Source organism: Mesorhizobium sp. 01N446 (genome assembly GCF_056399285.1).
Window position 1 is genome coordinate 1 of record NZ_JBFTRA010000015.1, and the last position, 55039, is coordinate 55039.

The 55039-nt window shown below is 61.2% G+C and carries 55 protein-coding genes, 1 tRNA gene and 1 pseudogene (1 of these 57 cut by a window edge); 22 read left to right on the top strand and 35 right to left on the bottom strand.

Annotated elements, in window-relative coordinates; translation table 11 throughout:
* On the bottom strand, positions 1-402 hold a 402-nt coding region (locus AC1DPX_RS33010; RefSeq protein ID WP_477242063.1), incomplete at its 3' end, for an SOS response-associated peptidase.
* A gap of 357 nt (positions 403-759) precedes the next feature.
* Between AC1DPX_RS33010 and AC1DPX_RS33015 the strand changes: the two genes are divergently transcribed.
* Positions 760-1221, top strand: coding sequence for a hypothetical protein (locus AC1DPX_RS33015; protein WP_057144216.1), 462 nt, complete (start codon positions 760-762; stop codon positions 1219-1221).
* 17 nt (positions 1222-1238) lie between these two features.
* Here AC1DPX_RS33015 and AC1DPX_RS33020 read toward each other — a convergent pair whose 3' ends face one another.
* Both AC1DPX_RS33020 and AC1DPX_RS33025 read right to left on the bottom strand, forming a co-directional pair.
* Positions 1239-2087 (bottom strand): plasmid partitioning protein RepB C-terminal domain-containing protein, encoded by an 849-nt coding sequence (locus AC1DPX_RS33020; RefSeq protein WP_244497766.1) that lies wholly within the window; start codon positions 2085-2087, stop codon positions 1239-1241.
* The gene (locus AC1DPX_RS33025) at positions 2084-3643 is read right to left on the bottom strand and encodes a recombinase family protein (RefSeq protein ID WP_057144252.1); all 1560 of its coding nucleotides are present in this window, start codon (positions 3641-3643) and stop codon (positions 2084-2086) included. Before AC1DPX_RS33025 ends, AC1DPX_RS33020 begins: the two co-directional genes overlap by 4 nt.
* 304 nt (positions 3644-3947) lie before the next feature.
* On the opposite strand from AC1DPX_RS33025, the gene AC1DPX_RS33030 reads away from it, so the two are divergent.
* Positions 3948-4265, top strand: a complete 318-nt coding sequence (locus AC1DPX_RS33030) for a YMGG-like glycine zipper-containing protein (RefSeq protein WP_057144217.1) — start codon at positions 3948-3950, stop codon at positions 4263-4265.
* 663 nt (positions 4266-4928) lie between these two features.
* A complete protein-coding gene (locus AC1DPX_RS33035; protein ID WP_057144219.1) occupies positions 4929-5261 on the top strand; it encodes a hypothetical protein in 333 nt (110 codons plus the stop codon).
* Positions 5262-6550: 1289 nt separating this feature from the next.
* Here AC1DPX_RS33035 and AC1DPX_RS33040 read toward each other — a convergent pair.
* Positions 6551-10672, bottom strand: a complete 4122-nt coding sequence (locus AC1DPX_RS33040) for a GAF domain-containing protein (protein ID WP_477242065.1) — start codon at positions 10670-10672, stop codon at positions 6551-6553.
* A 96-nt stretch (positions 10673-10768) separates the two neighbouring features.
* Between AC1DPX_RS33040 and AC1DPX_RS33045 the strand changes: the two genes are divergently transcribed.
* On the top strand, positions 10769-11746 hold the full coding sequence (locus AC1DPX_RS33045; RefSeq protein WP_477242067.1) for an SDR family oxidoreductase: 978 nt from the start codon (positions 10769-10771) through the stop codon (positions 11744-11746).
* Positions 11747-13210: 1464 nt separating this feature from the next.
* On the opposite strand, the gene AC1DPX_RS33050 is transcribed toward AC1DPX_RS33045, so the two are convergent.
* Entirely contained in the window at positions 13211-13447 is a 237-nt protein-coding gene (locus tag AC1DPX_RS33050; RefSeq protein ID WP_057144222.1) for a hypothetical protein, read from the bottom strand.
* A 542-nt stretch (positions 13448-13989) separates the two neighbouring features.
* Between AC1DPX_RS33050 and AC1DPX_RS33055 the strand changes: the two genes are divergently transcribed.
* From AC1DPX_RS33055 to AC1DPX_RS33065, 3 genes and pseudogenes are all read left to right on the top strand, one after another.
* Entirely contained in the window at positions 13990-15519 is a 1530-nt protein-coding gene (locus AC1DPX_RS33055; RefSeq protein ID WP_477242069.1) for an ATPase domain-containing protein, read from the top strand.
* Positions 15516-16556, top strand: coding sequence for a sensor histidine kinase (locus AC1DPX_RS33060; protein ID WP_082583301.1), 1041 nt, complete (start codon positions 15516-15518; stop codon positions 16554-16556). The genes AC1DPX_RS33055 and AC1DPX_RS33060 overlap by 4 nt, the downstream gene beginning before the upstream one ends.
* 72 nt (positions 16557-16628) lie before the next feature.
* Positions 16629-17660 (top strand): annotated as a pseudogene (locus tag AC1DPX_RS33065) (histidine kinase dimerization/phosphoacceptor domain -containing protein).
* Between the two features lie 331 nt (positions 17661-17991).
* Here the strand turns inward: AC1DPX_RS33065 and AC1DPX_RS33070 are convergent.
* Positions 17992-18639 carry a CGNR zinc finger domain-containing protein gene (locus tag AC1DPX_RS33070; RefSeq protein WP_477242071.1) on the bottom strand — a complete coding sequence of 216 codons (648 nt, stop codon included), beginning with the start codon at positions 18637-18639 and terminating at the stop codon, positions 17992-17994.
* 53 nt (positions 18640-18692) lie between these two features.
* On the opposite strand from AC1DPX_RS33070, the gene AC1DPX_RS33075 reads away from it, so the two are divergent.
* Positions 18693-19496: a DUF2066 domain-containing protein gene (locus AC1DPX_RS33075; RefSeq protein ID WP_082583303.1), complete on the top strand. Its 804-nt coding sequence runs from the start codon at positions 18693-18695 to the stop codon at positions 19494-19496.
* A gap of 148 nt (positions 19497-19644) precedes the next feature.
* Here AC1DPX_RS33075 and AC1DPX_RS33080 read toward each other — a convergent pair whose 3' ends face one another.
* Complete coding sequence (locus AC1DPX_RS33080; RefSeq protein WP_477242073.1) at positions 19645-20706, bottom strand: site-specific integrase; 1062 nt, start codon at positions 20704-20706, stop codon at positions 19645-19647.
* A 114-nt stretch (positions 20707-20820) separates the two neighbouring features.
* Between AC1DPX_RS33080 and dusA the strand changes: the two genes are divergently transcribed.
* Positions 20821-21819 carry a tRNA dihydrouridine(20/20a) synthase DusA gene (gene dusA, locus AC1DPX_RS33085; RefSeq protein WP_477242075.1) on the top strand — a complete coding sequence of 333 codons (999 nt, stop codon included), beginning with the start codon at positions 20821-20823 and terminating at the stop codon, positions 21817-21819.
* Between the two features lie 2 nt (positions 21820-21821).
* Here dusA and AC1DPX_RS33090 read toward each other — a convergent pair whose 3' ends face one another.
* The gene (locus tag AC1DPX_RS33090; protein WP_477242077.1) at positions 21822-22529 is read right to left on the bottom strand and encodes a TIGR02281 family clan AA aspartic protease; all 708 of its coding nucleotides are present in this window, start codon (positions 22527-22529) and stop codon (positions 21822-21824) included.
* Positions 22530-22641: 112 nt separating this feature from the next.
* Positions 22642-22872, bottom strand: a complete 231-nt coding sequence (locus AC1DPX_RS33095) for a DUF1289 domain-containing protein (RefSeq protein ID WP_477242210.1) — start codon at positions 22870-22872, stop codon at positions 22642-22644.
* 197 nt (positions 22873-23069) lie between these two features.
* Here AC1DPX_RS33095 and AC1DPX_RS33100 point away from each other — a divergent pair, with 197 nt between their 5' ends.
* Positions 23070-24068: a nicotinate-nucleotide--dimethylbenzimidazole phosphoribosyltransferase gene (locus AC1DPX_RS33100; RefSeq protein ID WP_477242079.1), complete on the top strand. Its 999-nt coding sequence runs from the start codon at positions 23070-23072 to the stop codon at positions 24066-24068.
* Positions 24069-24088: 20 nt separating this feature from the next.
* Here AC1DPX_RS33100 and AC1DPX_RS33105 read toward each other — a convergent pair whose 3' ends face one another.
* Together AC1DPX_RS33105 and AC1DPX_RS33110 are read right to left on the bottom strand one after the other, a co-directional pair.
* Positions 24089-24616: a GNAT family N-acetyltransferase gene (locus AC1DPX_RS33105; protein ID WP_477242081.1), complete on the bottom strand. Its 528-nt coding sequence runs from the start codon at positions 24614-24616 to the stop codon at positions 24089-24091.
* A 49-nt stretch (positions 24617-24665) separates the two neighbouring features.
* A complete protein-coding gene (locus AC1DPX_RS33110) occupies positions 24666-26186 on the bottom strand; it encodes a sensor histidine kinase (protein WP_477242084.1) in 1521 nt (506 codons plus the stop codon).
* A gap of 76 nt (positions 26187-26262) precedes the next feature.
* On the opposite strand from AC1DPX_RS33110, the gene AC1DPX_RS33115 reads away from it, so the two are divergent.
* The 4 genes from AC1DPX_RS33115 to AC1DPX_RS33130 all read left to right on the top strand — a co-directional run bounded on the left by AC1DPX_RS33115 (position 26263) and on the right by AC1DPX_RS33130 (position 28744).
* Positions 26263-26883 (top strand): thermonuclease family protein, encoded by a 621-nt coding sequence (locus tag AC1DPX_RS33115; RefSeq protein ID WP_477242086.1) that lies wholly within the window; start codon positions 26263-26265, stop codon positions 26881-26883.
* A gap of 35 nt (positions 26884-26918) precedes the next feature.
* The gene (locus AC1DPX_RS33120; protein ID WP_477242088.1) at positions 26919-27530 is read left to right on the top strand and encodes a glutathione S-transferase; all 612 of its coding nucleotides are present in this window, start codon (positions 26919-26921) and stop codon (positions 27528-27530) included.
* Positions 27470-28144 carry a uracil-DNA glycosylase family protein gene (locus AC1DPX_RS33125; RefSeq protein WP_477242090.1) on the top strand — a complete coding sequence of 225 codons (675 nt, stop codon included), beginning with the start codon at positions 27470-27472 and terminating at the stop codon, positions 28142-28144. The genes AC1DPX_RS33120 and AC1DPX_RS33125 overlap by 61 nt, the downstream gene beginning before the upstream one ends.
* Positions 28145-28252: 108 nt before the next feature.
* Entirely contained in the window at positions 28253-28744 is a 492-nt protein-coding gene (locus AC1DPX_RS33130) for an Lrp/AsnC family transcriptional regulator (protein WP_006205209.1), read from the top strand.
* Positions 28745-28759: 15 nt separating this feature from the next.
* Here AC1DPX_RS33130 and AC1DPX_RS33135 read toward each other — a convergent pair whose 3' ends face one another.
* The 13 genes from AC1DPX_RS33135 to moaA form a co-directional block, all read right to left on the bottom strand.
* The gene (locus AC1DPX_RS33135) at positions 28760-29326 is read right to left on the bottom strand and encodes a DUF3299 domain-containing protein (RefSeq protein ID WP_477242092.1); all 567 of its coding nucleotides are present in this window, start codon (positions 29324-29326) and stop codon (positions 28760-28762) included.
* Positions 29327-29371: 45 nt separating this feature from the next.
* Positions 29372-29950 carry an N-acetyltransferase family protein gene (locus AC1DPX_RS33140; RefSeq protein WP_477242094.1) on the bottom strand — a complete coding sequence of 193 codons (579 nt, stop codon included), beginning with the start codon at positions 29948-29950 and terminating at the stop codon, positions 29372-29374.
* Positions 29910-30614, bottom strand: coding sequence for a DNA alkylation repair protein (locus AC1DPX_RS33145; RefSeq protein ID WP_477242096.1), 705 nt, complete (start codon positions 30612-30614; stop codon positions 29910-29912). The genes AC1DPX_RS33140 and AC1DPX_RS33145 overlap by 41 nt, the downstream gene beginning before the upstream one ends.
* A 6-nt stretch (positions 30615-30620) precedes the next feature.
* Positions 30621-31490, bottom strand: a complete 870-nt coding sequence (locus tag AC1DPX_RS33150; protein ID WP_477242098.1) for an NAD(P)-dependent oxidoreductase — start codon at positions 31488-31490, stop codon at positions 30621-30623.
* Positions 31491-31596: 106 nt separating this feature from the next.
* The gene (locus AC1DPX_RS33155) at positions 31597-32418 is read right to left on the bottom strand and encodes an ABC transporter permease (protein ID WP_202354402.1); all 822 of its coding nucleotides are present in this window, start codon (positions 32416-32418) and stop codon (positions 31597-31599) included.
* Entirely contained in the window at positions 32415-33134 is a 720-nt protein-coding gene (locus tag AC1DPX_RS33160; protein ID WP_202354403.1) for an ABC transporter permease, read from the bottom strand. Before AC1DPX_RS33160 ends, AC1DPX_RS33155 begins: the two co-directional genes overlap by 4 nt.
* A gap of 79 nt (positions 33135-33213) precedes the next feature.
* Positions 33214-33999: an ABC transporter substrate-binding protein gene (locus AC1DPX_RS33165; protein WP_202354404.1), complete on the bottom strand. Its 786-nt coding sequence runs from the start codon at positions 33997-33999 to the stop codon at positions 33214-33216.
* 159 nt (positions 34000-34158) lie between these two features.
* Complete coding sequence (gene mobB / locus AC1DPX_RS33170) at positions 34159-34662, bottom strand: molybdopterin-guanine dinucleotide biosynthesis protein B (protein ID WP_202354405.1); 504 nt, start codon at positions 34660-34662, stop codon at positions 34159-34161.
* Entirely contained in the window at positions 34659-35285 is a 627-nt protein-coding gene (gene mobA, locus AC1DPX_RS33175) for a molybdenum cofactor guanylyltransferase MobA (protein ID WP_477242100.1), read from the bottom strand. Before mobA ends, mobB begins: the two co-directional genes overlap by 4 nt.
* A gap of 43 nt (positions 35286-35328) precedes the next feature.
* Positions 35329-36249: a DMT family transporter gene (locus AC1DPX_RS33180; RefSeq protein ID WP_477242102.1), complete on the bottom strand. Its 921-nt coding sequence runs from the start codon at positions 36247-36249 to the stop codon at positions 35329-35331.
* 181 nt (positions 36250-36430) lie between these two features.
* The gene (locus tag AC1DPX_RS33185; RefSeq protein WP_096445990.1) at positions 36431-36790 is read right to left on the bottom strand and encodes a hypothetical protein; all 360 of its coding nucleotides are present in this window, start codon (positions 36788-36790) and stop codon (positions 36431-36433) included.
* Between the two features lie 119 nt (positions 36791-36909).
* Positions 36910-37404 carry a hypothetical protein gene (locus tag AC1DPX_RS33190; protein ID WP_202354408.1) on the bottom strand — a complete coding sequence of 165 codons (495 nt, stop codon included), beginning with the start codon at positions 37402-37404 and terminating at the stop codon, positions 36910-36912.
* Positions 37405-37460: 56 nt separating this feature from the next.
* Positions 37461-38456 carry a GTP 3',8-cyclase MoaA gene (gene moaA / locus AC1DPX_RS33195; protein ID WP_477242104.1) on the bottom strand — a complete coding sequence of 332 codons (996 nt, stop codon included), beginning with the start codon at positions 38454-38456 and terminating at the stop codon, positions 37461-37463.
* A 195-nt stretch (positions 38457-38651) separates the two neighbouring features.
* Between moaA and AC1DPX_RS33200 the strand changes: the two genes are divergently transcribed.
* Positions 38652-39005, top strand: a complete 354-nt coding sequence (locus tag AC1DPX_RS33200; protein WP_069093416.1) for a gamma-butyrobetaine hydroxylase family protein — start codon at positions 38652-38654, stop codon at positions 39003-39005.
* Between the two features lie 169 nt (positions 39006-39174).
* On the top strand, positions 39175-39786 hold the full coding sequence (locus AC1DPX_RS33205; RefSeq protein WP_202354410.1) for a pyridoxamine 5'-phosphate oxidase family protein: 612 nt from the start codon (positions 39175-39177) through the stop codon (positions 39784-39786).
* A gap of 33 nt (positions 39787-39819) precedes the next feature.
* Here AC1DPX_RS33205 and AC1DPX_RS33210 read toward each other — a convergent pair whose 3' ends face one another.
* Complete coding sequence (locus AC1DPX_RS33210; protein ID WP_477242106.1) at positions 39820-40986, bottom strand: TolB family protein; 1167 nt, start codon at positions 40984-40986, stop codon at positions 39820-39822.
* 90 nt (positions 40987-41076) lie between these two features.
* Positions 41077-41529 carry a MarR family winged helix-turn-helix transcriptional regulator gene (locus AC1DPX_RS33215; RefSeq protein ID WP_477242108.1) on the bottom strand — a complete coding sequence of 151 codons (453 nt, stop codon included), beginning with the start codon at positions 41527-41529 and terminating at the stop codon, positions 41077-41079.
* A 47-nt stretch (positions 41530-41576) separates the two neighbouring features.
* Between AC1DPX_RS33215 and AC1DPX_RS33220 the strand changes: the two genes are divergently transcribed.
* Positions 41577-42488: an alpha/beta hydrolase gene (locus tag AC1DPX_RS33220; RefSeq protein ID WP_477242110.1), complete on the top strand. Its 912-nt coding sequence runs from the start codon at positions 41577-41579 to the stop codon at positions 42486-42488.
* Between the two features lie 7 nt (positions 42489-42495).
* Here AC1DPX_RS33220 and AC1DPX_RS33225 read toward each other — a convergent pair whose 3' ends face one another.
* Positions 42496-42897 (bottom strand): rhodanese-like domain-containing protein, encoded by a 402-nt coding sequence (locus AC1DPX_RS33225; RefSeq protein WP_477242112.1) that lies wholly within the window; start codon positions 42895-42897, stop codon positions 42496-42498.
* Positions 42898-42956: 59 nt separating this feature from the next.
* Positions 42957-43571, bottom strand: a complete 615-nt coding sequence (locus tag AC1DPX_RS33230) for a TetR/AcrR family transcriptional regulator (protein WP_477242114.1) — start codon at positions 43569-43571, stop codon at positions 42957-42959.
* A 100-nt stretch (positions 43572-43671) separates the two neighbouring features.
* On the opposite strand from AC1DPX_RS33230, the gene AC1DPX_RS33235 reads away from it, so the two are divergent.
* Both AC1DPX_RS33235 and AC1DPX_RS33240 read left to right on the top strand, forming a co-directional pair.
* A complete protein-coding gene (locus AC1DPX_RS33235; protein ID WP_477242116.1) occupies positions 43672-44418 on the top strand; it encodes a 3-oxoacyl-ACP reductase family protein in 747 nt (248 codons plus the stop codon).
* A gap of 210 nt (positions 44419-44628) precedes the next feature.
* Entirely contained in the window at positions 44629-46509 is a 1881-nt protein-coding gene (locus tag AC1DPX_RS33240) for a L,D-transpeptidase family protein (RefSeq protein WP_477242118.1), read from the top strand.
* Between the two features lie 4 nt (positions 46510-46513).
* Here AC1DPX_RS33240 and AC1DPX_RS33245 read toward each other — a convergent pair whose 3' ends face one another.
* The 5 genes from AC1DPX_RS33245 to AC1DPX_RS33265 all read right to left on the bottom strand — a co-directional run bounded on the left by AC1DPX_RS33245 (position 46514) and on the right by AC1DPX_RS33265 (position 49309).
* Entirely contained in the window at positions 46514-46996 is a 483-nt protein-coding gene (locus AC1DPX_RS33245) for a hypothetical protein (protein WP_477242120.1), read from the bottom strand.
* A 114-nt stretch (positions 46997-47110) separates the two neighbouring features.
* The gene (locus tag AC1DPX_RS33250) at positions 47111-47845 is read right to left on the bottom strand and encodes a lysozyme inhibitor LprI family protein (RefSeq protein WP_477242122.1); all 735 of its coding nucleotides are present in this window, start codon (positions 47843-47845) and stop codon (positions 47111-47113) included.
* Between the two features lie 147 nt (positions 47846-47992).
* The gene (locus AC1DPX_RS33255) at positions 47993-48250 is read right to left on the bottom strand and encodes a PepSY domain-containing protein (RefSeq protein WP_477242124.1); all 258 of its coding nucleotides are present in this window, start codon (positions 48248-48250) and stop codon (positions 47993-47995) included.
* A 161-nt stretch (positions 48251-48411) separates the two neighbouring features.
* Positions 48412-48486: transfer RNA gene (locus tag AC1DPX_RS33260), tRNA-Val, on the bottom strand.
* 139 nt (positions 48487-48625) lie between these two features.
* On the bottom strand, positions 48626-49309 hold the full coding sequence (locus AC1DPX_RS33265) for a phosphoglycolate phosphatase (RefSeq protein ID WP_477242126.1): 684 nt from the start codon (positions 49307-49309) through the stop codon (positions 48626-48628).
* Positions 49310-49517: 208 nt separating this feature from the next.
* On the opposite strand from AC1DPX_RS33265, the gene rpiA reads away from it, so the two are divergent.
* The 3 genes from rpiA to gor all read left to right on the top strand — a co-directional run bounded on the left by rpiA (position 49518) and on the right by gor (position 52368).
* Entirely contained in the window at positions 49518-50249 is a 732-nt protein-coding gene (gene rpiA / locus AC1DPX_RS33270) for a ribose-5-phosphate isomerase RpiA (RefSeq protein ID WP_202354421.1), read from the top strand.
* Positions 50236-50856 carry a DUF2059 domain-containing protein gene (locus AC1DPX_RS33275; RefSeq protein ID WP_477242128.1) on the top strand — a complete coding sequence of 207 codons (621 nt, stop codon included), beginning with the start codon at positions 50236-50238 and terminating at the stop codon, positions 50854-50856. The genes rpiA and AC1DPX_RS33275 overlap by 14 nt, the downstream gene beginning before the upstream one ends.
* 120 nt (positions 50857-50976) lie before the next feature.
* Positions 50977-52368, top strand: a complete 1392-nt coding sequence (gor, locus tag AC1DPX_RS33280) for a glutathione-disulfide reductase (RefSeq protein ID WP_477242130.1) — start codon at positions 50977-50979, stop codon at positions 52366-52368.
* Positions 52369-52466: 98 nt separating this feature from the next.
* Here gor and mgtE read toward each other — a convergent pair whose 3' ends face one another.
* Entirely contained in the window at positions 52467-53831 is a 1365-nt protein-coding gene (mgtE, locus tag AC1DPX_RS33285) for a magnesium transporter (RefSeq protein ID WP_477242132.1), read from the bottom strand.
* A 272-nt stretch (positions 53832-54103) separates the two neighbouring features.
* Positions 54104-55039, bottom strand: partial view of an ABC transporter ATP-binding protein/permease gene (locus AC1DPX_RS33290; RefSeq protein WP_477242134.1) — the final stretch only. 957 nt of this gene lie beyond the right edge of the window; only the last 936 of its 1893 coding nucleotides appear in the window; its start codon lies off the right edge, out of view; the stop codon is at positions 54104-54106.

Below are 55039 nucleotides of genomic sequence, written 5' to 3' on the forward strand. Positions count from 1 at the left end.
CCCGGCGAACGAAAAAGGCGCGTGGCCGGGCAGATAGATGTGCCACGGATCCTTCTTGCCGTCGGCCGGCGAGATCGTCCACTCAAAGAAGCCGTCAGCCGGGATCAAGCATCGTTTCGACTTGAAGGCATCCCGGAAGGCCGGCGCGGCGTCGATGCCTTCAATCCTGGCGTTGAACATGGCCGCCTTGGGCATTTCCTTTGCCCAGAACGGAACGAGCCACCATCGCCCCTCCCGCAGGCGGTGGTTGCCGTTCTCGCCGGCGGTGACGAAAGGCACGTCTTGCGTCGGCGCGATGTTGTATCGCGGCTCGTCATTGCGGCCGATTTCCGCCGGCCCCGTGAGCCGGTAGAGTCGGTGGATTTCCGACCACGTCAGATATCGGGTGTAGCGGCCGCACATGACATTTCCTTGATCGACAGGCTTCCCGATCCTTTGGTGTGGTTATCCTGCCGACAGTGAACGAAATGAGAACAAAATAGTCAAACGCCTCTTGACCGGACAGGAATATGTTCCTTATTCCTGATCTATCTGAGCAGGAAAAGGGCCATGGGAAAGCGCCAAAATGCGCCGATAGGCGAAGCTATGTCCGAATTGGAGTTGGCGGCACAGCAGGCCCTCGCTGCAGCCAGTGGCGATGCTGTGGTCGCCTTGCTGACGGCTCTGGCCAGGAACGCCGAACTTGAGCGGGAACTCGCTTTGTCACGGGCTGCGGTTTCGAATGGCTTTTCTCGCGGCTGGCACAAGGCGCGCCCCTAAATGGTGGACACTGCCGAAGACAATTTCCGGATCGAGGTTTGGGATCGGGAGGAGAAGACGCATCTCGAAACCATCTGTCGATCGCCGGACGCGGTGGTGAGCCAAGCGGCCTGGCACGCCGCCATCCGGCGCCGGCCAGGCATGCTGCTGATCCACTACAACAGCCGCCACGTTATGGAGAAGATCATTACCCCCGGCGAGGTGAAGGTTCCGCCGCAGACGATCATCGACGGCAGTATTCACGCCGGACTAGACGTCGCGCTGGGCGACCTGCGCAGCTGGCACACGCTGCGAGCGTGGTGCACGACCTGCTCGCATCATGCGGAAGTGAAGCCGGCAAGCTTGATCAAGCGCTACGGCAAGGAAGCTCTGTTCAGCTCGGTGGAGCGCGCTCTTTTCTGCACGAGTTGCAAAAAGGGAGGACCGGTTCGGATGGAGATACACAGCATGCCGCGAAACTAAGGGTGATGACCGACCGCTCACGACCCGGCCTGCGGCGGGTGTTTCTTGTATCGAGCCTCGCGGAAGTCGAGCAAGTTCTGAAACACCTCCAGTTGCCTCGCGAAATTGCGCGCTAGATATCGAACCAGCTTGGGGTTGTTCAGCAGTCGGTCGAAATAGCTCGTAGCGGCGATCAGGTTTAGCATTTCTGAGCCGTGGGTGCTGGCAGCGCTCAGATAGTCATGGCTGACCTCGGCAATGTCGGCTTCCATGGCGGCCATTTGCGCCGGGGAAATACCCTCGTATCTTTTTCTGCGAGCCAAGGGATTGGTGAGTTGTGATCGTGGGGTGAGCTCGATCAAGAGCCTCGCTACTCGGAATTCCACGCGGTTCATCGCCAGCATCAGCCGGACAATTTCAACCTGCCGACCCGGCACGACCTCTCGTAACAAGCCGAAAATCTTCAAGGGGGCGCCGAAATCGTTCAGCATGTCGAGAGCTTCGAGGCAGATGCCTTCGACAAGCGGCTCGTCGACGCGCGGAAAGGAAATCTGCCGGTCTTCGCAGATACCTGCTTTCACCCCGGCCTCTGGCGAATTTTGCATCAAGATCGAAGGAGCCGTTGCGAAGCCATTCGATTGAAGCAACCCTTGAAATGCGGCGATGCGCAGGACATGACGAAAGGCATCGACGACGCTTTCCATCTGGTGTTTCACCGCGTCGGCTTCCCTGATGAATTCCTGCATATTGTCGACTTGGCGCCTGAAGGTCTTCAACAAACCGGAGACACGCAGCGGGTTCATCGGCGCCCGCGAATCTACCGTCAGCCGAATGGCATGCCGATTGTTTGTGACGAAGTCGCGATGCCCGGCTTTCGTAGTTCTCATATATTTGCCGGCATTGGTTCTCGTCTCGCCATCTCAACCACAGGATCAAGCGAAGCGAAGAGGAAGGCATCAAGGCGCACGCCATTGTCGGCCTTGAGCATGTGAAGGGCAGACTGCGCTTCATGAGCGGGTGCGATCAGGAAGTCACGAACGGTCTGATTATCGGACTCCATCCTGATCAAAATCGTTACCTCTGGCCCGATGAGACCCCGCTTCCAGAACGGCCAGCGTGGAAAACCGGCGACGTTCATCCGATATTGCGCAGTCCAAATCGCCACGGAGAATTCATCATTGACACGCATAATCTTTGTTTGGGGATCGTACAGCGCTGAGCCACCGACCCCGTCGATGTCCGACATCAAGTTTTCGATTGTTTGCTGCCGAATCTGAATGAGCCGCCTTCTGATGTCGAGTTTCCGATAGTTCGCCGACCCGTCGTATCCGATCAACTGGTAGGCGGCGTTCATGCTTCCAAAGCGATGCGCGTAAATGCTGGCTGAATGACAGCCTGGAGCGGCATCAATGATTGGGCTCGACAGCCTTCCCCGTTCTTTCAAAAGCTTGGTCAGATCGGCCAGCAACTCTTCATCGGGTCTGAGGTAAGTGCGTGCCCGCCTGATAGCTTGCGCACGATCGAACAGCGCCCGGGTTACGAGCGGTTCGATGACGTTGTCGGCGCGAACAAATGCGCTTGGCGGATTTCTCAGCCGGTTTTGCAGAAGCCTGTGGGATATTCGGTTCCATACAATGTTGCCGACATATTTCTCGCTGGCCAGTATCGTGCCTACGCACGCTCCGGTCCAAGGCCGGCCAAACTCGGTGACCAAGCCGCGCGCGTTTAGAGCTGACGCAATTTCGACTGCCGTTTTTCCTTTTTTCACGAACTGGTTGAATATCCATCGGACGGTTGACACCTCATTTTCAGGCCCGGGGACGAGAACGACGCGGTCGCTGGCCAGGCCTTTTCGCTCATTATGATGGAGGATTGCCTTGGGATTTCCAGAGCCGTCGACGAGAAGGCGCCTCAACCCATAGCCTGCAGGGCCGCCTCCGCTGAAACCCAGTTTGACTATTCGGCTTTGACCTGCAAAGACCCTATTCGACAGCATTCGGCTGTACTCCGCAGCCATGCTGCGCTTGATGGCCTTCAGAACATCGGACCCAATGCTCCCATCGTTGACGAATAGCTCAGCGCAGAATTCGATCCGCACTCCGGCTCTTTGGCATCGGTATTCATATGAGGCGCTTTCATCAGTATTCTGAAAGCGTCCCCATCGGCTGACGTCATAGACCACGACAGTTTCGAAATCGGCCCGCCGGCTTTCGATATCTTCGATCAGCCGCTTCAAGCCCGGGCGCCCCAAGATGCTGAGCCCGCTTCGGCCTGGATCTTCATACGTGGCAACGATGTCGTAACCCATGACCTCTGCATAGTTACGGATCGCGTCCCTTTGATTGTCGATGGAGTAGATCTGCCTCTCCGTCGACATGCGCAGGTATTGAGCAGCGCGAGCCCTTCGCCTTTCAAACTCGGGGGGTGTGGTTGCTTTGTCCATCGCGCGGGCCATGGTACTCAGACCTGATAATAGGGGCCTGTACCGCCTGCTATTTGGTTAGGAAAACATGTCGAGTTTGCTTCGAATGCGAGCCGTCGGCCGCATCCAGATATATATACCCGTGCGCAACTATATCGGCCGGTGAGATCAGCGGGTATGCCCGTTTCCTTTGCGCTTTGGAAACCATGGCTTTCAACTCATGGGAAACCCTGACTCACTTCGTGAGAGTGTGCGCCCCCGTTCCGCCGCAATGCGCCCGCACGGGACGATTGATAGGGATTTCAGACTTTTAAGGGAGACGTCCATGACCTTTCACAAAGCTATAGCCGCCCTGCTAGTGACCGCCGCACTTGCCGGCTGCCAGTCGCAGACCGAAGGCCAGCAGCGGGCCACCACCGGCGCGCTCATCGGCGGCGCCGGCGGCGCGCTCGTCGGCCAGGCGATCGGCGGCAACACCAAGAGCACGGTGATTGGCGCCGCCAGCGGCGCGCTGCTCGGCGCGGTCGTCGGCTCGGCCACTACGCCGCAGCGCCGCGGCGAAGAAATGTGCCGCTACCAGGACCGCTACGGTCGCGTCTACACCGCGCCCTGCGATGACCGGTATTACAACGGCAATTACTAAGCAGATCCAATGTGCCCTTCTCCCTTTGCGCGAGAAGGGCACAGGTCATCTCTGGGCATTCGACGATAAATAGAGCTGATGCAGAGGCTGAGAGGGTCACCATGACCACGACAAGCGTTGTAGGCACTTTTAAAAAAGCAGCAAAAAGGTGGCAAGCGCCTGCTCGGCTATGATCCCGGTAACTGCTGTCGCAACTCCCGGTCGGGCGGCTTACGGCCGTTCGACTACCAGGGACCGCTCCTGGGAACAATATTCGATCATCATCGCCGACACACCGCATGCCGCAATGCGGAACGTCCCCGCCATGACCAGGCCCGGCGTCAGGGCGATGGCAGCGGCACCGCGTTTCGGGTGCACGCGAAGCCGCACGACTACAACATAGGCCCGCCCGCGGCCCTCAATCAGCTGATGGCCATCGCTGAGGTAAGCGTCTTGCCGTAGGAATGACACCTCTGCGGCCCGATGGCGGCTGCGCGGATGTTGCGCCCCGTGGTGCCTTTTTCCCTCGCGAAGGTGAACAGAAGAGAACCAAAGTCGAGTGCAAGCTTGACGTGTGAGGAATATCGTCCTATTTTTAGATAGGGAGTGCAGAGAATCCGCTTAGCCCGGGTTGGGCGGGTTCGAGATTCACAAGCATCCCGGCCATTGAAGCGAGTTGGGCCAATGCAAAATCTGATCGATTTCTTCCAGACCAATTCGGCACTGGTGCTGGCCAATCCAATTGCATTTGCCTCGTCCGCCGTACTTTTCGCGAGCTGTGGCTTCACTGTTGGCCGCTACTTTTTGGCCGAGCGCATTGCAAACCTGGAGAGCAGGATCGCCCGGCGCGATGATCAGATTGAAGAACTCAAATCTCGGAGCGCAGCGAGCAAGTTGGAGATCCAGATGGTGCCTGTCGTAGGAACTACGGCGATCGGCGAAAATGAACGGCCGCCGTTGGAAAGGTGGCCGGACCGGCGCGGCAATGCGCTGGTTGAAGCCGATTGCGCGGGGTAGGGCGGAAAACTAGTCGCGGCAGCGAGACGCTGACCATTCAGGGAAGTTTCGATGACGGTTTCATTTGTGGCAATCACCTCACGTCTAGGATTGACCGCACGGGACAGCACGCAGGCTACTATCTCCGAAATCGAAATTCTACTTAGAGATGCCACCACTTCGTTGCGGCTTTAATACATCTTCTACCTTCCATAAGCCCAGACAGCAATGCGCGGGCAATTCTTACCCCCGCCGCTTTGAGCACAGTTCGCATCTCTCGCGCTCGCAGGAAGAGTTGCCAGATAGGTTGCTCCGCGCGAACCTCCAGCGGGCGTGCGCCTTGATTTCCGCTGAGGTCACGCCGATCGCGCCATTAGGTCCGTGCGGCCCTGCGGGGTCGACCTTTCCAACGTCTTGCATAAGAACGGGTTCGATATCGCTGACGACCAAGCACTGCGAGTTTGTCCATAGACGGCCGATATCTTCCTGAGACGTCGTCGCGGCCGAACGTTGATAAGCGTTTACCGTATATTTGCGGGTTCTCATGATCGCGGCGCCCGAAACGCCGCTTTTGCGGTCAGCTTGGCGCGAGTGCCTGTGCGAGCAGCGCCGCCGCCGGCGAGCGCGAGGCATCATCCGTCTCTTGTCGCATCGCCTGGGCGTCAAGGTGCAGCGACGCAGAGACGAGAGTGCCGCCAATTGGGCATGGCATCTTCGGCGGCTACACGACGGCAAAAGGCGCGATGCTTGATTTGCATGACAGCGGGCTGGAAAGTGTGCCAGCCGACCAAGCGGCAGCAGCGATCGACGATCCCGGCAGTGGATGACTGAAAGCGAGAAAATCGCGGCAGCGATTGTACGTCCAGAACCGGTGCGCTCGGCCAGTGGAGCTGCCCTGCTGACCAAGGACTATGAAACCACCGCAACCAACGCAGCTCGATCGCAACCCGTTCTGGCGGCGGAGCGTCTTGCCAATCTCATCAACAGGCCCTGCAGTAGCGCGGGCGCTTTCCGGCCTAGAGTGCGCATTCAAGGTGCGCGTGGTGTGGCTGAACCGTTGCGGCAGGATCGCACGAATAGGCCTATCTCGCAGCCAATGCTGGCCCTCTGCGGTGGCAGATGGCCTTCAAACTTGCCAGCCTAGATATTGCCGACTGCGAGTGCCAAAGGCCAGATAGTCAGACTGGCAACACAATCGGTCGGGATGCATACTGAGGCTTCGCCTTTTCGCTCCCCGCGCTGGTGTTAAGCCGTCCCCAAGTGAGAACTGCTTCGGTCACAAAGATCGGCCGAGATGCTAGTGGTGCGCCCTATGAAGGGCCGTCGAGAATTGTCCTCACCTTTTCCGCAAGGTCTTCAAGGCTGAAAGGCTTCGGCAAAAGCTGCGTTCCAGGATCGAGGATCCCGTTGTGAACGATGGCGTTGCGCGTGTATCCCGTGGTGTAGAGAACCTTAAGCTTGGGGCTGCCCTTGCGAAGGATATCCACCAACTGTCGGCCGGACATCTCCGGCATCACGACGTCGGTGAAGAGCAGGGACAACTGCTGTCCGGCTTCAATCATTTTGATCGCTTCGTTTGGGCCACTGGCTTCGACGACCGTATAACCAAGTTCGCGCAACGCTTCGGCTGAGACGGCGCGGACGCGATCCTCGTCTTCGACCACCATGACGATTTCGCTTGCCAGGCCGCCATCTATCGATCTTGATTTCGTCTCGAGAGAATCCTGCTCGGTGCTGCCATAATGCCGTGGCAGATAGATCTTGATCGTCGTGCCGACGCCCGGCTCCGAGTATATCTTCACGTTGCCGCCAGATTGCCGAACAAAACCGTAAACCTGGCTGAGGCCCAGTCCTGTCCCCTTGCCAACGCTCTTAGTCGTGTAGAAGGGGTCAAAAGCCTTGGCGAGAACATCCGCGGTCATGCCCGTACCCGTGTCGGTTACGGCAATCAGCACGAATTGACCGGCCGCAATGGCGGACTCGCGAGCGTATCGCTCGTCGACATAGGCGTTCGACGTCTCGATGGTCAGCTTGCCCCCGTTGGGCATGGCGTCCCGTGCGTTGACCGACAGGTTGAGCAAGGCGCTTTCCAGCTGACTTGGATCGGCCTTGACCTGCCAGAGGCCGGCACCGAAAGCCGTCTCCACCTTGATCGTCTCACCGAGCGTTCGCATCAAGAGATCGGTCATGCCGCCGACCAGGCGGTTGGCGTTGATGGGCTCCGGCTTAAGTGGTTGCTGTCGCGAAAAGGCCAAGAGCCGCTGGGTAAGAGCGGCGGCGCGATGCGCCCCATCCATGGCGCCTTCGACAAATCGGCCGACGTCTGTCTCACCCTTGGACAATTTGCGTTGAAGCAGATTGAGCCCACCAATAATGACCGCAAGCATGTTGTTGAAGTCGTGCGCAATGCCACCCGTCAACTGGCCGACCGCCTCCATCTTTTGCGCCTGCCGCAGCTGTTCTTCTGCCTTAGAGCGTTCCGCCACTTCGTCGATGACGCGCTGTTCCAGTGTTGAGTTGAGTGTCTGCAGTGCGGCTTCGGCACGCCGCCTTTCAGACAGTTCGCGTTCGGCTGACTGGAAGAGGCGGGCGTTGTCTATTGCCGTTGCGGCATGGCCGGCGATGCCCAACAGGGCCCTCTCGTGCTCAGGATGAAACTTGCGGGGCTCCGCGTGGCCAAAGAACAAACCACCCAGAACTTCGCCGGAGTTCGACACGACCGGCACCGCCAGATAGGAGCGTACCGGCAGATGGCCTTCAGGCATGCCCTTGCGCGGCGCATTCTTGCCGTATCGTGGATCCTTGAGAATATCGTCCGATCGAACGACGCCTTTCCCGAGGAAGGTTGGTTCGAACACAGCCGTCGCACGTGGCATGGGGTAATTCTGGAAGGCCGAGCGTGGAGCCCCTGACAGGGCATAGAGCATGTAGCTGCCCCCCTGATCGTCGAGCACGTTGTAGAAGAAAGCGCCAAACTGCGCTCCGGAAAGTTCGACGCCGGCATCGGTGGTGATTTGCACGATTTTGTCGAGATCAAGTTCGGCAGCGACCGCCGCTCCGGTATCGTTCATGATCTTGAGGTGTCGCTCGGCCTTTTTGCGATCGGAAATGTCGATCACAGTGCCGATAAATCGAACGGCCTTGCTGGCTTCGAAAATGGCATGGCCGCTCGCCGCCACCCAACGCTCTATACCGTCCTCCAGGCCAATGGTTCGGTACTCGATGTTAAAACCTTCAAGACTGTCTGGAGCGATTGCTCGCCTGACCGCCTCATCTGCCCGTCTCCGGTCTTCTGGATGTAGGCCGGCGAGGAAAGAGCCCTCGTAGGTAACCCCATCGTTCGACGTAATACCGAACAACGCCCGGCATTGTGCGTCCCACCGCAAATGGTCAGCGACCGGGTCGTAATCCCAGATGCCGATTGCGGCCGCCTGGGTAGCCAGGCTCAGGCGTTCCGCGGTCTCGGCAGCGCTTTGATCCGACCTCACCCTTTCTATATGCGCCCACGACCGCTCCGTTACCTCTGTGAGAAGTGCAAGCTCATTTTGCGTCCAGACCCGCGGAGCGCTGTCGTGGATCGCCATCAGCGCGGTCAGGCGCCCCTCTTTGACGAGGGGCATGCAGATAGTGGCAGCGATTCCAATATTCTGGAACGTTGCGGCTTCTTCTGGGGGAAGCTCGACTTGATTGTCATTGATGATCAGCGGCAAACCCTGATGGAGCCGAAGAACGGCGAGTTCGCCAAAGTCCCGGAGACTGTAGTAGCCAACGATGCTGGAAGAGCCTTGTCGGTGCCAATCTCCGCGAATCGTAAAATGGTCCTGGTCAGGCTCCATATCGGCATAGGCACAGATCGCGACGCCGAGATGCTCGCCAAGCATTCTGGTCGTGATCTCAAGCACTGCGTCCGCGTCCGTGCTTTTCGATGTTTCTTTCCCCAGTCCGTCGAGGAAGCGCAAGCGACCTTCATTCTGCCTCAACTCTGCTTGCGCGCGCCGCCTTTCGACTGCGGTGCGCGTTCGCTCTGCCATCTCGCGAACGAACTCGATCTCTTCCTCAGACCAGGATCGGGGCCTGTTATGATTAAGGTAGAGTAGGGCCACAAAGCCCCCCCTTTCGGTGACGGGCATGTTGATCAGGGATTGAGCGCTGATGGCTTTCAGTGCTTCTGGGTTCTGGCTCGTCCGCGGGTCTTTGTCCGCATCTTCAATGACAACAGTGATGCCGCGCTTGAGATCATCGATATACGTGCCGTAATCGCGAAAATGCAGCACCCCAGCCAGGCTATTGATGCCGGGGGCATTCCAGTCGCGTTCGATGGAGATGGTCTCATTCGCCAGATCGATCGTGCCATATCCGGCCCGGCTTACATCCAGCTCCCTGCCAATGATTTCGGCCGCCGCATAGGCCAGTTCGTCGGGGTCTTCGACCAGGCGCACAACGTCGCCAAGTTCGGCGAGGGCAGCGCTCCGCTTCCTCGCACGAAATGTTTCGGTGACGTCAAACCCTTCGCAGAATATTCCTGTGATGATGTTCCCGCCATCGTAGAGCGGTGCGTAGATGAACGTCAGGTAGCGCGTCTCTTCCGGACTATCCGCCGAGCGGCGAAATCGCACTGGAACGCCCTGCGCTTCAAATGTCGTACCGCTAGCGAAGACGTCGTCGAGCCGGTCAAAAAAACCTTGTCCCGCGAGGCTGGGAACGGCGTCTCGAATGGGCCTCGAGAGCCAATCACCGCTGTTGAAAACCTGGCGATGGGCGTCATTCACGAATTCAACGACATKGTCGTGACCGCGCATGATAATGATAAAGCCTGGTGCTTGTTCGAACAGATGGATCTGACGTTCAGCAGCGAGGCGTTCGCGCTTTTCGGCCAGGAATCGATCCGTGGTTTCCGTGCAGACTCCAAACAGGCCGCCGGTCGTCCCAATCTCCGGCTGCGTGACCGGGTTGTAGGAGAAGGCGAAATGGGTCTCTTCTGGCGCGCCGTGCTTGTCAATTCGGATCTCAATGTCGTCCATATGGACTGACTGGCCCTGGTAAACCAGGTCAAACATCGGTCCGATCGTCCCCCATGCCTCTGCCCATACCTGTTGGCTAGGCAGGCCGAGAGCGGTCGGGTGCTTGCGGCCAAGAATAGGGATGAAGGCATCGTTGTAGAGCCAGATGCGGTCCTGCCCCCAGACGACGAACATAGGCTGTGCGGAGCCGAGAATGAGATCGACGACTGTCTTCAGTTCTGCGGGCCATGAAGAGACCGGCCCGATGGATGTCGCGCTCCACCCAAACGAGCCGATACGCTCAGCCATTTCTCCGGCGCTGCGAAACGCGGCGCTCGCGCTGTCCTTGCTGGATGGTTCCAAGATATCCCCCGAAATGTCGAACCCGACAAAACGGTGCAAGCCGGTTTTGGTTGCACGGCGACGCGTCATGGCAGGAGGCGTCGCATTCAAGCGGAAGCGTTATCGACATCGCTTTTCAACTTTTTCCTTGAACGCACGTTGTCTCCTGAAACTGAGGAGACAACGATGCCGATTTTAACCAAGACCGACACGTCCAAAACGACGCGAAAGCAAAACCGCATACAACGCAAAGTCGACGCGGACGATCAAGCCAAGCCAAAAACGAAACCAGTTGGCGCCATGCAGGCCGGCGCGCGAAAGTACCCGGCACCGCCTTTTCCCAAGCAGCACCATCCAAAACCTGGCCATGAGGCAGAAATCAAGCCGGCCCCGCTATACGACGCGCCATTCTGGCGTGGCTCGGGCAAACTAGAAGGCAAGGTCGCGCTGGTAACTGGCGGGGATTCCGGCATCGGGCGTGCCGTTGCCGTCCTTTACGCTCGCGAAGGCGCCGATGTCGCAATCGTCTATCTTTCCGAGGATGGCGACGCGCAAGTGACGAAGCGGGCGGTGGAAGGCGAGGGGCGTAGATGCATCGCGCTCCGCGGTGATGTCGCCGACCGCTCCTTTTGCCGCAAAGCAGTAGCCAGCACGGTCAAGCAATTGGGAAGCTTGGATGTGCTCGTCAACAACGCAGCGTTCCAGGTGCATTCAAGCGACTTCGCCGACCTGAGCGAGGAGCATTTCGACACCACGCTGAAGACAAACCTATACGGCTATTTCCATATGGCACAGGAGGCGGTGGCGCACATGAAGCCCGGCTCCGCGATCGTCAACACCGGATCGATCACCGGGATCGACGGATCCAAGGAGTTGGTGGATTACTCGATGACCAAGGGCGGGATTCACGCTTTCACACGGGCCCTATCAGGCAATCTGATCGACAAGGGAATCCGCGTGCATGCCGTCGCGCCGGGCCCGGTCTGGACACCGCTCAATCCTTCTGAAAAGCCAGCGGGCGATGTTTCAAAGTTCGGCGCAAAAACGCCGATGAAACGACCCGCGCAACCAGAGGAGATTGCTCCTGCCTATGTCTTCCTGGCGTCACCGCAATGCTCCAGCTACATCACCGGAGAGATTCTGCCTGTGATAGGCGGCTATTGATGAATAGCGTTGCCACTAACGGTTTTGAAGTCATTGCAAGTTGAGCGACCCTTCATTGATTACCGATCTCGCCGACAGGGCGATGGAGGATCCCTTGGCGGAAGGTATTCGTCGCGTGAGATAGACGAGGAGGTTCAGGTTTTTGTCCTTATGGTGGAGGCGGGGGCAAACCAGAAAGTGGCCGCATCTAGAATAGCAGGCGCGCTGACACGACCCACCACACATAGTCGATCAAGGTGCGATGATTTGCCCTGTCAGTCTGCGCTCTTGCCTGAAGCTGCGTTTTTCGCATTCCTCGTAGGCGATGTTCATGGCCCCAAAAGAGCGCCTTCATGCCGCTGTTGGAAGTCCAAAACGCAATACGAAGGCCGATGAAGAAACCGGTGCCCAGTGCGCTGGGTTTTTGCCTGGCCAGGGCTTGCAGTTGACTACGAAATGAGGTCCAGCCCCCTGACGGAAGCAATCCGCCGAGAGATACGCCATGGTCGGCAGCCGAAACCGGGGCCGCAGCGCCAGCAGAAGGTAGAACGTAGCACCGGCCGCGACCAGGAGAACCCGGCCCTTGTTGAATTCCTCCCACAAGCGCCGCAATCTCCCTTCCCCCCATCAGAGCCGCCTTGCTCTCTTGCATTGTTGCGGCCGCGCGATTGGCCGCTTCTTCATCGATTAAAGATGCCTGTTTACTGGGCGGCCGCTGACGGCGCGTCGTCAGCGGAGGTGGTCTCAACGCGGACGCCGGAGTACATCGGCCGGCGGCGTCGATGGGGTCGGTGCCGGTGCAGGCGCATCCATGGGGGGCGACAGAGCCGCACACGTCGGGGCTGGCGCCAATGTCGGCGGCTCAAATGGTATCAACGGCTCGGCGCCTCGGTCGAAGGAGGAAGTGGGGTCAATGCCGCAGCGGGTGCGAATATCGGTGTCACTGATGGCGTGAATGCAGGCCTCGGCGCAACAATGGGTGCAACCCCCGGGATGGGCGTAGACGGCATCAGTCCGACAAGCCTGACAAACCCCCGGCAAATCTATCGAGCCTCCCCACTCCGAGGCTCAAGGCGGCTGCCGCCCAGATGTAACCAGTCAGATGGCGCGCATCAAGAAGCGCTGCGTCGACGTTCTGGCCAGTTTGGTTCCCGATTACCACGATCTTCGGCAACTTTGCTAACTGATCGCTCGGCGCTAGCCGTTGAAGTCAAGCCACGGCGTTCTCACGGTAGTGGCTCAGCGGAACACATTATCGAGGACGACGGCGCGTCTCGATGCCTCTATGGAATTGACAAGCTGGCCGAACCAGCTTCATGGACGCCCGCCGCCTTCGGCGGCCGGACAGACGAAATCTGGGATCGACATGGAGTGCGACCTTGTCGACGATCCGATAGTAGACCATCGCTTCCACCCGACGGAGCATAGACGCAACAGCGAGGCGCTTGAGCCGCCGGCCGCCCAGCTGCTGCGGAGCGAGGAAACCTAACAGGCAATCTTCCATTCCTTTTGCCATCGGCCACGCACTGCGACCATCAGCGTGTCTTCTCTCGTCATGCCGGCCTGAAAGAGTCTTATCAACTCGGCCGCAACCCCTTGCGCATCCGACGTATCGGGAAGAATATTGAATTCAGCACAAAGGGCGTCGAAAGCCGACTTCAACGTCACAAGGTCGTCAGGGTAAAACCACTCGACGTATGAGCGATTAGGTCGTTCAAGCATCCGTCGCCTCCGTTTTAGTGCGAGCGTGCGATGGTCGTTTCCGAGCAACCGACCCCATCAACCGGCCGCTGACTTCTCGCAATGCGGCTGTTCGTCGGGCCTGTCATTTCACTTTGATGTAGCCAAGGTCGCTCCATATCTCCGAAGGAGAGCCAGAGTTCTGGAATCGATTTGCGATATGAAACTCTCGAGTTCGGTGGTGTCCCTCGCAGCGAAGGAAGCCAGCCCTGCTTGTGCCAGCAACGATTTGGACGGGATCGACCCGAGGTAGGCAGAACTAAATCAGCGCCAGATTGTAACGGCGCCGTGTGTCGTTCGCGTGGAGGGGGCTTTGGCGTGCCTTGACGGCGAATGCTCAAGAGGCAGCTGACTTTCTGACGTTGGTCGCCAATCCGGCCAGGCTTCTGATGCGGCACGGCCTCGCGAGTACGAGGTTCCCACGGCCATTAGCTCGCTGAGACCGTTAGAAATCTTCGGCGGCACTGCGTGACAGCCCCGCGGGGGATGGCCGTCACCTCTTTTTCAAAAGGGAACTATTGAAAATGCTGTCCGTTAAGGGGGCACGACAGGCATCCGGGGACAACGTGGATCAAGACGACGCTTCACCAATATCATCCGGCGTGCAAGGCCTCGACTATGTCCTGCGAGGCGGCTACGCCAAATTCCGTTCACATCTGATAGAAGGCAGGCCAGGTTCGGGAAAGACCACACTTGGTCTGCAGTTTCTGATCAAAGGTGCGGCGGATGGCGAGAAATGCCTCTATATAACGCTGTCCGAAAGCAAGCGCGAACTGCACTCGGTCGCAAAACGGCATGGGTTTTCTCTTGACGGGATCGAAATCCTCGAACTGGTCCCACCGGAACTGAGCCTCGATCCATCGCAGTTACAGACTCTGGTTCATTCGTCCGATCTTGAGCTCGGTGAGACCGTGCAGTCCGCGCTCGCCGAGATCGAGCGCATGAAGCCGGATCGCGTGGTGTTCGATTCCCTGTCGGAAATTCGCCTCTTGTCTCAGGGCTCGTTACGCTATCGCCGGCAGGTTCTGGCTTTGAAAAGCTTTTTCCTTCTCAACAATGCGACGGTGCTTCTGCTTGACGATCTCACGGCTGAACATGACGATCTCAACCTGCACTCCATCAGCCATGGCGTCATCCGGATGGAACAGCTTGCGCCGATCTATGGCGGAGAGCGGCGGCGGCTGCGCGTCATCAAAATGCGCGGCGTACAAATTCGCGGGGGCTTCCATGATTTCGTCATTCGACCGGGCGGCGTGATGGTATTTCCGCGCTTGGTTTCCTCCGAACATGAGATGGCCGAGCATGGATCGCCTGCTACCGGCAACGATTCTATAGACACGCTCGTGGGCGGCGGGCTGGACCGCGGCACCAGCACTCTCCTGATGGGACCTTCAGGTGTCGGCAAGTCGACCATCGCGTGCAGCTATTGTCATGCCGCTCTCAAGCGCGGCGAACATGTGCTGGTGCTGTTGTTCGATGAAACCAAGCGGATATTCCTGGCGCGCGCATCGGGCCTCGACATGGATCTGGGGCCGTTCGCCGACAAAGGAAGCTTGTTGCTGGAACAGATCGATCCGGCGGAATTGTCGCCCGGTGAATTGTCCTCGCGCATCCAGTCGGCTGTGGACCGCTCGAATGCAAGGATCGTCGTTATCGATAGCCTGACCGGATACCTCAACGCTATGTCGGAGGAGCAGCATCTTGTGCTGCAGATGCACGAGATCCTGACATATCTTAATCAAAAGGGCGTCGTGACGATCCTGTTGTTGGCCAATCATGGGCTGATCGGGCAAATGTCCGCCACCGTCGACATGACCTATCTCTGCGATTCCGTAATGCTTCTGCGATTTTTCGAAAGCGGCGGCCGTCTGAGACGGGCTATCTCCGTGGTGAAGAAGCGCGTCGGGCCGCATGAAGACACCATTCGCGAATTCAAGATAAGCGCAACCGGCCTGTCCGTCGGTGAACCATTGGAGGAGTTCCGGGGGATACTGACTGGCGTGCCCACCTACGAGGGTAAGCAAGGCAACCTGTTGCAAGATAAGGCATCATAATGCCCTCGGACAGCAGTGTGCTCGTATTGGCACCAGTCGGGCGCGACGCGAAGGTCGCGTCGGCTATCCTTACGGAAAACGGCATCAAGTCTCAGATCTGCGCGACGCTGGACGAGGCAGTTCCGCTCTTGGACCAAGCCCAATGCTTTTTGGTTGCCGAAGAAGCCTTGATAAGTTCTGATCGAAATCAGTTTGCATCCTGGCTCAACCATCAACCGGCGTGGTCCGATTTTCCGATCGTGTTGCTGACGATGCGGGGAACGGAGATGGACAAACGCCTCGCCTTTCTGGACCGCTATCTCATCGTTCTCGAGAGGCCCTTCCTGGCGTCGAGCCTGGCAAATTCGGTGCGCTCGGCTCTGCGTGCCCGCGCACGTCAGCTTGAGGTCAAATCATATATTGAACAGAAGCAAGAGGTCGCGGACCGGCAGAAACTGCTGATCAGGGAGCTCCATCATCGCGTCAAAAACACGTTGGCAAATGTCCGGGCGATGATGGGCGCAACCGCCAGATCGAGTGGCAACGTGGATGATTTCGTGCGCGATTTCTCCGCCAGGATCGTCTCTCTCGCCGACACGCATTCGATGCTGACCGATGACTATTGGCAGATGGCTTCGTTGCACAAGCTGCTGGAGTCGGAACTGCGCCACTACGACACGACCAACAAGTCGCGTGTAGCCCTCGAAGGGCCAAACGTCGCGCTGGTCGCCGATATCGCGATCCCGATCGGGATGGCTTTTCATGAACTCGCGTCCAACTCATCGAAATATGGCGCGTTGTCGCGCCCCACAGGGCGTATCGAAGTCCGGTGGTCGGTGAGCAATTCGCAAGACGAGCGAATGCTCAATCTGAATTGGCTTGAAAACGGCGGACCGAAGGTGGAGCAACCAAGGCGGCGCGGTTTTGGTACGACTCTGCTGGAGAAAGTAGTCGCGGTGCAGTGCCACGCCGAGGTTGAGTTAAACTATCATCCTGACGGCCTTCGGTTTGCAATGACCTTGCCGCTACGCGACACCAGGCTGGTCCCGGCCTACTGACCCCTGCAGGTGGAGCCCCGCTTCGGTGCTGGCCTATCAGCCCATCGCTGATACTGATGCCTTACGCGTAAAATGACATCGGATACAGGGAGGCTAGAGGCGGTCGAGAAGCTGCTCGATACGCCCGAACTCGCCACCTTTGTGATCGCAGTTTCAGACCTGATCGAGACAGAGCGCGCCCTATATGCCAACCCTGAGTTCGAAAAGCTCTCAGGCCTGAAGTCTGCCAGTCTGGCATGGAAAAACTGGACAGCGCTTTCGGGGACCGGAGTCCGTGAGCAGAAGGACAAGGCGCTGGCCGAGTGCGTTGTCAATGAAACTGATTTCGTGGGTACTTTCTGGCTGAAGCGCGGCGTCGACGGGCAGGCAGTCGTTGACGCCCACTCAAATTTGATAGTCGACGACGACGGAAAAACGTGTTTCAGACGGGTTGCCTTGGTGGACGTATCTTTTCACGATGAAGACGCGCCTTCGGTCGAGGAGCGTGTTCGCGAGAAGGATACCTGCTGCGGGAGCTGCAGCATCGGGTAAAAAACAATCTCCAGACGAGCACCGCACTCACTCGGCTGGAGACCCGCAATGCGGCGGAGCCCGGTCAGAAACGGTTCGAGAGGTTGGCCGAGCGCGTCGACGCTCTCGCGATTCTTTACAAGGCGCTGTCGAATGACGAGCAGAAGGATGAGGTCGATCTGGGTATCTACCTCAGTCAGATAGCATCCGCCGCAATGGCTTCGCATGCGGTCGAAGGTATACGCCTGAACATGAAGGTTGATACCTATCCAGTGTCGATCAGCGTTGCGATGCCGACTGGGCTGGTCGTGAATCAACTTGCTTACCAATGCACTCAAACACGGCTTCAAGGGACGAGAAGGTGGCACGATCACGCTTCACAGCGTGGTCGATGGCGACGGATGCCGCATCACTATCGCCGATGATGGCGTTGGTTTGCCGGAGGGCGAAACATGGCCGAAGCCAGGCAAGCTTGGTGYCCTCATCGCGCGCTCCTTGACCGAGAACGCCAAAGCACAATTCGAAGTTAAATCCAGCGCCACTGAAGGGACCAGGGTCACCGTCGTTTTCAAGCGATCGGCGGCGACGAGCTAACGATGTTCTATGCTGCGATTTGAGTGGCTTGGTCCAGGGCCTGATATCTTCTAACGATTGAATACTTAGTAATCTCCGCAAGCCGTCGTCAGCGGAGTGGCAGCTCTCGGGCTCGTTCGTTCCAGAACCGAACCATGTGCTCCCGGCCAAAAGCATAGTAGCTGTATGGGCCTCATATCTGTCAAAACGACCTAGCTAAGGTTCGAGCCGAGGTGACTGGGAGGCGACTTTTCGTTGGCTGAAAAGGTCGTTTCGTTGGTTCTGCACGACAGAGTTTCTGCTGGCTGCGTGTCACCATTGTTGCATTTGAAGACCGCGCCTAAGGTGAATCCTAAGCGATGGATTTTCGGTGTGCCAGGCGATAGCGCGCTGCCTTGGCGCGATTGCCGCAACCATCCATAGAGCACCAGCGCCGCGGTTTCGAGCGACTGTCATTGATGAAGAAGCCGCCACAATGGTCGGCCTCGCATTGCCGGATGTCGTTTTGCGGAGGAAACAGCACCAACAGGGCAGCCGCGGCCGCGGACCGGCGCAAGGGCAGGTGAATGGCCTCATTTGCGGAATCGGCCTTGAGCTTCAGAATGTCGCCAAGGCCGGCTGTGCCGCTTGCCCGGGTTATACCCTCCCGGACGTGACGCAAGGCGAGTTCGTTCGGCGCTATTTCGTGGTTCAGATTTCGTGCCGAAACAGTGAGCCACGATTTCAACACGTCGCGCAGCCTCAGGACTTCGAGATGCACGTTGCCGGCCAGGCTCCCATGACTTTCCGCCATGCGCCTGAGCGCATGCCCCTCGTCGTCAGACAGCAACTGGGCGGGAGCGCAAAACGCCAACATATCTTGATACGTCGGAATGAAATCGACCTCGCTCCCATCACGCCAGTGCAAGGTGTTTGCAAGGTCGAGCGCCGGCGCGCCGCCCAACATGCGCATGGGACCAAGCGGCGAGAGGTAGGTACGGACAAATTCGGTTGATTCCATCTCTGCAGTATGTAACCGTTTATACGGTTACTCAAGAGGGCTGGGAGGTTTCCATGAATGCCACCTTGTTGACGTTGGTGGCATGGTTCGCATTCTCGAGCCTGGCGCAAGCGGATGACGATGTGCTTTATCGCTCAAGCGTCATCGTCACTGGAGATCGTGAAGAAACACGCGTACCCGCCGTCCCACAGGGCTTCGAACTGGCGGCGCAAAAGTTGACGGGAAATCCTGATATCGCGCAAAATCCGGTGTTTGCGTCGTTGGCGATCCGGGCAACTGCCATGGTTTGGTCTTATACGTATCACGATCGCATGTTCGGTTTTCCCATACATGATGAGCAAGGAACACGCGACCGTCCCTTTGATCTCACGTTCCAGTTCGACCGAAGGCGGATGGACGATGCCATGGCTGCGCTGGGTGAGAAGCCGTGGCTGGGTCCGCGACCGAAGCTGGGGATCGTCCTCGAAGTCACCGATATGGCGCGTCGCTATATGCTCGCGGCAGACGGCGCCCACGGCTCCGACCTGCGCGCGAGCTTTGCGGATGCCTCGGCGCGCTTCTCGATACCCGTGATATTCGCCAAAGAAGCCGATCTTGCAGCGGCAGCGATCGCGCCTGGGAGGATAGACGAGTTGTCGGCGGAGAAGTTAATGACGCTAAAGTCCAGACTGGGCGCTGACGCGATCTTGGTCGGTCGTCTTGATTGGGAGACCAACGAGCCGGGTTGGCATGCCACTTGGCGGCTTCCTCTCAGTGCGAAAGATGCAAGCTGGGCGATCGCCGGCGTAAACTTCGATGCGGCCTTCCGCGCCGCGGTGGGAGGAACTGCCAAACGGCTTCGACCAACCAGCAACTAGGGCGGCAGGCATACGCGCCCCAAAGCTGGCCGGGCAACTGACGGGGTTCGTGCGCTGCTTTGTCAGCTACTCGCCATAGGTCGTACTATTGTCAGAAAACTGGCCATGGCCGCCGCCGAGATTGCGGACTGATAAGCAATCGCGTCAACTACGCAGCCTTTGCCGCTTGGATAGTGTGGAGCATTTCCGGCTTGAGGTGCGTATAGCGCCGCAACATCTTCCAATCCTTGTGCCCCGTGACCAGCGCTACCTGTTCGATTGTAAACCCAGCTTCAAAAAGGCGGCTCGTTCCTTCGTGCCGCAAGTCGTGAAAATGAAGGTCGTGGATGCTCAGATCAGCACACCCTCGACGGAAGGCCGTTCCGACTGACCGATGGTTGAACGGGAAAATTCGATCATCGTCATTGCTTCGCTTTGCGCGCTGCTCCTCAACAATGGCCCACGCATCGTATCCGGTTGCCGCGAACAGCGGTATGCGCTGATTGTTACCTTTCTTGTTGCGGGGGTCTTTGCGGTCGCGGATGAGAATCATTCGTGTGCGAGAATCCAGATCGGACCAACGAGCCTTACAAATTTCCTCCTGGCGCATCGCGGTTGCGACGGCGAAACGTATGATCTGGCTAACCGGTGCAGCCTGACGAGGGTTTGCATCGAAATGAGCGGTCAGCCTGTCCAACTCATCCTGGGTGGGCCGCCTGTCGCGCTCATGCCCTTTGCCAACTAGGCCAAGCCTCTTTAGGGCGATACGCGCGAGATCAACTGGTTCGACTTTGACAGGAAGGCCGTGCACCGCAGCAGCGTGGGATAGAATGAGTTTTATCAGGCCGATATCGATGCCGAGGGTCACCGGTCCAGCGCCTTGGGCGGCGCGATCGCGACCGAAACGAATGAGCCGTTCGCGATCGAGAGCGGCCGTATTGCACTTTCCAAGATGCCTCTGCAGCATGTCGAGTGTCGCGGCCTTGGAGCGGAGAGGGGACTTGCCTACATCGCACATGTCGTCGATATGAAGGTCGATGAGTTCGCCGAAGGTTTTCAGGCGCGCCGTACGGGACTTGGTCGGCGTCTCACCGCGATCGACCTGGCGCTCGGCGTCGGTTGCCCAGCGTCGTGCGTCGTCTCGGCGCAGGAAGGTCTCGCTGACATAGCGACCTTTACGACGGACTTGGACGCGCCAAGAGCCGGACGAGAGTTTTGTGTAGGTGGCCATTTTTCGTGTGCGCTCCGTGTGCAGTGAGAGATCGAAACGTGGCGAAAAGGGTCGTATTCTGGCGTAAAGTGGCGTAGCCGCGCTTTCGACTAACGAATTGATGTTAAAGAAAAAATGCTGCAAAATCAAGAGCATAGACTGGCCGTGGCGCCGATGATGGACTGGACGGACCGGCATTGTCGGTTCTTCCATCGCCAGCTGACGAGCCGTGCGCTGCTCTATACCGAGATGGTGGTGGCCGATGCGGTCATCCAGGGCGCGCGCGACAGGCTGCTTGGTTTCGATGTGGCGGAACATCCGGTCGCGCTGCAGCTTGGCGGCTCGGATCCCACGAAGCTTGCCGAGGCGGCGCGCATCGGCGAAGCCTTCGGCTATGATGAGATCAACCTCAACGTCGGTTGCCCGTCCGACCGCGTCCAGTCGGGCACGTTCGGCGCTTGCCTGATGAAGGTGCCCGACCTCGTCGCCGGTTGCGTCGCGGCGATGAAGGCGGCGGTGGCTATACAAGTCACCGTCAAGTGCCGCATCGGTGTCGACGAACAGGATCCCGAGCCGGCGCTCGACGACTTGGCCAATGGCGTTTTCGCGGCCGGCGCCGACGCGTTGTGGGTGCATGCGCGCAAGGCGTGGCTGGAGGGGCTGAGCCCCAAGGAAAACCGCGACATCCCGCCGCTCGACTATGACAGGGTCTATCGTCTGAAGGTCAAAAAGCCGAACGAATTTATTGGCATCAACGGTGGAATTCAGTCGCTTGAAGAGGCACAGGCGCATCTCGACCATGTCGACGGCGCCATGCTCGGCCGCGCGGCCTACCACACACCAGGCATCCTGGCCGGCGTAGACGCTGCCTTCTACGGCGCGAAGCCCGAGGCGTTCGATTTCGCCGGGCTGATCGATGCCATGGCGGACTACGCGGCGCGCCACATCGAACGGGGCGGGCGGCTCGGCCATGTCACCCGCCATATGGTCGGGCTGTTCCATGGGCTGCCCGGTGCACGCCGGTACCGCCAGATCCTGTCGACCGACGCAAACCGGCCCGGCGCCGGGCCTGACGTGCTGAAGACGGCCTTCGCGGCTGTCGAATTCGGCGGAGGGGCCGCCGAAGCGGCCTGAGTTCAATCCCGCAGGATCATGCGGTCGCCACGCACGTCGAAGCCTGACAGCGAGCCGATGAAATTCATACCGAGCAGGCTCTGGCTTAGCATGCCGGGTGCGGCGACCATCACCGACATGTCCTTGCGCACGATGCCGCCGATCGCCACCGCGTCGGTCTTCACAGCTGCGGCGCGCGCCATGCCGTTGGCTGTCGAAACCGGTATCGTGTAGTTGAGGACGGCGGGGTTGAAACCGGCGGCCTGCGCATCTTCCGACGTCAGCACCGTGCTGGTCGCGCCGGTGTCGACGACGGCTCGCACCGGGTTGCCGTTGATCAGGATGCGCGCTTCGAAATGACCGTTGTCGGCCTTGTCGAGGGTCACGGTGGCGTGGCCGTCTTCGACACCAAGCGCCAGCGGGCTGCCGGGAACGAGACCAGCGGTCACCCGGCTGGCGATGTCCTGCAATTCGTAGCGATACTGGTAGCCGGCGATCAGCGCCAGCACGATCGCCGCCCAGGCGCCGAAATTGCGGGCCATGTCGCCCAACGGGCGGCCCGAGCGCAGCAGGCCACCAGCGATCAGGGCACCAAAGGCGCCAAGCCAGATCAGCCGGCCGAAATCATGGTTCTCGACCCCCAGCGTGCTGCCGGCAGAATCGTTGAGCATGAGCAGCGCTGCTCCCACGCCGATCACCGCCATCAGAATCCAGAACAGTCGGCTGCTCATCCGTGCCTCGCTAGAGCAATTCCAGGAAAAGTGTGAGACGGCTTTTCGTCCGGAATTGCGGTAAAACAATGAGTTAGAGCGTTTCGTCGTTTCCGTGAAACAGAGAACTGCTCTAGATTGCGTCGCGCTCGCGCGCCATGCGCGTGCGGCGCGTTTCCCGGCGGGGCCGGCGCTCGACCTTTTCCAGCCTGGCCGGAAGTTCGGCCATCACATTGCGGCGCGTTTCGGGCGTCATCCCCATCCAGGCGCCGATTTCCTCGCGCGTGCGGCCGCAACCGAAGCAGAAGCCGGTTTTCATGTCGATCGAACAGACCAGGATGCAGGGGGATTCGATGGCCGTCATGACTTTCTCTTGGGGATTCCATTCGGAATCCTGAGTTCCATCTCCACATGGTGCAACGGCAAAGCCAATGCAAGCCCTCGCGATCGCGCCTTCCCAGGCCATCTTTGCGGCAATCAAGGCGGATGTTTGGGAGAGGTTGTGCCGATCACGCAACGCGGCTATGCCGCTCACCAAATCCAGGAATGATTGCTCACGACATGACCAGCGCACTGCCTTTCGACGATTTCCGCAACCTGCTCGACAATCTGCCGTCAACCGATCTCAAAGCCGAAGCGCGGGTGCGCACGCTGTTTGCCAAGGCCGACAAGCCGGTGCATTCGCTCGGCCGGATCGAGGACATTGCCGCGTGGCTTGCCGCCTGGAGCGGCCGGGCTCCGCCCGCGGTGACAAGGCCGCTGATGGCGGTCTTTGCCGGCAACCATGGTGTCGTCAGGCATGGCATTTCGCCACGTCCGGTGGCGGCGACAGCCAACGCGGTCGAACTTTGCGCGGCCGGTGGTGCGGCGATCAACCAGATCTGCATTGCCAACGACCTTGGGCTGAAGGTGTTCGATCTCGCCCTGCACATCCCGACCGGCGACATCACCGATGACGCCGCGCTCGACGAACGCGGTTGCGCGGCGACCATGGCCTTCGGCATGGAAGCGATCGCCGGCGGCACCGACCTGCTTTGCCTCGGCGATCTCGGCGTCGGCAATTCCACCGTCGCCGCGGCGCTGCTTGCCGCACTGTTCGGGGGCAGGGGTGCCGACTGGGTTGGCCCGGGATCCGGCGCCGACGCGGCGATGCAGGCGCGCAAGGCCGATGTGGTCGATGCGGCGCTGGCCTTTCATCAGAACCATCTCGAGGACCCGTTGGAGGTGCTGCGCCGGGTCGGCGGCCGCGAGTTCGCGGCGATAGCAGGCGCCATCCTCGCCGCGCGGATGCAGAAGATTCCGGTCCTGCTCGACGGCTTTGCTGCAACGGCTGCCGCTGCGGTGCTTTATGCCGCGGCCCCCGCGGCGCTGGACCATTGTCTTCTCGCCAGCCTGTCGCCGGAGCCCGCGCATGCCAAGGCCGCCGAACTGCTTGGCTTCCGTCCGCTGCTTGACCTCGGCATAAGCCATGGCGAAGGGGCAGGGGCAGCACTTGGCGCGGGCCTGGTCAAGGCGGCGGCGCTGACCAGTTCGGGCATGGCGGCGGCTGTGCGGGCCTAGGGTTTCAGGTCCCCGGCGCATCAACGCCTGGGATTGGGGATGTGATAGACGACCGAAATGTATTTCGGGTTGGAGCGGGTCTCGACGATCGAACCGCCGAGGCCTTCCGCGATTCTTCGGCTCGCCACGTTCTCTTCGGCGACAGGGTACGCGAAGCAGTCCGGATCGAGTTCCCCGTACGCCCATGCCGCCACGGCAGCGACGGCCTCCCGGCCGATGCCGTTCCCATGGACGTCCTCTCTTATCCAAATTCCGATCTCGGGACGGGCCGTCTTCGCCGCATGCAGGCCGACCAGCCCCAGACAGCGATCGTCCACCAGCGAGCGCACAACAAAATGCAGATCCGATCCGTCAAGGATCGGCGCCAGCCAGGATCGCCAGACCTCGGCGAAGGCCGTTGGTGATCGCGGCGGTTCCCACTGCATGAAACGAGTGATCGCGGGCGTGATGGCGGCAAAGACTTCGTCAGCATCATCGGCCGTAAACAACCTAAGGTGAAGCCGCTCCGATTTGATTTCGACGCCGCCGGCATCCCAACCTGCGCTCATTGCGGTCTGCGTTCCTCTTTGGGCAATGAAGGCAGGTCGCTGGGGTCGCCTACCGCCGTCGTGCCGCCACTGCCGCGGTTGGCAACGCCGGCAATTCTTCCATCACCCGGCTCAGCGGGAAGATGGCGATCGCCTCGGTGCCTTCGCGCAGCTTGGAATGAAGCTCGAACTCGCCGCCATGCATGGCAAGCAAGCCTTGCACGATCGGCAGGCCAAGCCCGGTGCCCTGTTCGGCGCTCTTGATGGCGATCGAGCCCTGGCCGAAGGCCGAGAGCACGACCGGAATTTCGTCCTCGGGAATGCCGGGGCCATTGTCCTTGACGGAGATGTATTGCCCGCCGCCTGCCGTCCAGCCGACACGGACGCGGATTTCGCCGCCGGTGGCGGTGAACTTTATGGCGTTGGACAGAAGGTTGAGCGTGATCTGGCGCACGGCGCGCTCGTCGGCGAACAGCCGCGGCAATGTCTGTTCGAAATCCTGGATGACGCGGATATCCTTGTTACGCGCCCTCAGTTCCATCATATGGCAGCAGTCCTCGACGATGTTCAGCAGCATCACCGGCTCTTCGTTGAGCTGGTAGCGGCCGGCCTCGATGCGCGACAGGTCGAGAATCTCGTTGATCAGGTCGAGCAGATGCTGGCCGGAATCATGCACGTCATTGGCGTAGTCGCGATAGGTGGGATTGCTCATCGGCCCCAGCACCTCGTTCGCCATCACTTCGGAAAAGCCGAGAATGGCGTTGAGTGGCGTGCGCAATTCATGGCTCATCGACGCGAGGAAACGCGACTTTGCCAGATTGGCATCCTCGGCCCGCCGCCGCGCCTCGTCCGACATGGATTTTGCCGTCTCCAGTTCGGCGATCAGCGCATCCTTTTCGGAGCGGAACGACAGCAGCATCAGCGAGGAGCGGTTGATGTGACGGGCGACATAGACGAAGAAAGGCAGAGACAGGACAAGCAGTCCGGCCATGATCGCCTCGACCGGCATCCACAGCCTGGCGCCGAGATAGGCATAGAGCGCCACCGGCACGGCAAAGGTCGCCAGCAGCGCGCCGCTGAGCGACGAGGCCATGAGGGCTGTCCCGGCCATGGCAAACAGCAACACCACCGCCTTGACCACCTGGAACTGGTCAACGGCGCAGGTGCCGCAGCCGAGCAAGACGAACCAGGCCCAGCCGAGGCCGCAAAGGAAATGGCCGACCAGGAATTCCCGTCGTGCCTGCAAGGGGTTGAGCTCAGCAGCTTCCGTGCGCTCGATGCGCCGCGCCATGAAGGCGACGACCGTATAGCAGGTAAGCGTGAACAGCGCCCAGAGCCCGATCTCGTTGCCGACACCGGCGAGCCTGCCGGCGGCGGCGATCGCCAGGACGAGAAGCGGGATCACGACGGCGCCGCTTGTCATGGCGCGCGCGTGGAGTTTCAAGAGTTCGCGGTCGAAATCGGGATTGCCGGCCTGCTGCGAAAGACGGTCGCGCGTCTTGCGCACCGCGCGCGCCACATCGCTGTTGCGATGAGGTTTCCTGCGGTCCACAATGAACTTGTCCGCTGTGTTCGAGCGTTGCAAGGGCATCAAAAGCTTCAATTTATGCGCGCAGCGATTTCAAGGTGTTAAGCTACGTTCGAATGATTAACCAACCGTTTGCCATATGAGCCGTTCCTGGTCGCCGAGATCGCGCCAACGGTACGCACCGGTGCCCAGAAGCCCGTGGCGGCGGCTTCTGGATTATGGGCTTACGACAGTCATTCTGGGACTGCTGATCCTGCTGGCGGCGCGCCTCGATCGGGTGGAAACGCGCCAGACGCAAGGCGCTGCCATCATCAATGACGGCGATTCGATCACGCTCGGCACCGAGCGCATCCGCATGCGGGGCATCGATGCCCCCGAGTACACCCAGATCTGCCGCAGGAATGGCGCCGACTATGCCTGCGGCACGCTAGCGCGCCAGTCGCTGGTGCGCCTGGTTGCCGGCAGGCCGGTCACCTGCAGCGGCTGGCAGCGGGATCGCTATGGCCGGTTGCTTGGCGACTGCAGGGCCGGCGGGACCGACCTCAACCGCGCCCAGGTCGAGGCGGGCTGGGCCGTGGCCTTTGGTGACTTCGAAAGCGAGGAAGCGACCGCCCGCGCTGCCAAGATCGGCATCTGGGCGGGCACGTTCGATCAGCCGCAGGACTGGCGCGACAGCCATCACGGCGAGGTGGTGGAGCGAAAACACGGCACGCTGGCGTCGATCGGCGACGCCATGCGGGAGATTTTTCGCTTCTGGTGAAGCGTATCGGCCTGAAACGGGAAAGGGAGGATCGAATGAAGCTCTTCGACGGCGGCCGGGCGCCCAATCCGCGGCGGGTACGCGTGTTTCTTGCCGAGAAAGGGATCACGGTTCCGCTGGTATCCGTCGACATGGGGGCGCTGGAGCACAAAGGCCGGACTGTTAGCTCGCGCAATCCCCTGCAGCGCCTGCCGCTGCTGGAGCTCGACGACGGCACCGTCATCACCGAATCCGTCGCCATCTGCCGCTATTTCGAGGAGTTGCATCCAGAGCCGGCCCTGTTCGGGCGCGGCGCGCTCGGCAAGGCACAGGTCGAGATGTGGCAGAGGCGGATGGAGTTCAATCTGCTCAGCAGCGTCGCGCAGGCCTTTCGCCACATCCATCCGGCGATGAAGGACTGGGAAATTCCGCAGATTCCCGAATGGGGCGAGGTCAACAAGCCGAAGGCGGTCGCATTCCTGAAGCTTCTGGACGACGAACTGGCGAGCCGCGAATTCGCCGCCGGCGACAGCTATTCGATCGCCGATATCACCGGCCTGATCGCGATCGACTTCATGAAGCCGGCACGCATCAAAGTGCCGGAGGAATGCACCAATGTGCTGCGCTGGCATCAGGCGATCTCCAGTCGGCCGAGTGCCGCCGCTTGAGCGTGGAACTGGACCATTTTGCAGCGAAGGTCCGGGCCTGCCGCATCTGCGTCGAGAATCCCGCCGGCAAGCCGCTGCCGCATGAGCCGCGGCCGGTGCTGCGGCCCTCATCCAGCGCCCGCATCCTGATTGCCGGCCAGGCACCGGGAACCAAGGTTCACCTGTCGGGCATGCCGTTCACCGATGCCTCCGGCGACCGCCTGCGCAACTGGCTTGATGTGTCCAGCGACGAATTCTACGACACCGAGAAATTCGCCATCGTGCCGATGGGCTTCTGCTTTCCCGGCCAGGATGCCAAGGGGGGCGACCTGCCGCCAAGACGCGAGTGCGCTCCCGCCTGGCGTGCGCCGTTGATGGCCTTGATGCCGCGGATCGACCTGGTGCTGACGATCGGCCTCTACGCGCAGTCCTGGCACATGGGCGCCGCGCGCCGCCCCTCGCTGACGGAAACGGTGAAGGACTGGCGCGCCATCTGGGAGAGTTCGGTGGGTGCGAAAGTGCTGCCGCTGCCGCATCCGTCCTGGCGCAACAGCGGCTGGCTGAAGCAGAATCCGTGGTTTGAAATGGATTTGCTGCCTTTCCTGCGCTCGGAAATCCGCTATCGCCTTGATTAGGTATTCAGCAAGAAATCACTCGCTTTTGTGGCGATCGGCAGAATTTCTTTCTTGTGAAAGCCCGGAATAAGAGGGAGTATAGCCAAACTATTCCTCCAGGAGCCTCTAATGGACCGCCTTGACCGAAAAATTCTCCGCCTCCTGCAGGAGGACGCGACGCTCGCGGTGGCCGATGTCGCCAAGAAAGTCGGCCTGTCGACCACGCCCTGCTGGCGCCGCATCCAGAAGCTCGAGGAGGAGGGCGTCATCAAGCGGCGCGTCGCCATTCTCGACCATGAGAAAGTCAATGTGCGGGTCACCGTGTTCGTCTCGATCCGCACCAATTCGCACAGCCATGAGTGGTTGCGGCGGTTTTCCGAGGTTATCCAGGAGTTTCCCGAGGTGGTCGAATTCTACCGCATGAGCGGCGATGTCGATTATCTCTTGCGCGTCGTGGTGCCCGACATCGCCGCCTACGACGCCTTCTACAAGCGGCTGATCGCGAAGATCGAAATCCGTGACGTGTCGTCGTCCTTCGCCATGGAGCAGATCAAGTACACGACCGAAATCCCGCTCGACTACATGGTGCTGGACAAGGAATCGGGCGCCAACGCTGCCTGAGTGGGCGGCACCCGATCAGTTCTTCTTCTTGTTGAGGAAACTCCAGGGCGAGTTCACCGGCAAGGTGATGGTGTCCGGCACGGTGTCGACCCCGACCACCTGCGCCTTGCGCACGGTGTAACCGGACTGGATGACGCTGACGCCATCCAGAATGAACAGCTGGCTCTTTTCCATGCCCGGCTTCAAGGCACCGGTGACGGCGACCGACTGGTAGGCTTGTGACATCTTGTAGGGATGGGATGGCGTGACCAGCACGATCTGGTTTGGCGGCGGCGTCGGCATGTGGCTGCACGCACCGGTCCACGGCACCAACAGGAACTGATAGACGAGGTCACCGTCGCGATCGACCGGCAATGCATAGCCGGCTAATTGTATCGTCTTGTCCTGCAGGGTGAGCGACAGCGTCTCGCCATGATCGGGCAATTTTGCCGCGATCATCGGCAGGCCGGCGTCTTCGGCGACTGCCTGGCTCGCCGGGCGCAGGTCCTTCCAGAAAATGCGCATGGTCTCGGCCGAGGCGCCGGCAGCGGTGAGAGACAGCGCGGCCGCGAGCGCCAGAATTGATTTGAAATGGGTGCCCATGCCGCTTCCTTTTAGGGCCGAGTAAAGACGCCGAGGTCAATGACGTCAATGCTCGAGCCGCATCACATGTCGGCGAGAACCGGCCATGCCAGCCTCATGGAATCCCCGAGATGCAAACATGTCGCGAAAGCCCATGAAGCGGTAACTCGGCGACGCCTCGGCCACGGGATAGGCCTCGATGATGCGCGCGCCCTTGGCGAAGGCATGATCGATGGCGGCATCGAGCATGGCCGAAGCAAGGCCGCCGCCGCGCAGCGCCCTCGGCACATAGAAGCAGACGATCGACCATACGCCTGTCTCGCCGTCATCCTGCCGCTTTGAAAGCTTGCGATAGGTCTCGCGCGGCGCGACCGAGCACCAGGCAACGGTCTTGCCGTCGATCTCGGCGAGGATGCCGACCGGGGTGCCGGCATCGATGAGCGCCATCATCTGGCGCTTTTTCTCATCGTTCTGGAGGTGCTCGCGGCCGGAATGCCGCCAGGCCATGCACCAGCAATATTTTGGCGCGCCCGGCTGCTCGAACAAAGCCTCGAAGCGACCACGGGTCGCCGGCGTCACCTCGTTGAAGCGGACATTGGCGAGGTCAAATTTTTCTGGCGGCGAGGCGTTCGAGTGTTTTGGCATCCGACAATTCCTTGACGGCATCCTTGCCGATCCAGCGCGCGGTCTTGTCCGGGGAGCCGGCAAGCTTCTGCGCCAGGGCCAGGGCAGGGGCGTGCAGGCTCATCGAGCGCTTGCCGATCTGCCGCAGCGCCCAGTTGACGGCTTTCCTGACGAAATTCCGCTCATCGCCGGCATGGGCTTCGATCAAGGGCAGATAGGACAGGAATGTCGCCTCCGGCTCTCTCTTCAAATGCACGGCTGCCCAGGCCAGCATGGCAAAGGCCGTGCGGCGGACGAATTCGCGCTCATCGGCCGCGAACTCCGCGATCAGATCGCGCCAGAACGGCGTATCGACGAACAGGTCGGAGACGGTATCGACAACTTCCCATGAATCAAAGTCGCCGGCCCAGCGGCGGCAGTCCTCTCTGGTGATCTTCTTGGCCTCACCGGTGAACGCAGCCAGCAACCGCGCTTCGCGAATGCCGCTGGCCCACAGCGCCAGGGACCGCTCGTGGTTGCGCTTCAGCTTGCGCGCCAAGGGCCGCAAATCCGTGTTGCCGACACCAAGCGCCGTTGCCGTGTTGATGCCGAACCGCGCCATGCCGGCGCGATTTTCCTCGGAGCCGATCGAACGCAGATGCGCGACGATGTCCTGCGCGGTCCAGCCTGGAGCGGGCAGGGACATGGCCGCCTACTTCTCCAGCCGCGCCAGCAGCGAGGACGTATCCCAGCGCTTGCCGCCCATGGCTTGCACGTCCTTGTAGAACTGGTCGACAAGCGCAGTCACCGGCAGTTTGGCGCCGTTGCGGTCGGCCTCAGCCAGGCAGATGCCGAGATCCTTGCGCATCCAGTCGACGGCGAAACCGAAATCATACTTGCCGGCATTCATGGTCTTGTGGCGGTTCTCCATCTGCCAGGAGCCAGCCGCCCCCTTGGAAATCACCTCGATCACCTTCTCGATGTCGAGCCCGGCCTTCTTCCCGAAATGGATGCCTTCCGACAGGCCCTGCACCAGCCCGGCGATGCAGATCTGGTTGATCATCTTGGTGAGCTGACCGGCACCCGCCGAGCCCATCAGCCCGACCATGCGGGCATAGGCATCGATGATTGGCCTCGCCTTGTCGAAGGCAGCCTGGTCGCCGCCAACCATGACGGTCAGCACGCCGTTCTCGGCTCCGGCCTGGCCGCCGGAGACCGGCGCGTCGAGAAACGAGAAGCCGCCGGCTTGCGCGGCTTCTGCCAATTCGCGCGCGACTTCCGCCGAGGCCGTGGTGTTGTCGATGAAGACCGATCCTTTCTTCATCGATTTGAAGGCGCCTTCGGGACCTGTCGTCACCGAGCGCAGATCGTCGTCATTGCCGACGCAGGAGAAGACGAAGTCCTTGTTCCTGGCTGCCTCTGCCGGCGTGACAGCAAGGCTGCCGCCATGCTGGCCAACCCATTGCTCGGCCTTGGCCCTGGTGCGGTTGTAGACGGTGACGTCGTGGCCACCCTTGTTCTTCAAGTGACCGGCCATTGGATAGCCCATCACGCCAAGACCGAGAAATGCCACAGATGCCATGAGCTTGCCCTTCAGACGAAACGAAATTGCTGCGAAAGCTCTATGCGCTGCGCACAATTCGTCAAGACGCCTGTGGCGCGATCGACTGGTGCAGCGTGGGAACTCGTCAGCGTTTCAGATGGATGGTGATCCGGCGCTCGATCCATTCGATCGCATGGCGCAACAGCTCGACCATCACGAGGTACACCAGCGCGACCCAGATGTAGGCCTGGATGTCGAAGGAATTGGCGAAGGCGAGTTTTGCATTGCCCATCAGGTCGTAGACCGTGATGATGGCGACGATGGCGGAGGCCTTGACCATCAGGATCAGCTCGTTGCCGTAAGGCCGCAAGGCCACGACCAGGGCCTGCGGCAGGATGATCCTGCGCAGCGTCTGCAGCTTGTGGAGGCCGAGTGAGGCAGCGCCTTCCCATTGGCCCTTAGGTACGCTTTCGATGGCGCCGCGCAGGATTTCGGCCTGGTAGGCGGCGGTGTTGAGCGCAAAGGCGAAGACGCCGCAGTTGAAGGCGTCCTTGAAAAAGTCCCAGAGGCCGACCGACTGGAGTTCGACGCGGAACGAGCCCAATCCGTAATAGACCAGATAGGTTTGGACCAGCAGCGGCGTGCCTCGGAAGAAATAGACGTAGCAATAGGCGAGGCCGGACAGGATGCGGTTTCTGGACATACGCCCATAGGCGACAGGCACCGACAGGATAGCGCCGAGCACCATCGATATCGAAACCAACGCGAGCGTTACCCCAAGCCCTCGCAGATAGGCCGGTGCATATTTGGCGAAGAAGTCAGCATTCCAGGCAAAGACGAGATAGCTGACGATGCCGATGCCGAATAAAACCCATAAGCAGACCAGCGCATAACCGGCGATACGCCTGCGCGGCCAACCGCGCGCCCGCGGCGGGGGCCGTTCGACCAGGGTGGCTGTGGCGCTCATCGCTGAGCCTCCCGCCGGCCAAGCGAGCGCAGTATCGCGCTGCTTGCAAAGGACGACACTACGGCCAGGGCAAGAAAAACCAGTGCCGCAACACCATAGAAAAGAAATGCGTGCTTGGTGACCCGGGCAGCGGTGTAGGCATTGCGCAATGTCTCCGCGAGGCCAACGACAGACACCAGCGACGTGTCCTTCAGCAGGCTCAGCCAACAGTTCTCCAGTCCGGGAAACGCGATGCGCAGCAGCTGCGGCACGATCACCTTGCGCATTGTCTGCCCGTAGGAAAGACCGATGGCATAACCGCCCTCATACTGGCCTTTGGGGATGGCGCGGAAGGCCGAGAGGAAAACCTCGCTGGCATAGGACGAAAAAATCAGCGCCAGCACGATCATGCCGGCGACGAAGCTGTTGACGTCGATGGTCGCTTCGGGTCGAAAATAGTGGATGAGATGCTGTAGCAAGATCGGCACGCCGAAGAAGAACAGGAAGAGCGTCACCAGTTCAGGCAGGCCGCGAAAGACCGTGGTGTAGATGTTGGCGGCCAGGCGCAGCGAAGGTTCTTCGGACTGCTTGGCGAGTGCAATGAAAAAGCCGATCGTCAATCCGATGGGCAGGGTGGCAAGCGCAAGCGCAACGGTGATTAGTGCGCCATAAACAATATCGTCACTCCAGCCATCGGGTCCCCAACTGAGAAGTGTCCATATGCTTTGGGCTGGCATCGACAGGTCTTATCCCCACAGCGTTCCTAAGATGAATAGAAAGACGGCGGGGATTTCCCCGCCGTCTTGATCCTCTCTATCAGGACTCGGCGCCGTAGACGTCGAACTTGAAGTACTTGTCGTTGATTTCCTTGTATTTTCCATTCGCGCGGATGGCGTCGATGGCCTCATTGAGCTTGTTGACCAGGTCGGTCTCGCCTTTGCGCACGGCGATGCCGGCGCCCGGCCCGAAGATCTCGACCGGCTGCGGCGAGGGCTGGCCGAGAATCTTGCAGCAGGCGCCATCAGGCGAGTCCAGCCACTGCTGCAGCACGACGATATCGTCCTCGATAGCGTCGAGACGGCCATTGGCGAGATCTGCCTGCTCCTCGGGGCTGCTCGGATAACCCTTCACGGTGCTGTCGGTGTAGGTTTTCGAGGCATAGTTGAAATGGGTGGTCGTCGTGGCGACACCGATGGTCTTGCCGGCGAGATCTGCCTTGGTCACACCCTTCAGGGTCGAGTCTTTCGGCACGGCGAGTGCCGAGGGCGTGTTGTAGTATTTGTGGCTGAAGTCGACCTTTTCCTTGCGCTCCGGGGTGATCGACATCGAGGCGACGATGGCGTCGAACTTGCCGGCCTGGAGTGCAGGAATGATGCCGTCCCAATCCTGGGCGACGAAGGTGCACTTGACCTTCATCTGGTCGCAAAGCGCTTGGGCGATGTCGATGTCGAAGCCGACGAGCTTGCCGTCGGAGGTGAGGTTGTTGAACGGGGGATAGGCGCCTTCCGTGCCGATCCTCAGGGTCTTTTCCTGGGCCTGGGCTACGCCGAGCGTCAGCAGCGCAGCCGATGCGGCGAGCGCGATACGCAGTGCAATACGCATGATAGTCCTCTCTTTTTGGTCCCGGCCGTCGTTCCGAAACGGCTCTGTGGGGCGGTGCTTTTGACCGCCCGCTGAGGGCGATACTCCCACTCTTTCCAAGAAAAAAGCAACTGCAAAACCACCGAAATCGGCAATGGGGTTCTGCCGTTACGTTACATCTCAAGCAACGAGGCCGGTGGTGCGCTCGATGAAGTCGACTATCGATTTTGCGTCATCGAGGTCGAATGCCGGCAGGCTCTTGTCCGTGACGGCGAAATCGGCGGCGATGGCGACAATATTGGGATCACCTGCTGAAAGCGGCGTCCGGTCCTTCGCTTCCAGGCGCCGCGTTTCGATCTTGCGGTGGGATTCGCGCTTGTAGCCTTCGACCAGCACGATGTCGCATGGGGCGAGTCGCGAGAGGATGCTCTCCAGCGGCGGCTCATCCTCGCCGCGCAATTCGTGCATCAGCGCCCAGCGGTTGCCGGACACGATCGCAACCTCGGTGGCGCCGGCCTGCCGATGGCGGAAGCTGTCGGCGCCCGGCTTGTCGATGTCGAAATCATGGTGAGCGTGTTTGACCGTCGAGACCCTCCAGCCGCGCCGCACAAGTTCGGCGACCAGCTTTTCGGTCAAAGTGGTCTTGCCGGAGTTTTTCCAGCCGGTGATGCCGAAGATGTTCATGATGTCATGCTCTGCAACAGCCGCCCGGCCTCGGCAAGATCATCAGGCACATTGATGTTGAAGAATGGATCGAGACCCGCCGATTGCAGGACCGGGAATTCCACCTCGACATAACCAAGGCGCTCGATGAACGTCGAAACCCGCCTGTTGTCCTCATCGACCAGGAAATGCCGCAAGGCATCGCGGCATTCGGTCGGCCACAATGCGAAGGTCGGGTGCCGCCTGCCGGCCGAGGAGGCGACGGCAATCGAACCGGGATGGTCGCCAGCCGCCGCCGCCAGGCGGTCGACGAGATCGAGCGGCAGGAAAGGCGTGTCGCCGGCGGCCGTGACGACAGCCTTGCAAGGTGTGCTGGCCACGGCCCATTCGAGGCCTGTCAGAATCCCCGCAAGCGGCCCAGCGAAACCTTCAACGGTGTCGGCAAGCACGGGCAGCCCGAAACGGGAGAAGCGGTCGGGATCGCCATTGGCGCTCAGCGCCAGGGTTTCGATCTGCGGGCCAAAGCGCGACAGGACCTGGTCGAGCACGCTGCCGCCGCCGAGAGGAAACAGGCTTTTGTCGCCGCCTCCCATCCGCCTCGACTGGCCCCCAGCCAGGACTATCCCTGCAATATCTCGCTCCATGCATCGAGCCTGTACGCCAGCCGCCAGAAATCACAAGACCCGGCTAGATTCCATCCGGCGCCACGGCCGGCCCGGTTGTTTCGGCGACAATCCTTCGCCGGCCAACCACCCGTTCGCGATAGAGCGCATAGAGACCCGAACCGACGACGATCGTCGCGCCGACAATCATCGGCATGTCCGGTATGTCGCCGAAGACGATCAAGCCAAGCAGGATGGACCAGAGGAGCGCTGTGTAGCGGAACGGCGCGATGAAGGAGATTTCGCCCGAGCGCATCGCCATGATGATGAATTGATAGCCGATGAGCACGAGCACGGCAGCCAAAGCCAGAAGCGCCGTGCTTTTGCCGGTCATCGGCGTCCAGCCACCCATGGGCGACAACAGCACCGCGCCGACGACGGTCATCGCCAGCGCGGTGGCGGTCGAGACCAGCATCGTCGGTGTGGTTTGGGGGATGCGCTTGGTGGCGAGATCGCGCACGGTGCAGCAGGCGACGCTGGCCAGCGTCCAAAGGGAATAGATGGTGAAGCCGTCGAAACCCGGCCGCACGATGACCATCACGCCGGCAAAACCGGCGGCGATCGCGAGCCAGCGCCGCCAGCCGACCGCTTCGCCGAAAAACAGTGCTGCTCCCATCGTCACCGCCAGCGGCAGCGCCTGGAGAACGGCCGACACGCTGCCGATCGGCAAATGGGCAAGCGCCACGAGAAATGACACGGTGGCGCCGGCTTCACCCACGACACGGACTGCCACCAGCGGCTGCAGCATCAGGCGCGGCCGCGCAAGCGCGCCACGTTGCCAGGCCAGCAGGCCGACGAAGAGCGAGGCAAAGGCTCCCCTGATCAGCATGACCTGCGCCATGTTCATCGACTGCGACGAGTATTTGGTGATGGCGTCGTTGAGCGTGAAGCCAACCATCGCCACCACCATGAACAACGCGCCGCGAAGATTTGGGGAAATAGGCAAGACATCTACCGGTTGCTTGGACAACCAGCCTGTAACAGCCCGCGACGAAACAGCAATGGCAAAGGGCTGGGCCAGGACCGGGCGCATTCGTCATCGCCGGCGTGAAATCGATCCCGGATTCGGGTGCGAATCCGATAGGGAGGCGGATTCGCCTCCCGGAAGCTGTGCGGCCGTGGGATGTCTATTTCTTCGGCGTCAAGATCTCGGTGCCGTTGCCTTCCTTGCCGGCGATGGTCCAGAGGCCATGCAGCGAGCCGTCATCCTCGACCTTGTAAACAACAAGGCCGATGTCCTTGCCCATGACATAGCCGGCGGAGAACGCGTCGTCGTTGCGCATGCAGATGCCGTCCGAGGAAGAGCCGCCGGTTTCCCAGTGGATCGTGCAGGTGGTGCCGCTGGTCAGTGTGATGGTGGCTTCGCCGCCATAGGCCGATCCGTCGAAATTGGTGCCGGCGACGGTGTAGGTGCCGCCGATCGACTGCGCCGCCGCGGGCAGGGCCGTGAAGCCAAGCAATGCCAGAGAAAGAATGAGTTTGCGCATGACGTTTCCCCCTATCAGCGAAAAACCGCTTTCAGGGGAAGGCTAGGCCGGAACAAGCCGGCCGTAAATCCGGCGACGGTTCGCGAAGAAGACTTTTTCTGGGGTGTGATCCGAAATACTCACTGTCCCCTGAGACTGCCGGCAATGGCGCCGACCAGCGGGTCATATTTCGCCTTCAGGGCCGGCGGGTATTCGATCCAGACCGTGCGGATGACGCCGTCCCTGCCGAACAGGCGCCGCTCGTAAAAGATCTTGCCATCCTTCACTCCCGACAGCACCGCCCAGTCCTTGCCGACCTTGCTGTAGGTGACCGTGTAGCCCGGTTCCTTGCTTGCCTTTTCGTCGGCGACAAAGCCTTTCGGCGTGTCGTCGTCGACGTTGAGGATGCCGGAGCAGATCAGGCTGGCGCCATCGGCACTCAGCCAAACCTGGCCGTCGCCATTTTCGGGCTCGGGCTGACGATCGGTGAAGATCTCATCGGGAAATGTGCAGACGGTGCCGAAGCGCGCGTTCACATAGGTGAAGGGCTTGGCGATTGCCGTTGTTGTAACGATGGTCGCCAAGGACATCGCTGCGGCCAGCGACGGTGAGCCGATCCGACAAACACGCAGCATGATGCCCCCTCGGCCCAAGTAACCAAAGACAGTCTTGCACCAAATCGGAGAAAAAATCAGCCGCCGGTGACGCTCATATGCCGGGACACCGCGGGACGGCTGGTGCGCCGGTCGATGATGAAATCATGGCCCTTCGGCTTGCGGCCGATGGCCTCGTCGATCGCGTCGGCGACAAGCTCGTTGCCTTCGGATGCACGCAACGGCGCGCGCAGGTCGGCGGCATCTTCCTGGCCGAGGCACATATAGAGCGTGCCGGTGCAGGTCAGCCTGACGCGGTTGCAGCTTTCGCAGAAATTATGCGTCATCGGCGTGATGAAGCCGAGCTTTCCGCCGGTTTCTGCGACCTGGACATAGCGGGCAGGGCCGCCGGTCTTGAAGGGAATGTCGGTCAGCGTGAACTGGCGCTCCAGCGAAGCGCGCAGCAGCGACAGCGGCAGGTACTGGTCGGTGCGATCGGCGTCTATCTCGCCCATCGGCATGGTTTCGATGACGGTGAGATCCATGCCACGACCATGCGCCCAGCGCATCATGTCGGGCAGTTCGACGTCGTTGAAATCCTTCAGCGCCACCGCGTTGAGCTTGACCTTCAGCCCGGCCGCCTGAGCGGCATCGATGCCTTGCATGACCTTGTCGAGATGGCCCCAGCGGGTGATCTGTTGGAACTTGTCGGCGTCAAGCGTGTCGAGCGAGACGTTGATGCGCTTGACGCCGCAATCGGCGAGTTCGGCGGCGAAGCGCGACAGCTGCGAGCCGTTGGTGGTCAGCGTCAGTTCTTCCAGCGCACCGCTGTCGAGGTGGCGCGAAAGCTGGCGCACCAGATGCATGATGTTCTTGCGCACCAGCGGCTCGCCGCCGGTGAGGCGCAGCCTCTTGACGCCCTTTTCGATGAAGACGGTGCAGAGCCGGTCCAGCTCTTCCAGCGACAGCAGGTCCTTCTTCGGCAGGAAGGCCATGTCCTCGGCCATGCAATAGGTGCAGCGGAAATCGCAGCGGTCGGTGACCGACACTCTGAGATAGCTGATCGTGCGACCGAAGGGGTCGATCATGTTCATGTTCGAGCGTTTCCGTGGCCGTTAGCGGGCGCCGTTATATACAGCTATGTGATACGATCCAGCCCGCCATTCAAGATACCGCTTCTCGATCTTTGGTAACATCCCGGAGCCGACACGGCGTGTCGGTCGTCTATCAGGACTTTTCCCCTCTCGCGAAGCGGCGTAGGGAAGGGCAATCGATATGGGATCAACAGCATGACCGCGCCAAAAGAACTCAGGGTCTCCAAGGACCGCAAACTGCTGTCGGTCACCTTTCCCAACCACCAGCCATTCGAACTGCCGGCGGAGCTATTGCGCGTCGCCTCGCCATCGGCCGAGGTGCAGGGTCACTCGCCCGACCAGCGTGTGACGGTTCCCGGCAAGCGCAATGTGGCCATCCTCAAGATCGAGCCGGTCGGCAACTATGCTGTGCGCATCACCTTTGACGATTTCCACGACACCGGCATTTTCACCTGGAACTATTTGCATACGCTCGGCCATGAGAGGGATGAGCGTTGGAATGCCTATCTGGCCGAGCTTGCGGAAAAAGGCTTGAGCCGCGATCGCTAGATCAGGATGACGTTTGGTTGGATCGTCACCCTGATCTAGCTTTTTTGTTGGAGCATGATCTTTTCCGAAAACCGGTTCCCACTTTTCGGGATCTTGCTCTGATCCCGCCGCTGTCGTCAAAACGTCATCGATGTGGGGTAGCGCCGGCAAAGGTTCGGAGACAAAGAAGATGCCGCTCATCACCACGGTCGAACAGCTCGAGGCGCTCTACGGCGTTCCTGGCGAAGCCTCACTGGTCAAGGAACTCGACCACGTCATTCCTGAATATGCCGCCTTCATTGAGGCCTCGCCCTTTGTCGCGCTTGCCACCAGCGGCCCGGAGGGGCTGGACTGTTCGCCGCGCGGCGATCTCGCCGGCTTCGTGCGCATCGTTGGTCCCAAGACATTGATGATGCCGGACCGGCGCGGCAACAATCGCGCCGATTCGCTGCGCAATATCATCCGGGATCCGCGCATCGGGCTGCTGTTCCTGGTTCCGGGCTCCGGCACGACGCTGCGCATCAATGGCCGGGCACATATTACCACGGATTCCGCGCTTTGCGCGTCCTTCATGGTCGACGGCAAGGCGGCGCGGTCGGTGACCGTCATCGACGTCGATTCGGTCTATTTCCAGTGCGCCCGCGCCATCGTCCGGTCGGAGCTCTGGAACCCGGCCAGGCATGTCGATCCGAAGTCGCTGCCGACGCCCGGAAAAATCCTCGAAATCACCAGCCGCAAGAACATCGACGGAGAAACCTACGACAAGGAATGGCCCGAGCGGGCGAAGAAAACAATGTGGTAACCGGTTCGCCCTCCTGCGAATTGTGTCGCGGGCCTATTGTCCCAACGTGACGAACAGGACCGACCCCAATTTGTCGCCCATCTGCGCGATGATCATGGTGTCGTTGGAAGCCCAGGTGAAAGGCTGCTGGCCGCAACAGACTGTTGGGAAAAATCCGCCGCCGATGAGCAGCCGGGCCGGCTTGCCAGGCGCCTCGGCGAGAAACAGACCTCCGGGCATATCGGCGTTGGCTCTGTCATATGTGATATAGGCCAGCGCTGATCCGGTCGGCGACCATGCCACCCCGACGACGTTCTGGACAAGATCGACCGGCACGATCTCGCCGCTCTCCAGATCTATTACCCTGGCGTCGATGCCACTGGCAGTTCGCCCGAGCAACAACAAGAACTTCCCGTCGGCCGAAAAAGCCAGGCTCGCCGGCTGGCCCGCGTCGCTCATTGCCGCGACGCGCTTCGGCGTCGCTTCGCCGAGCTTCAACAGATATATGCCGGCCCTGTCGGCGTTGTCCTTGTCCGCGAGGCTGTAAGCCACTTGCTTGCCATCCGCCGAGACTGTCATCGCCCAGACCCGAAAACTGCTTTTGGAGGCGATTTCGAATGCGACGCGAGGATCGCCGCCACCGGCTTCGATCGTCATCAGGCTCGTCGAGCCGCCTTGCTTGATGCCTCCGTCCGGAACGGCGTAGCGCACGAAAGCGATAGTGTCGCCGTCGATCCAATGGGCGAGAATGTCCAGGTTCGCCGGTCCTTTGCCGTCCAGAAAACTGCCGGCGAAGCCATCCTCGGTCAGGTTCCTGACGGTAAATGTCGCAGGATCGAACAGCCGGATGTCCGTATCGCGAAAGAACTCCAGCCCGTAAGTGTATGTCGGCATCAGCAGCTGGCTGCCCGCGGGGGACCAGAACATGTCAGCCGCTTCACCTGGGCTATTGTCGGGCGTGGATTGCATGCAGGCGACTTTTGCCCAGGATCCCATCTGGGACGGAGCCAGCAGACAGAACTCGCTGCCGTTGAGATGAAGCACCCGACTGCCATCCGGCGAAAGCAGCGCCGCCTTCTGACCGGCACTGATCCACATGTCCTCGATGACCTTGGTGTCGAGGACGCGAAACTTCGCATAATCCTGTGCGGCAGCGCGGCCGCATAGAGCCGCAACGATGCCGGGTACAAGCATGGGCAAATTGCGCAGGGTCGGGGTCATTTCGATCGTCCCTCAGGCGAAACGCAAGAATCCCGCATAGTTCTGAGTTTTTCAACAGCCTTCGCGAGAGGATAGCGATGATCCTGCCGTTCACGCTTCCTTCAGCACCTCATAGATCTTGCGCATCTGATCGCCGATCATGTCGCATTGTTCCGGCGTCGACTGGCTCATCGCCTTCTCGATCAGCGCCATATGCACTTTCAGCGCCTGCATCAGCAGGGCCTCGCCGGCTTCGGTCAGGGCGAGCCGCAGGATGCGCTTGTCCTTCTCGTCGCCTTCGCGGCGCAGCAGGCCGCGCGTCTCCAACTGCGGCAACAGCATCGTGATGTTGGAGCGGCCGACGAGCAGCCTGCGGGCAAGGTCGTGCTGCGACATGCCGGGATGGCGGTAGAGGTTCATCAGCACGTCGAGCTGCGCCGGCTTCAGGTCAAGCGGCGCGAGTTTCACCGCCAGCGTGCGCTCCAGCACATGGCAGGCGCGCGCCACCGCGACCCAGTTGCGAAAACGCGGGTTGTCCCAGGGTAGCTCTTGTTTATTGTTCATCTTTGAACTATTATGTTCATGCTTGAACGTATGGATGGATTCTCACTATGGCATCAATCGGGCTGAAGGTCATCCGGAGCGTATTTGGTGCGGCCGAGCATATTGCGCCACGCATCACCGGGCGCGCGGCTTTCGAACTGTTCTGCCGCACGCCGAGCGCCAAGGCGCTGACCGACGGCGAGCGCCGCGCCATAGGCCGGGCCGCGGAGTTCATGACCGAGGCGCGCCATCACCGGCTGAAGACCAGGACCGGCTGCGTGATGGTGCACGAGTTCCGGCCGGAACCGGGCAGGGCCGCACTTGGCACCGTGCTGGTCGTCCATGGCTGGCGATCGCGCACCGAATATATGCGCGCCTTGATCGAGGGCTACCGCGCGGCCGGCTACAGGGTCGTCTCCCTGGACCTGCCGGGACACGGCCATTCGCAGGGCCGGCACCTGAACATGGTCAATGCGGTCGACGCGGTGCGGGCCGCCGGCGAATGGTTCGGCCCGTTTGTCGCGGCGGTGGGGCATTCCTTCGGCGGCGCCGTTGCCGCCAATGCCATTGCCGGTTCGGTCAAGGACATTCCGCCACTGGCGGCCGGACGTCTTGTGCTGATTGCAGCCCCAAGCTCCTTGCCGGCGATCTTCGCCGATTTCAGCCGCATGCTCAATGTCGGGCCGCGTTCACAGGTCGCGATGGCGGAACGTGTCCAGCATTTGTCCGGCCGGCCGCTGCATGAATTCACCGGCGACCGCCAGCTCGCACAGGCGCCGGTGCCGACGCTGGTCATTCACGCGCCTGACGATCGCGAAGTGCCGGCCGAGCACGCAAAGCGCTATGCCGGCGCCGGCGGCCATGTACGGCTGCACTGGGCCGACGGGCTCGGCCACCGCCGCATCCTCGCCGACAAGGGCGTGGTCGCGAGCGCAGTCGCCTTCGTCGCGGAGCACCGCGAACCGTCCTTCCTGCATTGAGCTGCGGTCAGGCTATTTTCTTCTTCTCGCCGGGCTCGACCGGCAGTCCGGCCGCCTTCCAGGCGGTGTAGCCGCCAAGGATGTGCTTGACCGGCGACAGGCCCATATCCTGCGCCGTCTTGGTGGCGAGCGCCGAGCGCCAGCCGCCGGCGCAGAAGAACACAAAACTCTTGCCCGAGGCGAAGAACGGCTTGTGGTAGGGGCTTTCCGGATCGATCCAGAATTCCAGCATACCGCGTGTGACATGTTTGGCGCCGGGAATCCTGCCGTCGCGTTCGACCTCGCGCGGGTCGCGCAGGTCGACGAAGATGGTGCCTTCGTCCTCGAGCAAACCTGCGGCTTCTTCAGGCGAAACCACTTCGATCTCGGCGTTGGCTTCATCCAGCAGTTCGCGATAACCCTTTTTCACCGACGTTCCTCCCGGCCTTGCTGGCAGGTCGGAATTTCGAGCACAACAGCCTGCGTTTGTCACGCTCTCTCGGGGCCTGCCAGCGTCTGCCAGGCAGCCATCGCGCCAGCGACGGTCGCCATAAGCGCGGAGCACGACGCGCCGTCGCGCGCCTGGATGGACATGCCGTGCTGCACCGTGGCGTAGAAGGTCGCCACGGCACCGCAGTCGAAGCCGGCCGGCAATTCACCCTCGGCCACGCCGCGCTCCAGGCGCTTGCGAAGGGCCGTGAGGTTTTCGGCTCGGCGGCGACGCAAATCGCTGCAGATGGCACCGCTGCTTGAATCCTCATGCAATGCGCCCAGCGCAATCAGGCATCCCTGTGGGCGATCGGTCTGCGAATAGGCCCTGGCTGTCCGCCGCAGGAAGTTCTCGATCGCCTGGCATGCCGTCGATGCCTTGTCCAGGGCGGCCCAGATCTCGGTTCCTTCGGCTTGCGTGTAATATTCGGTCGCTTCGAGAAACAGCGCCTCCTTGCTGCCGAAGGCGGCATAGAGGCTGGGCGAACTGATACCCATCGCCGTCGTCAGCTCGGCGATCGACGTACCCTCATAGCCCTTGGCCCAAAACAGCTCCATCGCGCGCCGCAGGGCGGCGGTTCGATCGAAGGTGCGGGGACGGCCTCTTTCCGACATGTTCTTCTTTTCTGTGTTGATCGATACATAAATGAGTTGACGCGGTCCAGCAAGGCTGCCAGATATTTATGTATCAATCACTACATAAATGGAGAAACAGATGTCTTCCAGCGATTTGAACGGCAAGGCGGCGCTCGTCACCGGCGGCAGCCGCGGCATTGGGGCGGCGATTGCGCGAAGGCTCGCGGCCGAGGGCGCAGATGTGGCGCTCACCTATGTGCATGGCGAGGAACACGCCCGTTCGGTCGTCGCCGAGATAGAGGCCAAGGGCGGCCGCGCCATCGCCATCAAGGCGGACAACCGCGACGCCGAGGCGATAGACAGGGCCGTCGATGACGCCGTCGCGGCATTCGGACGGCTCGATATTCTGGTCAACAGTGCCGGCATCTGGCGTGCGGCGCCCATCGACACATTGTCGTTAGCCGACTTCGACGAGACCATGTCGGTCAATCTCAGAGCCCCTTTCATTGCCTCGAAGGCGGCAGCGGCGCATATGGGCGAGGGCGGCCGGATCATCTCGATCGGCAGCAATCTCGCCGAGCGGGTCACCGACACCAGCCTCGGCGCCTATTCGGCAAGCAAGGCGGCGCTGGTCGGCCTGACCAAGGCTCTCGCACGCGACCTCGGTGCGCGCGGCATCACCGCCAATGTCGTCCATCCCGGCTCGACCGACACCGACATGAACCCGGCGGACGGACCGCATGCCGACCACCAGCGCCAGAAGATGGCGACGCCGCGATTCGGCAAGGCCGACGACATCGCCGGCATGGTTGCCTGGCTTGCCGGTCCGGAGGGGCGTTTCGTCACCGGCGCCGCGTTGACCATCGATGGCGGCGCCAACGCCTGAATTCTGGGGCATTCCTCAGGCTGGAGCGAAACACCCGCGCTCCAGCCGTCACGATCTTGTGAAACCGTTCTGCAACAGGCTTTCCAAAATTTATGAAAGCTTAACGAAATCGGTATGAATCGGTATAGTCGCGCCTTACATCCGCCATGCGGTGAGCGAGACGGTCTAGCGTGCGGAACGGGAACCGGTTGCGGCCGGAGCGGGTGATCCATGAAATTCCTCGGTAAAAAAGCAACCGCGATGCCGCTTGTGGCGATCGCGGCAACGCTCGCCCTCGGCGCGCCTCAGGCAAGTGCGCAAGGGCTGTTCGACATGCTGTTTGGCGGCGGCATCCGGCATGAGCCGGAAGGCGAGTTTCCGCCTCCGCCAAAGCACAAGCCCAAGCCGAAAGTCCCGGCTGGCGGCGGCACGAAGATCAGCAGCCCGTCCTACTACACCTACAAGGCAGACAAGCTCGTTCGCGTCGATTTCTCGACGCTGTCCGCCGCGCCCCAGCCGGCGGCGCCACAGGACGCGGCGTTCGTTCCGTCGGCCACCGGGGCTGCTTTCCACGATGCCATTGCCAGTCTCAGCGACTACGAACTCTACGCCGAGCCCGACATCGCCAAGGCGCTGATCGCCTATTACTCGGCCAATCCGGACTTCATCTGGGTGAACGGAACCAGCCTCAACAGCCGCGCCCAGGATGCGGTGCGGGTGCTGGGCGAGGCCGCGAGCTACGGGCTGACGCCCGCCGACTACACGGTCGATGTGCCGGCCACGACTTCGGCCCCTGTGGATGACGCGGCCAAGCTCAGGGAGCTCGTGCGCTTCGAGATGGCGCTGTCGGCGCGCGTGTTGCGCTACGCCCATGACGCCCAGAACGGCCGTGTCGAGCCCAACCGGATGACCGGCTACTATGATTTCCCGGCCAAGCCGCTCGACATGGTCGGCGTGCTGAAGACGCTGGCGCATACGCAGGAAGTGCGCACCTATCTCGAATCGCGGCATCCGCAGAATGCGGAATATCAGGCGCTGCGCGTCGAGCTGGAGGCCTTGCAGGCCAGTGCGGAAAACGAGATCGTCGTCGACCCCAAGCTGCTGCTGAAGCCGGGCGAGACCAGCCCCGAACTGCCAAAGCTGCTGTCGCTGATTGCGCGCAGTCTCGATGACGAGATGGGCGGCACCTATGGCGAGCTGCTGTCGCGGCTGGCGACCAGTGAAGTCTACGTCCCCGAGCTGGTGCCGCTGATCAAGGCGGTGCAGGTGAAGGAAGGCATGAAGGGCGACGGCGTCATCGGTCCGCGCACCGTCGCCTTGCTGGCCGGCACGTCGAAGGCCGACAGGCTGCTCAAGGTGCAGGTGGCGCTGGAGGAACTGCGCTGGCTGCCTTCCGATCTCGGCAGCCCGCGCGTCTTTATCAACCAGCCGGCGTTCACCGCGAGCTACATCGACAACGGCGAGGAGAAGCTGAAGACGCGCGTCGTCGTCGGTCGGGTCACCAACCAGACGGCGTTCTTCTACGACCAGATCAAGCAGGTCGACTTCCATCCCTATTGGGGCGTGCCGCAGTCGATCATCGTCAACGAGATGCTGCCCAGATTGCGCAACGATCCCGGCTATCTCGACCGGGCCGGCTACGAGGTGACGGATTCGCGCGGCAAGCGCATTCCCTCGTCGGCGGTCAATTGGGGCGCCTATGGCGCCAACATCCCCTACAGCGTGCGCCAGCAGCCGAGCGAGGCCAATGCGCTGGGTGAACTGAAGATCCTGTTCCCCAACAAGCACGCGATCTACATGCACGACACGCCGCAGAAATCGTTCTTCAAGCAGGACATGCGTGCGCTCAGCCACGGCTGCGTGCGCCTGCAGGACCCGCGCGGCATGGCGGCGGCGGTGCTTGGCACCTCGGTCGACTATGTCGCCGAGAAGCTGAAGCACGGCCATTCGACCGAGGATGTGACGCGCAAGATTCCGGTCTATGTCGCCTATTTCACCGCATGGCCCGACCTGTCCGGCAAGGTCGAGTATTTCAATGACGTCTACGATCGCGATACACGGCTGAAGCAGGCCCTGGACGCCACAGAAGCGGTTCGCTCACCCTCGAGCTGATCGTTTAGAATTGCGACAATGGGCGACGGAAACCCGCCTCCCGACCGGCGATCAGCCAGTAGATCAATCCGGCGACGAGGCCGGCGGCGGCGATGATGCCGATATCGGCCCAGCGCTCCGGATCCATATCCTCCGCCGGAACCGGCCAGATCAGGAAGAAGCCGCCGGCGGCGGCAGCGGCGCCGAAAAACATGTGCATCAGGACATTGCGCAAGGAGAAGAACTCGGCGATCAGCGCGAAGATCAGCGTTTGCAACCCGGTCACGACAATCGTCAGGAAATAGACGAACATGCCGAGCGGCGGCACCACCAGGACAGCGATCGGGCTGACGCCCATCATGTCGAAATAGGCCGGCGCGTTGGGCAGGGAACTGAGCGCAGCATAGATCGCCACCACGGCGACCAGGCCGACCAGTATGGCGACCAGATAACCAGCGAGCATCATCAGGATGCGCTTCAACACATGCTTTGCCGTCGCCATGCCCATCCCCCCATGCGGCGCAGTCAACCGTTGCAGTCAGCCATCAAAGACGATCTGGCGCAAGGGGAGCGACCGAGCGGGCCCTTTTGCAGGCATTCGTGGATCGCGAGGCAGGGCTGATCAGGCGCCGCCACACAGATGCTGGGAGTCCGGCAAGGCCCAGGAACCTTTCGCAACCAGATCGATCGAATAATAGACCCGGCCACGGTCATCATCCCTAGGACAATCCCTGGGAATCGCGATCAGGCACATCTCGACGGGGTCGCCGACCTTCGAGGCGGCGAGGCCGGGTTCGCGATCATAGGAAACGGACCCGCCGCCATTGGTGAAGGTGGCGGCGCTGCCTGCGTCGGGCGTGGCCGTTTCCAGCGGATCGTCGCCAAGCCGCGTGGTCAGCGTCTTGATATGGGTGGACGCGCATTGCCCGACTGCCGAGGGCAGGGGCTGATCCTTGTTGCCGGGGTTGCGCGCGGCAGCGTCAAGCGCCTTCTTGCCGATCAGGGCGATATTGTAGTCCTGCACCCAGGCCGGCGCATTGCCATAGGTCTGCAAGGCATTGTTCAGCGCGCTGACGATGCAGGCGGTATCGCTCTTGCAGGCGTTGCGGTCGGCGATCAGCCCGCGGGCGATCTTGCGCTTGTCGCCGCCGAAGGCCGGCTCGAAGCCCTTGTAGGCCTTGGCGACCAGCAGATCGATGGCCGACAGCTGCGGATCGGCGCAGATCGCCTTCTCCGCCGGCAGGCTCGCCTTGGCGCAGTCGAAAGACGGCCCGTCGGCCCGCGCCGAAGGTGCCGCAAGGACGCTGGCGGCCAGGATGATGGCAAGGACAAGCACGGTTCGAACGAAAAATCGCATGACTGCCCCCAAGCCAACAGGCGCTGCCCTCCGCCCTGGCATGCATATCACACGCCAAGGATGGACAATTTGCGGCAGCCATTGGGTCATCGAGACGCGCCGAGAAAACGGGCAAGCCCGTCGAATGGAGGGCGCGCGCCAGCGGCGCTATTTGGGCTCAGCCGTCACCGGATCATAGGTGATTTCGACCTTTGCCTTGTCCGACGTGTAGTAGGTGACGGTGTAGGCGTCCTTGTCCCAGTCGACCTCTTTCACATAGCGAAAGCCGTCGCGCTGCTCGACCTTGGCAAGGATCTCCGACAGCTTCTTGGCATTTTGTGGCGGCAGCGGCGCTTCATCCGCGGCAAAGGCCGGCYCGGCGGCGAGAAGAACGGCGACGCTGGTCGCCTGCAGAAATCTGGACATGGTTTTCCCTCAAGTTTCGACGCAAGGAAACGAGCTGGCGCGGTGGTTGGTTCCAGATGGGATGCCATGCGTGCCCGGCGAATGTTCGCACGAGCGGCTGTTTGCCGCGCCGTTACCAAGAGAGCGTCAACGGGCTAAGGCTGGAAAACCATTTGGGAAAATGGTGGGCGATGCAGGGATTGAACCTGCGACCCCACCCGTGTGAAGGGTGTGCTCTCCCGCTGAGCTAATCGCCCGCTCGTTGCCCGAAGGCCAAGCGAGCCGCGATATAAGGGAGGCCGGCCGGTTAAGTCAAGGCGCTGTCTGGCGTTCTTTAGGGGATCGGATTCGGCGCCATTTCGGGATCGTCCTGACGGTATTCTCGTTGCTGTCCGTTCAGTGTCCCGCGGCCTTGATCAGCCGCTCCGCCAGATCCACGGTCAGCGCGTCGAAATGCGAAATCACCGCCGAGGGCTCGAATTCGCGGACATGCCGGTCGGTGTAGCCGAAATCGACTGCTACAACAGGAATGCCGGCGGCCTTGGCGGTGTCGATGTCGGTTTGCGAATCGCCGACCATCAGCGCGCGGTGCGAGTCGCCGCCGGCGAGCTTGATGGTTTCGGTCAAGTGGCGCGAGTCGGGCTTGCGGAAGGCGAATGTGTCCTGTCCGGCAATGGCCGCGAAATGGCTGGTCAGGCCGAGCGCTTCGATCAGCGCCAGCGAGTTGGCCTCGTATTTGTTGGTGCATATGGCGAGGAGATAGCCGGCCTTCTCGAAGCGCGCGATGGCCTCGATGACACCGGGGTAGGGGCGGGATTTGCCGGGAATATTGTCGGTGTAGTGATCGAGAAACAGTTTTAGCAGCCGGTCGTGCTCAGCGACGTCGAGCGAGCGCTGCTGGGCGGCGTGCGCCCGCTCTATCATCACGCGGCCGCCATGGCCGACGAAGCGCCTGAAGCCGGCCTCGTCGACGGCCGTGAGTTCGCTGGCGGCCAGGCTGTGGTTGAGGCTGTCGAGCAGGTCCGGCGCTGTGTCAATCAGCGTTCCGTCGAGGTCGAACACGATGATCGGGCGACTCATGATCCATCCTGCGCAGATTTGTGCATCGGCAGGCGATAGCGGCTGCGGCGCGCCAAGGCAAGCAGAGCGGTGGACAGGCGCCCAAGGGCTTTGACCCGACCGGCAAAAATGCTAGGAGCCCGCAACACTAAGTTTCATGCATGTCGTTTCCCCAAAACCGAGGTCACTTTTGGGCGACATGCAGAAGGTTCCCGGGGCAGCAAGCGGCATGGATGCAAGACAATTGAAGGTCGAGGCCGCGCGGGCCGCCCTTGCCCATGTCAGCGACGGCATGCGGCTCGGCATCGGCACCGGCACCACGGCGGAAGAATTCGTGCGGCTGCTCGCCGACAAGGTCGCCACCGGCATGACTGTCATCGGTGTGCCGACGTCGGAGCGCACCGCAGCACTGTGCCGTGAACTTGGCGTGCCGCTGTCGACACTGGAGGAAACGCCCGAGCTCGATCTCACCGTCGACGGCGCCGACGAGGTCGATCCGGAACTCACGCTGATCAAGGGCGGCGGCGGCGCGCTGCTGCGCGAAAAGATCGTGGCCGCGGCCTCGCAGCGCATGATCGTCATCGCCGACCGGTCGAAGATGGTCGAGACGCTCGGCCGTTTTCCGCTGCCGATCGAAGTCAACCAGTTCGGCCTGCGTGCCACCGAGATCGCCATAGCCAAGGCGGCTGCGGAACTCGGCCTTTCCGGTCCGATTACATTGAGGATGACGGGAGGCCAGGCTTTTGTTACAGACGGCGGCCATTTTATCCTCGATGCATCTTTTGGCCGCATTCCGGATACAAGAGCGCTTTCGAATGCTCTCCACGCCATTCCGGGCGTGGTCGAGCATGGTCTTTTCATCGGGCTGGCTTCAGCGGCCATCATCGCCGGCGGCGACGGTATCCAAACCGTCCATGCCGCCCGAAAACCAGGGAGTTCTACCGACCATGATGTTGCATAACCGGGTTCGCGGCCTTTGCGTCGTTCTGGCGGCTTCGGCCGTTTTCGCCTTGTCGTCGCCGGCGTTTTCGCAGGATATCACGGAATCGCACCTGAAGGCGGCCCGGGCGGCGGTCGCGGCGATCCATGCGACCGACCCGTTCGACAACATCTTGCCGCAGGCGGCGGCCGCGCTCGAATCGCAGCTCATCCAGAAGAACCCGGACATGCAGGAGCTGATCGGCAAGACGATCAACGAGAAGGCTCTGGCGCTGGCCTCACGCCGAGCCGATCTCGAGAAGGAAGCCGCCCTTGCCTATGCGAAGGTGTTTTCCGAAAAGGAACTCAACGACATCGCGACGTTCTATGCTTCAGACGCGGGCAAGAAACTGCTCGACAGCGGTCCGGCCGTGACGCGTGATTTGATCAAGGCAGCGGACATCTGGCAAAACGGCCTTGGCCGCGACCTCGCCCAGCAGGTTGGCGAAACGCTGGCCGCGGCCGCCAAGGCAAAGGCGAAGGCAGCCCCCGCACCCGCTGATGGTGCAGCTCCCGCCGACAATGCGGCTCCGGCGGATGGCGCTGCCCCGGCCGATGGTGCGGCTCCCGCCGACGGCACGCAGAACTGATCCTGCGTTTTCAAATGCGGCCTTGCGGCCATCTGTGAAGCCCGGCTTGTCCGGGCTTTTCTTTTGGCCTTTGGCGGCCTACCTGTCACTCGCATTTTCCGACGTTCAAGGAGCCGCCCCATGGCTGGTTATGACTACGATCTTTTCGTCATCGGCGGCGGCTCGGGCGGGGTGAGGGCGGCGCGCGTCGCCGCGGCACTCGGCAAGCGCGTCGGCATCGCCGAGGAATACCGCTTTGGCGGCACCTGCGTTATCCGCGGCTGCGTGCCGAAAAAACTCTATGTTTACGCCTCGCAATTTCCGGAGCATTTCGCCGATGCCGCCGGCTATGGCTGGACGGTGCCGGAAGCCAGTTTCAATTGGCAGACGCTGGTCGCCAACAAGGACCGCGAGATCAGCCGGCTGGAGGCGATCTACAAGAAGAATGTCGAGGGCGCAGGTGGCGAGACCTTCCATTCGCGGGCGATGATCGTCGATCCGCATATCATCCGTCTTCTTGGCGAGGACCGCACCGTCACGGCCGACCAGATCCTGATCGCCACCGGCGGCCGTCCGGCGGCGCATCCGGCACTTCCCGGTCATGAACACTGCATCTTCTCCAATGAGGCTTTCGACCTCAAGGAACTGCCGAAGGCGATCATGATTGAGGGCGGCGGCTATATCGCGGTCGAGTTCGCCAACATTTTCCATGGGCTCGGCGTCGACACCACGCTGGTCTATCGCGGCAAGGAGATCCTCAGCCGCTTCGACATGGATCTGCGCCGCACATTGCACGAGACCATGGAAAAGAAGGGGATCAAGATACTCTGCCACGCGGTGAGCGAAGAGGTGCGCAAGCGGCCGGACGGCCGCCTCGACGCCGTTCTCACCAACGGCCAGACGCTGACGGTGGATCAGGTGATGCTCGCCATCGGGCGCATTCCAAACACCGAGAATATGGGCCTGGAAGGCATCGGCCTCGAGATGACCCAGGCCGGTGCGATCAAGGTCGACGCGTACTCCCGCAGCAACATCGACAACATCTGGGCGATCGGCGACGTCACCAACCGCGTGCAGTTGACGCCGGTGGCGATCCACGAAGCGATGTGCTTTGTCGAGACGGCCTTCAAGGGTAACCCGACCGCGCCCGACCACGAAACGATCGCGACCGCCGTCTTCTCGCAGCCGGAAATCGGCACGGTCGGCCTGTCCGAAGACGAAGCCGTCAAGCGTTTCGCCGATGTCGAAATCTACCGCGCCAGCTTCCGGCCGATGCGGCATACGCTGTCGGGCCGCGACGAGAAGATGCTGATCAAGCTGGTGGTCGATGGCGCGACCCGCAAAGTGCTTGGCGCCCATATATTGGGGCCGGATGCCGGCGAAATGGCGCAGCTGCTCGGCATTCCGCTGAAGGCTGGGCTGACCAAGGATGATTTCGACCGCACGATGGCCGTGCACCCGACCGCCGCGGAAGAGCTCGTCACCATGTACAAGCCGACCTACCGCGTGAAAGACGGCCAGCGCGTCCAGTGACGGGCGTGGTTGGCTCCATGAAGGTCGACGAACCATCCACAGCGTGAGAGGCGGAAGTCGCCGCCGGCCATGGCCAGCGGCGGAGACGGCAGGCGCGGCTACAGCAATGTGCCGCGCAGGATGACCAGCGCCACCGAGAAATAGATCACCAGCCCGGTGACATCGACCAGCGTGGCGACGAACGGCGCCGATGCGCTGGCGGGGTCGAAACCGACCCGTTTCAGGGCAAAGGGCAGCATCGATCCCGAGAGGGAACCAAAGGTGACGATGCCGACCAGTGCCGCGCCGACCGTCGCGGCAATCAGCGGCCAGTGCGGGCCGTAATCGTAGAAACCGAAGTACTGCCACAGCGTGATGCGGCAGACGCCAACGACGCCGAGGATCGATCCCAGCACCAGGCCGGTCGGCAGCTCGCGCAAGGCAACGCGCCACCAGTCGCCCAGGCCGATCTCGCGCAGCGCCATCGCGCGGATGACCAGCGAGGTCGCCTGCGAGCCGGAATTGCCGCCGGAGCTCATGATCAGCGGGATAAAGAGCGTGAGCACGATCGCCTTTTCCAGCTCGCTCTCGTAGCTCTGCATGGCGTTGGCGGTCAGCATTTCGCTAAGGAACAGCGCGCACAGCCAGCCGGCGCGCTTCTGGATCATGGCGAGGAAACTCATCTTCATGTAGGGCTCGTCGAGCGCTTCCATGCCGCCGAAGCGGTGCACATCCTCCGTCGTCTCCTCGATCATCGTGTCGATGATGTCGTCGATCGTGACGATGCCGAGGATCTTGCCGTGGTCGACGACCGGCACGGCGAGCAGATCGTATTTGGAGATCGTCTGCGCCAGGGTTTCACGATCGGTCAGCGGGGTGACCGTGACCGGAACACGGTCCGGCGCCACCGACAGGATCGGGTCTTCCGGCTCACCGGTAATGAGCCGGCGCAGGCCGGTCGATCGCACCAGGAGATGCGTTTGCGGGTCGACGATGTAGATCGCGTAGACGGTCTCGCGCGTCCGCTCGACCTTTCTGATATAGTCGAGCGTACGCCCGACGGTCCAGTCAGAGGGAACGCTGACGAACTCCGTCGTCATGATCGATGCGGCGCTGCCTTCGGGATAGCCCAGGATGGACAACAGGGTCGCGCGCAGCGGCGGCGCCAGTGCGCCGAGCAGTTCGGAGCGTGCCGGCTCATCGAGCTCGCGCAGTATGTCGGCCGCACGGTCGACCGACATGGCGGTGAGCAGCTTGCTTGCCTTGGCGCGGGGCAGGGCCTCCGCGAGTTCGGGCGCACCGTCGAGTTCCGGCTGGTCGAAGATCTCGACCAGTCGCTCGAAGGGGACCGCGCAAAGCAGATCCGTCGCGGTTTCGCGCGATTCGTGATTGAGCGCCTCGACCACGTCCGCGACATGGTCGTTGGCAAGGATGCGGGCGATGGCGACAGCCTCGTCGTCCGCTACGGGGGAAAAATCGTTCATGGTTCACTCCTTGCCGTCCGGCAGGACATGAACCGTTGGAGGTCACGTCTAGGCGGACGGCGGTTGCGTTCGACTAATACTGTCGCCAGGCATGGCGCGGTGACCTTTCCGCTTGCGGGTTCGCGTTTGACTATCAGCAAGCCGGCGCAACATAGGAGGGCGCCTTGCCGAGTCAATCGCGGTGAGTGAGGAAAACGGCGCCCGACGGCTCCGATCGCGATACTGTGATCGCCGACTGCCGTGCTGACCGGCAAGTCGCGGTGAAATCAACGTTATTTCTGCTTCAGCCGGCGCGAGAAACGCAGCCATTTGTCCTCGACGGGCCGTGGCTGGCTCAGAATCGTGGTGAGTTCGACCGGCAGTGTCGGGACCAGCGGCTTCTTGGTCGCGACGCCTTCGGCGATCAACACGATCGAGTGGTAGAACTCGGTGCCGGCAGCCGATCGTGGCGCCACCGCTTCGTGCATGACGCTGATCACCGTGACATCGGGGCAGTTGTCCTTGATCGCCTGGTGGAAAGCGATCTTGCCTTCCGGGTCGAGGGCGCCGGTCGCCTCGTCGAGGAACAGCAGCCCCGGCTGCTGCAGGATGATGCGGGCCACCACCAGCTTCTGCTTCTGACCGCCCGACAGGACCTGATCCCAGCTTTTGCCCTCACGGTTTTCATTGGCCATATGCTCGATGAAGTCGCCAAGGCCGGCCTTGTGCAGCGCGGCCGCGACCTGTGCATCGTTATGGTCTTGCTCCGAGCCCGGCAGGCAGACCAGCTGTTTCAGCGATACCTGCTGCAGTTTGACCTCCTGGGCGGCATAAAAACTCTTCACGCCGTCGGGGAAGACGATGGTGCCGCGGCCGTAAGGCCAGAGGCCGTTGATCGCCTTGATCAGAGAAGTCTTGCCGCAACCGGATTCGCCCTTGAGGAACGTCCACTCGCCGCGCCGGAAGCGCAGATTGGCGGCGCTGAGGAACGGCGTCGCGTCCTCGCCCTGGTGCGCCAGTTCGAGCTTCTGGATGGTCAGGCCGAAGACCGGGTTCTGGCTGGCATAGTGGAAGTCGGACTGACCGGTCTGGCTGTAGAACGCCTGCGGATGCTGGACGTTCTCGATCGCGTTCGCCAGTTCCGTGACACGCTGGCTGTTGGCGCGCAACGTGGCGATGGCGGGCATGACATGGATGAACCACGAGCACTGGCTGATCAGCTGGGCGAC

What these genes read in the sequence shown, in the direction of transcription:
- AC1DPX_RS33095 (WP_477242210.1), bottom strand. Translation starts at nt 22,872, where the DNA reads ATGACGGCCATCGAATCCCCCTGCATCCTGGTCTGTTCGATCGACATG.
- AC1DPX_RS33205 (WP_202354410.1), top strand. Translation starts at nt 39,175, where the DNA reads ATGCCGCTCATCACCACGGTCGAACAGCTCGAGGCGCTCTACGGCGTT.
- AC1DPX_RS33070 (WP_477242071.1), bottom strand. Translation starts at nt 18,639, where the DNA reads ATGGAATCAACCGAATTTGTCCGTACCTACCTCTCGCCGCTTGGTCCC.
- AC1DPX_RS33235 (WP_477242116.1), top strand. Translation starts at nt 43,672, where the DNA reads ATGTCTTCCAGCGATTTGAACGGCAAGGCGGCGCTCGTCACCGGCGGC.
- AC1DPX_RS33130 (WP_006205209.1), top strand. Translation starts at nt 28,253, where the DNA reads ATGGACCGCCTTGACCGAAAAATTCTCCGCCTCCTGCAGGAGGACGCG.
- AC1DPX_RS33125 (WP_477242090.1), top strand. Translation starts at nt 27,470, where the DNA reads ATGCACCAATGTGCTGCGCTGGCATCAGGCGATCTCCAGTCGGCCGAG.
- AC1DPX_RS33150 (WP_477242098.1), bottom strand. Translation starts at nt 31,490, where the DNA reads ATGGCATCTGTGGCATTTCTCGGTCTTGGCGTGATGGGCTATCCAATG.
- AC1DPX_RS33030 (WP_057144217.1), top strand. Translation starts at nt 3,948, where the DNA reads ATGACCTTTCACAAAGCTATAGCCGCCCTGCTAGTGACCGCCGCACTT.
- dusA (WP_477242075.1), top strand. Translation starts at nt 20,821, where the DNA reads ATGCTGCAAAATCAAGAGCATAGACTGGCCGTGGCGCCGATGATGGAC.
- AC1DPX_RS33050 (WP_057144222.1), bottom strand. Translation starts at nt 13,447, where the DNA reads ATGCTTGAACGACCTAATCGCTCATACGTCGAGTGGTTTTACCCTGAC.
- AC1DPX_RS33110 (WP_477242084.1), bottom strand. Translation starts at nt 26,186, where the DNA reads ATGCCCTTGCAACGCTCGAACACAGCGGACAAGTTCATTGTGGACCGC.
- AC1DPX_RS33155 (WP_202354402.1), bottom strand. Translation starts at nt 32,418, where the DNA reads ATGAGCGCCACAGCCACCCTGGTCGAACGGCCCCCGCCGCGGGCGCGC.
- AC1DPX_RS33055 (WP_477242069.1), top strand. Translation starts at nt 13,990, where the DNA reads ATGCTGTCCGTTAAGGGGGCACGACAGGCATCCGGGGACAACGTGGAT.
- AC1DPX_RS33140 (WP_477242094.1), bottom strand. Translation starts at nt 29,950, where the DNA reads ATGCCAAAACACTCGAACGCCTCGCCGCCAGAAAAATTTGACCTCGCC.
- AC1DPX_RS33245 (WP_477242120.1), bottom strand. Translation starts at nt 46,996, where the DNA reads ATGGGCATGGCGACGGCAAAGCATGTGTTGAAGCGCATCCTGATGATG.
- AC1DPX_RS33275 (WP_477242128.1), top strand. Translation starts at nt 50,236, where the DNA reads ATGATGTTGCATAACCGGGTTCGCGGCCTTTGCGTCGTTCTGGCGGCT.
- AC1DPX_RS33020 (WP_244497766.1), bottom strand. Translation starts at nt 2,087, where the DNA reads ATGAGAACTACGAAAGCCGGGCATCGCGACTTCGTCACAAACAATCGG.
- AC1DPX_RS33120 (WP_477242088.1), top strand. Translation starts at nt 26,919, where the DNA reads ATGAAGCTCTTCGACGGCGGCCGGGCGCCCAATCCGCGGCGGGTACGC.
- AC1DPX_RS33210 (WP_477242106.1), bottom strand. Translation starts at nt 40,986, where the DNA reads ATGACCCCGACCCTGCGCAATTTGCCCATGCTTGTACCCGGCATCGTT.
- AC1DPX_RS33200 (WP_069093416.1), top strand. Translation starts at nt 38,652, where the DNA reads ATGACCGCGCCAAAAGAACTCAGGGTCTCCAAGGACCGCAAACTGCTG.
- AC1DPX_RS33035 (WP_057144219.1), top strand. Translation starts at nt 4,929, where the DNA reads ATGCAAAATCTGATCGATTTCTTCCAGACCAATTCGGCACTGGTGCTG.
- gor (WP_477242130.1), top strand. Translation starts at nt 50,977, where the DNA reads ATGGCTGGTTATGACTACGATCTTTTCGTCATCGGCGGCGGCTCGGGC.
- AC1DPX_RS33215 (WP_477242108.1), bottom strand. Translation starts at nt 41,529, where the DNA reads ATGAACAATAAACAAGAGCTACCCTGGGACAACCCGCGTTTTCGCAAC.
- moaA (WP_477242104.1), bottom strand. Translation starts at nt 38,456, where the DNA reads ATGAACATGATCGACCCCTTCGGTCGCACGATCAGCTATCTCAGAGTG.
- mobB (WP_202354405.1), bottom strand. Translation starts at nt 34,662, where the DNA reads ATGAACATCTTCGGCATCACCGGCTGGAAAAACTCCGGCAAGACCACT.
- AC1DPX_RS33015 (WP_057144216.1), top strand. Translation starts at nt 760, where the DNA reads ATGGTGGACACTGCCGAAGACAATTTCCGGATCGAGGTTTGGGATCGG.
- rpiA (WP_202354421.1), top strand. Translation starts at nt 49,518, where the DNA reads ATGGATGCAAGACAATTGAAGGTCGAGGCCGCGCGGGCCGCCCTTGCC.
- AC1DPX_RS33220 (WP_477242110.1), top strand. Translation starts at nt 41,577, where the DNA reads ATGGCATCAATCGGGCTGAAGGTCATCCGGAGCGTATTTGGTGCGGCC.
- AC1DPX_RS33185 (WP_096445990.1), bottom strand. Translation starts at nt 36,790, where the DNA reads ATGCGCAAACTCATTCTTTCTCTGGCATTGCTTGGCTTCACGGCCCTG.
- AC1DPX_RS33190 (WP_202354408.1), bottom strand. Translation starts at nt 37,404, where the DNA reads ATGCTGCGTGTTTGTCGGATCGGCTCACCGTCGCTGGCCGCAGCGATG.
- AC1DPX_RS33230 (WP_477242114.1), bottom strand. Translation starts at nt 43,571, where the DNA reads ATGTCGGAAAGAGGCCGTCCCCGCACCTTCGATCGAACCGCCGCCCTG.
- AC1DPX_RS33025 (WP_057144252.1), bottom strand. Translation starts at nt 3,643, where the DNA reads ATGGACAAAGCAACCACACCCCCCGAGTTTGAAAGGCGAAGGGCTCGC.
- AC1DPX_RS33145 (WP_477242096.1), bottom strand. Translation starts at nt 30,614, where the DNA reads ATGTCCCTGCCCGCTCCAGGCTGGACCGCGCAGGACATCGTCGCGCAT.
- AC1DPX_RS33135 (WP_477242092.1), bottom strand. Translation starts at nt 29,326, where the DNA reads ATGGGCACCCATTTCAAATCAATTCTGGCGCTCGCGGCCGCGCTGTCT.
- AC1DPX_RS33240 (WP_477242118.1), top strand. Translation starts at nt 44,629, where the DNA reads ATGAAATTCCTCGGTAAAAAAGCAACCGCGATGCCGCTTGTGGCGATC.
- AC1DPX_RS33165 (WP_202354404.1), bottom strand. Translation starts at nt 33,999, where the DNA reads ATGCGTATTGCACTGCGTATCGCGCTCGCCGCATCGGCTGCGCTGCTG.
- AC1DPX_RS33265 (WP_477242126.1), bottom strand. Translation starts at nt 49,309, where the DNA reads ATGAGTCGCCCGATCATCGTGTTCGACCTCGACGGAACGCTGATTGAC.
- AC1DPX_RS33160 (WP_202354403.1), bottom strand. Translation starts at nt 33,134, where the DNA reads ATGCCAGCCCAAAGCATATGGACACTTCTCAGTTGGGGACCCGATGGC.
- AC1DPX_RS33115 (WP_477242086.1), top strand. Translation starts at nt 26,263, where the DNA reads ATGAGCCGTTCCTGGTCGCCGAGATCGCGCCAACGGTACGCACCGGTG.
- AC1DPX_RS33250 (WP_477242122.1), bottom strand. Translation starts at nt 47,845, where the DNA reads ATGCGATTTTTCGTTCGAACCGTGCTTGTCCTTGCCATCATCCTGGCC.
- AC1DPX_RS33075 (WP_082583303.1), top strand. Translation starts at nt 18,693, where the DNA reads ATGAATGCCACCTTGTTGACGTTGGTGGCATGGTTCGCATTCTCGAGC.
- mobA (WP_477242100.1), bottom strand. Translation starts at nt 35,285, where the DNA reads ATGGAGCGAGATATTGCAGGGATAGTCCTGGCTGGGGGCCAGTCGAGG.
- AC1DPX_RS33105 (WP_477242081.1), bottom strand. Translation starts at nt 24,616, where the DNA reads ATGAGCGCAGGTTGGGATGCCGGCGGCGTCGAAATCAAATCGGAGCGG.
- mgtE (WP_477242132.1), bottom strand. Translation starts at nt 53,831, where the DNA reads ATGAACGATTTTTCCCCCGTAGCGGACGACGAGGCTGTCGCCATCGCC.
- AC1DPX_RS33090 (WP_477242077.1), bottom strand. Translation starts at nt 22,529, where the DNA reads ATGAGCAGCCGACTGTTCTGGATTCTGATGGCGGTGATCGGCGTGGGA.
- AC1DPX_RS33080 (WP_477242073.1), bottom strand. Translation starts at nt 20,706, where the DNA reads ATGGCCACCTACACAAAACTCTCGTCCGGCTCTTGGCGCGTCCAAGTC.
- AC1DPX_RS33045 (WP_477242067.1), top strand. Translation starts at nt 10,769, where the DNA reads ATGCCGATTTTAACCAAGACCGACACGTCCAAAACGACGCGAAAGCAA.
- AC1DPX_RS33100 (WP_477242079.1), top strand. Translation starts at nt 23,070, where the DNA reads ATGACCAGCGCACTGCCTTTCGACGATTTCCGCAACCTGCTCGACAAT.